The sequence below is a fragment of the Pseudomonas sp. NBRC 111138 genome (assembly GCF_001320835.1).
Lineage (GTDB): Bacteria > Pseudomonadota > Gammaproteobacteria > Pseudomonadales > Pseudomonadaceae > Aquipseudomonas > Aquipseudomonas paracarnis.
Genome location: NZ_BCBO01000032.1, coordinates 1 through 55,570, shown reverse-complemented (window position 1 = coordinate 55,570; position 55,570 = coordinate 1). Strand labels below are relative to the sequence as shown.

56 protein-coding genes and 2 pseudogenes (1 of these 58 cut by a window edge) are annotated in these 55,570 nt (G+C 59.6%); 34 read left to right on the top strand and 24 right to left on the bottom strand.

Going from position 1 to position 55,570, the window contains the following annotated elements:
- Window positions 1-143 carry the end of an AMP nucleosidase gene (gene amn, locus APH41_RS06550; RefSeq protein WP_153475217.1) on the top strand. It extends 1,330 nt beyond the left edge of the window, so only the last 143 of its 1,473 coding nucleotides appear in the window; its start codon lies beyond the left edge, outside the window; it ends in the stop codon at window positions 141-143.
- Between the two features lie 71 nt (window positions 144-214).
- Window positions 215-850 carry a pseudouridine synthase gene (locus APH41_RS06545; protein ID WP_034126920.1) on the top strand — a complete coding sequence of 212 codons (636 nt, stop codon included), beginning with the start codon at window positions 215-217 and terminating at the stop codon, window positions 848-850.
- Here the strand turns inward: APH41_RS06545 and APH41_RS06540 are convergent.
- Complete coding sequence (locus APH41_RS06540) at window positions 845-1,054, bottom strand: DUF2788 domain-containing protein (RefSeq protein ID WP_025999909.1); 210 nt, start codon at window positions 1,052-1,054, stop codon at window positions 845-847. The genes APH41_RS06545 and APH41_RS06540 overlap by 6 nt on opposite strands.
- Before the next feature lie 227 nt (window positions 1,055-1,281).
- Entirely contained in the window at window positions 1,282-1,761 is a 480-nt protein-coding gene (locus tag APH41_RS06535; protein WP_003194418.1) for an Lrp/AsnC family transcriptional regulator, read from the bottom strand.
- 427 nt (window positions 1,762-2,188) lie between these two features.
- On the opposite strand from APH41_RS06535, the gene APH41_RS06530 reads away from it, so the two are divergent.
- Window positions 2,189-3,151: a DUF6515 family protein gene (locus APH41_RS06530; RefSeq protein ID WP_054896181.1), complete on the top strand. Its 963-nt coding sequence runs from the start codon at window positions 2,189-2,191 to the stop codon at window positions 3,149-3,151.
- Here APH41_RS06530 and APH41_RS06525 read toward each other — a convergent pair.
- Window positions 3,148-4,041 (bottom strand): cation diffusion facilitator family transporter, encoded by an 894-nt coding sequence (locus tag APH41_RS06525; RefSeq protein ID WP_054896180.1) that lies wholly within the window; start codon window positions 4,039-4,041, stop codon window positions 3,148-3,150. The two genes, APH41_RS06530 and APH41_RS06525, sit on opposite strands and share 4 nt — an antisense overlap.
- 9 nt (window positions 4,042-4,050) lie before the next feature.
- On the bottom strand, window positions 4,051-4,470 hold the full coding sequence (locus tag APH41_RS06520) for a hypothetical protein (RefSeq protein ID WP_003194410.1): 420 nt from the start codon (window positions 4,468-4,470) through the stop codon (window positions 4,051-4,053).
- Window positions 4,471-4,723: 253 nt separating this feature from the next.
- Between APH41_RS06520 and hrpB the strand changes: the two genes are divergently transcribed.
- Window positions 4,724-7,234 (top strand): ATP-dependent helicase HrpB, encoded by a 2,511-nt coding sequence (gene hrpB, locus APH41_RS06515; protein WP_054918100.1) that lies wholly within the window; start codon window positions 4,724-4,726, stop codon window positions 7,232-7,234.
- Window positions 7,235-7,436: 202 nt separating this feature from the next.
- Here the strand turns inward: hrpB and APH41_RS06510 are convergent, their stop codons facing one another.
- Window positions 7,437-8,504: a hypothetical protein gene (locus APH41_RS06510; protein ID WP_054918098.1), complete on the bottom strand. Its 1,068-nt coding sequence runs from the start codon at window positions 8,502-8,504 to the stop codon at window positions 7,437-7,439.
- Complete coding sequence (locus APH41_RS06505; protein ID WP_054918096.1) at window positions 8,501-10,141, bottom strand: AAA family ATPase; 1,641 nt, start codon at window positions 10,139-10,141, stop codon at window positions 8,501-8,503. The genes APH41_RS06510 and APH41_RS06505 overlap by 4 nt, the downstream gene beginning before the upstream one ends.
- A gap of 464 nt (window positions 10,142-10,605) precedes the next feature.
- Between APH41_RS06505 and APH41_RS06500 the strand changes: the two genes are divergently transcribed.
- From APH41_RS06500 to APH41_RS06480, 5 genes and pseudogenes are all read left to right on the top strand, one after another.
- Entirely contained in the window at window positions 10,606-11,808 is a 1,203-nt protein-coding gene (locus APH41_RS06500) for a hypothetical protein (RefSeq protein WP_256220155.1), read from the top strand.
- The gene (locus APH41_RS06495; RefSeq protein WP_054918091.1) at window positions 11,808-12,269 is read left to right on the top strand and encodes a three component ABC system middle component; all 462 of its coding nucleotides are present in this window, start codon (window positions 11,808-11,810) and stop codon (window positions 12,267-12,269) included. Before APH41_RS06500 ends, APH41_RS06495 begins: the two co-directional genes overlap by 1 nt.
- Entirely contained in the window at window positions 12,266-14,269 is a 2,004-nt protein-coding gene (locus tag APH41_RS06490; protein ID WP_054918089.1) for a DUF3732 domain-containing protein, read from the top strand. The genes APH41_RS06495 and APH41_RS06490 overlap by 4 nt, the downstream gene beginning before the upstream one ends.
- A 121-nt stretch (window positions 14,270-14,390) precedes the next feature.
- Window positions 14,391-14,882 (top strand): annotated as a pseudogene (locus APH41_RS06485) (ATP-dependent helicase C-terminal domain-containing protein); the annotation flags it as partial.
- 128 nt (window positions 14,883-15,010) lie between these two features.
- Window positions 15,011-15,766 (top strand): hydroxypyruvate isomerase family protein, encoded by a 756-nt coding sequence (locus APH41_RS06480; protein ID WP_054918084.1) that lies wholly within the window; start codon window positions 15,011-15,013, stop codon window positions 15,764-15,766.
- 3 nt (window positions 15,767-15,769) lie between these two features.
- Here the strand turns inward: APH41_RS06480 and APH41_RS06475 are convergent, their stop codons facing one another.
- Both APH41_RS06475 and APH41_RS06470 read right to left on the bottom strand, forming a co-directional pair.
- The gene (locus tag APH41_RS06475) at window positions 15,770-16,858 is read right to left on the bottom strand and encodes an endonuclease/exonuclease/phosphatase family protein (RefSeq protein ID WP_054896177.1); all 1,089 of its coding nucleotides are present in this window, start codon (window positions 16,856-16,858) and stop codon (window positions 15,770-15,772) included.
- Window positions 16,859-16,899: 41 nt separating this feature from the next.
- The gene (locus APH41_RS06470; protein WP_032873246.1) at window positions 16,900-17,559 is read right to left on the bottom strand and encodes a YciC family protein; all 660 of its coding nucleotides are present in this window, start codon (window positions 17,557-17,559) and stop codon (window positions 16,900-16,902) included.
- Between the two features lie 182 nt (window positions 17,560-17,741).
- On the opposite strand from APH41_RS06470, the gene APH41_RS06465 reads away from it, so the two are divergent.
- The 5 genes from APH41_RS06465 to APH41_RS06445 all read left to right on the top strand — a co-directional run bounded on the left by APH41_RS06465 (window position 17,742) and on the right by APH41_RS06445 (window position 21,662).
- Window positions 17,742-18,467, top strand: a complete 726-nt coding sequence (locus tag APH41_RS06465; protein WP_054896176.1) for a DUF2076 domain-containing protein — start codon at window positions 17,742-17,744, stop codon at window positions 18,465-18,467.
- A 119-nt stretch (window positions 18,468-18,586) separates the two neighbouring features.
- Window positions 18,587-19,063, top strand: a complete 477-nt coding sequence (locus APH41_RS06460) for an NYN domain-containing protein (protein WP_003194396.1) — start codon at window positions 18,587-18,589, stop codon at window positions 19,061-19,063.
- Between the two features lie 25 nt (window positions 19,064-19,088).
- Window positions 19,089-19,700 carry a PolC-type DNA polymerase III gene (locus APH41_RS06455; protein ID WP_032895195.1) on the top strand — a complete coding sequence of 204 codons (612 nt, stop codon included), beginning with the start codon at window positions 19,089-19,091 and terminating at the stop codon, window positions 19,698-19,700.
- A 1,142-nt stretch (window positions 19,701-20,842) separates the two neighbouring features.
- Window positions 20,843-21,409, top strand: coding sequence for a hypothetical protein (locus APH41_RS06450; protein ID WP_054918081.1), 567 nt, complete (start codon window positions 20,843-20,845; stop codon window positions 21,407-21,409).
- The gene (locus tag APH41_RS06445) at window positions 21,399-21,662 is read left to right on the top strand and encodes a hypothetical protein (protein ID WP_054918078.1); all 264 of its coding nucleotides are present in this window, start codon (window positions 21,399-21,401) and stop codon (window positions 21,660-21,662) included. The genes APH41_RS06450 and APH41_RS06445 overlap by 11 nt, the downstream gene beginning before the upstream one ends.
- 85 nt (window positions 21,663-21,747) lie before the next feature.
- Here the strand turns inward: APH41_RS06445 and APH41_RS06440 are convergent, their stop codons facing one another.
- On the bottom strand, window positions 21,748-22,209 hold the full coding sequence (locus tag APH41_RS06440) for an Lrp/AsnC family transcriptional regulator (RefSeq protein ID WP_054918076.1): 462 nt from the start codon (window positions 22,207-22,209) through the stop codon (window positions 21,748-21,750).
- Window positions 22,210-22,369: 160 nt separating this feature from the next.
- On the opposite strand from APH41_RS06440, the gene yedA reads away from it, so the two are divergent.
- Both yedA and APH41_RS06430 read left to right on the top strand, forming a co-directional pair.
- Window positions 22,370-23,266, top strand: coding sequence for a drug/metabolite exporter YedA (gene yedA, locus APH41_RS06435; protein ID WP_034126930.1), 897 nt, complete (start codon window positions 22,370-22,372; stop codon window positions 23,264-23,266).
- A gap of 48 nt (window positions 23,267-23,314) precedes the next feature.
- On the top strand, window positions 23,315-24,649 hold the full coding sequence (locus APH41_RS06430) for a DEAD/DEAH box helicase (protein WP_054918074.1): 1,335 nt from the start codon (window positions 23,315-23,317) through the stop codon (window positions 24,647-24,649).
- A 110-nt stretch (window positions 24,650-24,759) separates the two neighbouring features.
- On the opposite strand, the pseudogene APH41_RS27945 reads toward APH41_RS06430, so the two are convergent.
- The 3 genes and pseudogenes from APH41_RS27945 to APH41_RS06420 form a co-directional block, all read right to left on the bottom strand.
- Window positions 24,760-24,888: pseudogene (locus APH41_RS27945) on the bottom strand (aminoacetone oxidase family FAD-binding enzyme); the annotation flags it as partial.
- Window positions 24,889-25,012: 124 nt separating this feature from the next.
- Window positions 25,013-26,239, bottom strand: a complete 1,227-nt coding sequence (locus APH41_RS06425) for a TIGR03862 family flavoprotein (RefSeq protein WP_054918072.1) — start codon at window positions 26,237-26,239, stop codon at window positions 25,013-25,015.
- Between the two features lie 171 nt (window positions 26,240-26,410).
- Complete coding sequence (locus tag APH41_RS06420) at window positions 26,411-27,331, bottom strand: histone deacetylase (RefSeq protein WP_054918070.1); 921 nt, start codon at window positions 27,329-27,331, stop codon at window positions 26,411-26,413.
- Window positions 27,332-27,408: 77 nt separating this feature from the next.
- Here APH41_RS06420 and APH41_RS06415 point away from each other — a divergent pair, with 77 nt between their 5' ends.
- From APH41_RS06415 to APH41_RS06405, 3 genes are all read left to right on the top strand, one after another.
- On the top strand, window positions 27,409-27,978 hold the full coding sequence (locus APH41_RS06415; RefSeq protein WP_054896171.1) for a GNAT family N-acetyltransferase: 570 nt from the start codon (window positions 27,409-27,411) through the stop codon (window positions 27,976-27,978).
- Between the two features lie 159 nt (window positions 27,979-28,137).
- Entirely contained in the window at window positions 28,138-29,007 is an 870-nt protein-coding gene (gene tesB / locus APH41_RS06410; protein ID WP_014720043.1) for an acyl-CoA thioesterase II, read from the top strand.
- Window positions 29,004-29,591, top strand: a complete 588-nt coding sequence (locus APH41_RS06405; RefSeq protein ID WP_054918068.1) for an HAD family hydrolase — start codon at window positions 29,004-29,006, stop codon at window positions 29,589-29,591. Before tesB ends, APH41_RS06405 begins: the two co-directional genes overlap by 4 nt.
- Window positions 29,592-29,723: 132 nt before the next feature.
- Here APH41_RS06405 and APH41_RS06400 read toward each other — a convergent pair whose 3' ends face one another.
- Genes APH41_RS06400 through APH41_RS06390 form a run of 3 tightly spaced genes read right to left on the bottom strand, consistent with a single transcriptional unit; the run spans window position 29,724 to window position 32,045 of the window.
- On the bottom strand, window positions 29,724-30,698 hold the full coding sequence (locus tag APH41_RS06400) for a hypothetical protein (protein ID WP_054918066.1): 975 nt from the start codon (window positions 30,696-30,698) through the stop codon (window positions 29,724-29,726).
- Entirely contained in the window at window positions 30,699-31,586 is an 888-nt protein-coding gene (locus APH41_RS06395) for a neutral zinc metallopeptidase (RefSeq protein ID WP_014720040.1), read from the bottom strand.
- A 45-nt stretch (window positions 31,587-31,631) separates the two neighbouring features.
- The gene (locus APH41_RS06390) at window positions 31,632-32,045 is read right to left on the bottom strand and encodes a lipoprotein (RefSeq protein WP_054918064.1); all 414 of its coding nucleotides are present in this window, start codon (window positions 32,043-32,045) and stop codon (window positions 31,632-31,634) included.
- A gap of 199 nt (window positions 32,046-32,244) precedes the next feature.
- On the opposite strand from APH41_RS06390, the gene APH41_RS06385 reads away from it, so the two are divergent.
- On the top strand, window positions 32,245-33,123 hold the full coding sequence (locus APH41_RS06385; RefSeq protein WP_003194370.1) for a DMT family transporter: 879 nt from the start codon (window positions 32,245-32,247) through the stop codon (window positions 33,121-33,123).
- Here APH41_RS06385 and APH41_RS06380 read toward each other — a convergent pair whose 3' ends face one another.
- Window positions 33,124-34,458 (bottom strand): MFS transporter, encoded by a 1,335-nt coding sequence (locus APH41_RS06380; protein ID WP_054918062.1) that lies wholly within the window; start codon window positions 34,456-34,458, stop codon window positions 33,124-33,126.
- A gap of 226 nt (window positions 34,459-34,684) precedes the next feature.
- Here APH41_RS06380 and quiC point away from each other — a divergent pair, with 226 nt between their 5' ends.
- Both quiC and APH41_RS06370 read left to right on the top strand, forming a co-directional pair.
- Window positions 34,685-36,586: a 3-dehydroshikimate dehydratase QuiC gene (gene quiC / locus APH41_RS06375; RefSeq protein ID WP_054918060.1), complete on the top strand. Its 1,902-nt coding sequence runs from the start codon at window positions 34,685-34,687 to the stop codon at window positions 36,584-36,586.
- 77 nt (window positions 36,587-36,663) lie between these two features.
- Complete coding sequence (locus APH41_RS06370; protein ID WP_014720036.1) at window positions 36,664-37,329, top strand: TetR/AcrR family transcriptional regulator; 666 nt, start codon at window positions 36,664-36,666, stop codon at window positions 37,327-37,329.
- A gap of 135 nt (window positions 37,330-37,464) precedes the next feature.
- Here the strand turns inward: APH41_RS06370 and APH41_RS06365 are convergent, their stop codons facing one another.
- Together APH41_RS06365 and aroQ are read right to left on the bottom strand one after the other, a co-directional pair.
- Window positions 37,465-38,313 carry a shikimate dehydrogenase gene (locus APH41_RS06365; protein ID WP_054918058.1) on the bottom strand — a complete coding sequence of 283 codons (849 nt, stop codon included), beginning with the start codon at window positions 38,311-38,313 and terminating at the stop codon, window positions 37,465-37,467.
- Window positions 38,313-38,759, bottom strand: coding sequence for a type II 3-dehydroquinate dehydratase (gene aroQ, locus APH41_RS06360; protein WP_019818037.1), 447 nt, complete (start codon window positions 38,757-38,759; stop codon window positions 38,313-38,315). Before aroQ ends, APH41_RS06365 begins: the two co-directional genes overlap by 1 nt.
- A gap of 39 nt (window positions 38,760-38,798) precedes the next feature.
- On the opposite strand from aroQ, the gene APH41_RS28740 reads away from it, so the two are divergent.
- The 3 genes from APH41_RS28740 to APH41_RS06350 all read left to right on the top strand — a co-directional run bounded on the left by APH41_RS28740 (window position 38,799) and on the right by APH41_RS06350 (window position 40,003).
- Window positions 38,799-39,026: a hypothetical protein gene (locus tag APH41_RS28740; protein WP_127881444.1), complete on the top strand. Its 228-nt coding sequence runs from the start codon at window positions 38,799-38,801 to the stop codon at window positions 39,024-39,026.
- Window positions 39,027-39,110: 84 nt separating this feature from the next.
- Window positions 39,111-39,542, top strand: coding sequence for a DUF4160 domain-containing protein (locus APH41_RS06355; RefSeq protein ID WP_054918056.1), 432 nt, complete (start codon window positions 39,111-39,113; stop codon window positions 39,540-39,542).
- On the top strand, window positions 39,539-40,003 hold the full coding sequence (locus tag APH41_RS06350; RefSeq protein WP_034126939.1) for a DUF2442 domain-containing protein: 465 nt from the start codon (window positions 39,539-39,541) through the stop codon (window positions 40,001-40,003). The genes APH41_RS06355 and APH41_RS06350 overlap by 4 nt, the downstream gene beginning before the upstream one ends.
- 116 nt (window positions 40,004-40,119) lie before the next feature.
- On the opposite strand, the gene trmA is transcribed toward APH41_RS06350, so the two are convergent.
- The gene (trmA, locus tag APH41_RS06345) at window positions 40,120-41,199 is read right to left on the bottom strand and encodes a tRNA (uridine(54)-C5)-methyltransferase TrmA (RefSeq protein ID WP_034126940.1); all 1,080 of its coding nucleotides are present in this window, start codon (window positions 41,197-41,199) and stop codon (window positions 40,120-40,122) included.
- On the bottom strand, window positions 41,196-42,491 hold the full coding sequence (locus APH41_RS06340; protein WP_054918053.1) for an NCS2 family permease: 1,296 nt from the start codon (window positions 42,489-42,491) through the stop codon (window positions 41,196-41,198). The genes trmA and APH41_RS06340 overlap by 4 nt, the downstream gene beginning before the upstream one ends.
- A 188-nt stretch (window positions 42,492-42,679) precedes the next feature.
- Between APH41_RS06340 and APH41_RS06335 the strand changes: the two genes are divergently transcribed.
- From APH41_RS06335 to APH41_RS06320, 4 genes are all read left to right on the top strand, one after another.
- Window positions 42,680-43,126, top strand: a complete 447-nt coding sequence (locus APH41_RS06335) for a DUF4879 domain-containing protein (RefSeq protein WP_034127050.1) — start codon at window positions 42,680-42,682, stop codon at window positions 43,124-43,126.
- A gap of 96 nt (window positions 43,127-43,222) precedes the next feature.
- A complete protein-coding gene (locus tag APH41_RS06330; RefSeq protein WP_054896161.1) occupies window positions 43,223-43,747 on the top strand; it encodes a (2Fe-2S)-binding protein in 525 nt (174 codons plus the stop codon).
- Window positions 43,744-44,733, top strand: coding sequence for a xanthine dehydrogenase family protein subunit M (locus tag APH41_RS06325; RefSeq protein ID WP_020301733.1), 990 nt, complete (start codon window positions 43,744-43,746; stop codon window positions 44,731-44,733). The genes APH41_RS06330 and APH41_RS06325 overlap by 4 nt, the downstream gene beginning before the upstream one ends.
- Window positions 44,730-46,913 carry a xanthine dehydrogenase family protein molybdopterin-binding subunit gene (locus tag APH41_RS06320; RefSeq protein ID WP_054918051.1) on the top strand — a complete coding sequence of 728 codons (2,184 nt, stop codon included), beginning with the start codon at window positions 44,730-44,732 and terminating at the stop codon, window positions 46,911-46,913. Before APH41_RS06325 ends, APH41_RS06320 begins: the two co-directional genes overlap by 4 nt.
- A 136-nt stretch (window positions 46,914-47,049) precedes the next feature.
- On the opposite strand, the gene APH41_RS06315 is transcribed toward APH41_RS06320, so the two are convergent.
- Window positions 47,050-48,288: an MFS transporter gene (locus APH41_RS06315; RefSeq protein WP_032895226.1), complete on the bottom strand. Its 1,239-nt coding sequence runs from the start codon at window positions 48,286-48,288 to the stop codon at window positions 47,050-47,052.
- A gap of 317 nt (window positions 48,289-48,605) precedes the next feature.
- Between APH41_RS06315 and APH41_RS06310 the strand changes: the two genes are divergently transcribed.
- From APH41_RS06310 to APH41_RS27940, 3 genes are read left to right on the top strand one after another with little or no spacing between them, the layout of a single operon-like run.
- Complete coding sequence (locus APH41_RS06310) at window positions 48,606-50,045, top strand: cytochrome ubiquinol oxidase subunit I (protein ID WP_019818027.1); 1,440 nt, start codon at window positions 48,606-48,608, stop codon at window positions 50,043-50,045.
- A gap of 1 nt (window position 50,046) precedes the next feature.
- On the top strand, window positions 50,047-51,054 hold the full coding sequence (cydB, locus tag APH41_RS06305) for a cytochrome d ubiquinol oxidase subunit II (RefSeq protein WP_034126946.1): 1,008 nt from the start codon (window positions 50,047-50,049) through the stop codon (window positions 51,052-51,054).
- 12 nt (window positions 51,055-51,066) lie between these two features.
- A complete protein-coding gene (locus tag APH41_RS27940; protein ID WP_003194328.1) occupies window positions 51,067-51,231 on the top strand; it encodes a DUF2474 domain-containing protein in 165 nt (54 codons plus the stop codon).
- A gap of 142 nt (window positions 51,232-51,373) precedes the next feature.
- Here the strand turns inward: APH41_RS27940 and APH41_RS06300 are convergent, their stop codons facing one another.
- Window positions 51,374-52,498: a class I SAM-dependent methyltransferase gene (locus APH41_RS06300; RefSeq protein WP_054918048.1), complete on the bottom strand. Its 1,125-nt coding sequence runs from the start codon at window positions 52,496-52,498 to the stop codon at window positions 51,374-51,376.
- 140 nt (window positions 52,499-52,638) lie between these two features.
- Entirely contained in the window at window positions 52,639-53,349 is a 711-nt protein-coding gene (locus APH41_RS06295; RefSeq protein WP_034126948.1) for a LuxR family transcriptional regulator, read from the bottom strand.
- A gap of 447 nt (window positions 53,350-53,796) precedes the next feature.
- Between APH41_RS06295 and APH41_RS06290 the strand changes: the two genes are divergently transcribed.
- Window positions 53,797-54,573, top strand: a complete 777-nt coding sequence (locus APH41_RS06290) for a ferredoxin--NADP reductase (protein ID WP_054918046.1) — start codon at window positions 53,797-53,799, stop codon at window positions 54,571-54,573.
- A 41-nt stretch (window positions 54,574-54,614) separates the two neighbouring features.
- Here the strand turns inward: APH41_RS06290 and mscL are convergent, their stop codons facing one another.
- On the bottom strand, window positions 54,615-55,031 hold the full coding sequence (gene mscL, locus APH41_RS06285) for a large-conductance mechanosensitive channel protein MscL (protein ID WP_014720019.1): 417 nt from the start codon (window positions 55,029-55,031) through the stop codon (window positions 54,615-54,617).
- 287 nt (window positions 55,032-55,318) lie between these two features.
- Between mscL and APH41_RS06280 the strand changes: the two genes are divergently transcribed.
- Window positions 55,319-55,570: catalase (locus tag APH41_RS06280; RefSeq protein WP_156359033.1), on the top strand; the 252-nt coding region annotated here is incomplete at its 3' end.

Here is a 55,570-nt window from a genome sequence, read left to right as displayed (position 1 = left end):
CGGGTTCGGCCAACGCGTTCTATGAGCGTGCGGTCAGCCAGCACTTGAAGATCGGCATCGAGGCGGTCGACCTGTTGCGCACCGAACTCAACTCGTTGCACTCGCGCAAACTGCGCAGCTTCGACGAACCGCCGTTCCGCTAAGCGGTTGGGATGGTCATTTGGCGGTCAGGCCACTAGCATTGTCGGTCCTGACCGTTAGATGTTCCTTTGCCATGTCCCGTCCCAGCCGTCCTGATTCGCGCCGTCCTGGCGTGAAACCACCGCACTCTGCCGCTCGCCGCGTTGCCAAGGCGCCACCGGCCGAGCCCAAGTTGATCCTGTTCAATAAACCCTTCGATGTGCTGACCCAGTTCAGCGACGAAGGTGGGCGCGCGACCCTCAAGGATTTTATTGATATCCCCGGCATTTACCCGGCAGGGCGCCTGGACCGTGACAGCGAGGGCCTGCTGCTGTTGACCAACGATGGTCAGCTACAAGCGCGGATTGCCGACCCCAAGCACAAACTGGCGAAAACCTACTGGGTGCAGGTAGAAGGTGAACCCACCGAAGAACAGCTGCAACGCCTGCGCGAAGGCGTGGAACTCAACGACGGCATGACCTTGCCGGCCGAGGCACGGCAACTGGATGAGCCGGCATTATGGCCGCGCAACCCGCCGGTACGCTTTCGCAAAAGCGTGCCGACGTATTGGCTGGAGTTGGTGATACGTGAAGGGCGCAACCGTCAGGTACGGCGCATGACCGCAGCAGTGGGCTTGCCGACGCTGCGCCTGGTGCGCGTGCGTATTGGTGAGTGGTCGATCGACGGCTTGGATCAAGGCCAGTGGAAGGCAGTGCCGGCGCGCTTATAAGGCGCCGGATTCAATCAGGCCGATCACCACGCTCTTGATGATGAACGCCGCCACGCCCAGGCCCAGCACGAAAAACAGGATGAACGAACCAAAACGCCCGGCCTTGGACTTCTTCGCCAGGTCCCAGACGATGAAGCCCATGAAAATGATGAGGATAGTGACCAGGCCGGTCATCATCCATTCTTCAAACAGGGCGGGGTCGATGTTGTTCATGGGGCTCTTCCGACAAGACAAGCGAGCAGTATACGGCAGCGTCACAGACGCAACATTGACCTGAGTCCTGCACGGTCAAACTGTGGGGGGCCTGATGTCATTGTAGGAGCGAGCTTGCTCGCGAAAAACTCACAGACGCCGCGTTCATTCAGGAGGCACGGGTTATCGTTAACGTTTTTTGCGAGCAAGCTCGCTCCTACAGTTGAGCATCGTTGTTCTCAGGTGCGCAGGTGGGTCAGGGGCAGTTCGGTGCTGTTCAATACCTGGTTGAGCACAAAGCTGGACCGCACGCTGGTCACCCCTTCGATTCGGGTCAGATGCCCCAGAAGCAATTTCTGATAGTGATCCATGTCCGGCACTACCACCTTCAACTGGTAGTCCGCATCCATCCCGGTCACCAAACTGCACTCCAGCACTTGCGGCAGGGTGCGGATGGCGGCTTCGAAATTCTCGAAGCGTTCCGGCGTGTGACGGTCCATGCCGATCAGTACGTAGGCCGTAAGGCTCAGGCCGAGCATCTTGCGGTCGAGCAGGGCGACCTGGCGGGCGATGTAGCCGTCGTCTTCCAATTGCTTGACCCGGCGTGAGCAGGGCGAAGGCGACAGGCCGATGCGTTCGGCCAGCTCCTGGTTGGAGATCCTCGCGTCGCGCTGCAATTCCGCCAGAATACTCAGGTCGTATCGGTCAAGCTTGCTCATTGGGTTGGCCTTTGTCGTAACTATTGCGGTTAATTATCCATGAAGGGTTAAAAATTGCGCAAGCACTGTTTATTGACGCAATCTTCGCAATCCTCTGCCCGCCTGGCACGCCTATGATTACCAACAGAATCACCGCCTGGACAACAGTCCACAGCAGCGCGCCCAATCAGGCCCGTTGCGGCCGCCGCCCCAGCAGGGTTGAGCCGGCCTCCAGGCTGCACACTGTCCACAAGACGGCGTGAGGTGAGCCAACGTCAAAAGCGTTGAGCACGGACGAAATTCTCAAGGGGTGGCCGACGGGTCACCCCTTTTTCTTTGTGCGCGTTTTGCCTTCAGAAAATAGTTCTCGTGACTGATAACCTGTCTCAGAACCGGGCGAGGCTTTTCCAGTCTCATGATCAAGCCCCAATCCGCAGTGAGGAAAAGCATGAAGCGCATCTGGCGTATGGCAGGTGTTGGTTTGCTGGTGGTCAGCGTCGGCTCCCAGGCGATGGCCGACGAACGCGATAACTCACCGGGCCAGGGGCAACGGCCTGAGCACAATCAGCCACGCCCACAAAACCCGCAGGGTGATCGTGGCGGCGAGCACGAGGGTGGCCAATGGCAAGGTCGGCCTCAAGGTCATGAGCCGGGGCGACCAGCACCGCAACCGCAACCCTCCAATAACCTGCCGATCCAGGGCCGGCCCGATACCGTGCGCCAGACCCAGGAGCCGCGCCAGGGTTATTACCGTGATATTCCCAGACGCCCCGATGACAACCGGCATTGGGAGGCCGGCGGCCCCGGTTCGCGTCCGAGTAACGATCGCCCCGGTGATAACCGCTGGCCAGGCCGCCCCGACGGGCATGGCAATGGCTGGGGCCCAGGCCCGCAGCATCGCCCTGGATATGTCATCGACCGTTTCCCCGATCGCAATTACCGCGTGCCTTACCGTGGCCAGGACTACTTTTTCTCCGGCGGCTACTGGTATCGCCCCCAAGGCCCACGCTACGTAGTGGTGACGCCGCCCTATGGCATTCGCGTGCATTACCTGCCGGACTACGCACGTGAAGTGTGGGTAGGCGGCTCGCTGTTGTTCCTCGCCGCAGGCGCCTATTACGCCTACGAGCAAAGCACCCAGCAATACGTGGTGGTACAACCACCGACGCAGGTGCCATCACCTCCGCCGACGCCTCAAGGCAACGGCTATGACGTGGTGGCTTACCCGGCCAACGGCCAATCGCCAGCCCAGGTACAGCAGGACGGCTACGACTGTTATCGCTGGGCGGTGCAGCAAAGTGGCTTCGACCCGCGCACCGTAACTTACGCCCCCGACCCGGCAGTGGTGCAAACCTATCGCCAGGCCCAGGGCAACTGCCTGGGCAGTCGCGGTTATCAGGTGCAGTACTAGGTTTTGTTGCCGGTGACCACTTCCCGCGGGTCGGCGTGCACCAGCACTTCGGCCTTCGGATATTCGCGGTGGATGGCATCGGCGGCCTGGTCGCTGATGCCGTGGGCCACCGACAGGGTCAATTCCCCCGGCAATTCCAGATGCAACTGCACAAACCAGTGGTTGCCGGAAACCCGTGTGCGCAAGTCGTGGGCGCCCAGCACGCCGGGTACGCCGCGGGCCAGTTCGAGCATGTGCTGGCTGACATCCGGCGGAAGCTCTTCGTCCATCAACACCGCAAAGCTTTCCCGGGCGATCTGGATTGCGCTCCACAGGATATAGGCGGCGATTCCCAGGCCAAACCAGGCGTCGACCTGATGAAAGCCAAAACCTGCCAACACCAGCGCAATCAGGATGCTGCCATTGAGCAGCAAGTCCGAGCGGTAATGCAGCGAGTCGGCGCGCACCGCATTGGAGCCGGTCTCGCGCACCACGCGGTGTTGCAGCACCAGCAGGGCCACGGTCAGCGCCAGGGACAAGATAATCACGCCGATACTCAACCACGGTGCGCCAACCGGCTCTGGGTGCTTGAGCCGTTCATAGGCCTGGAGCGCAATCAGCACCGCACTGCCGGCGATAAACAAGGCCTGCGCCATCCCCGCCAGCGACTCCGCCTTGCCATGCCCATAACGGTGATCGTCATCGGCCGGGCGCAGGGCGTAATGCACTGCCAGCAAATTCAACAGCGAAGTGACGCCGTCGAGCAGTGAGTCGGTCAGCCCGGCGAGCATGCTCACCGAGCCGCTGAGCCACCAGGCGATGGCCTTGGTCACAATCAACACACAGGCCACGCCCACCGAGGCGCGGGTGGCCAGGCGCAAGAGCCTTGCGTGTTCGGGGCTGCTGGTCATGAGCTGTCCTTACGCGGCAGGCTGCAGGCCCAGGGCCGCCAGTTGCTGCACGCTGCCCTTGAACTGGATCAGGCGCGGGTCATCCAGCGGCAAGGTGCGGCCGGTTTCCTTCTGGATGATGCTTTGCAGCTTGGCGTTATCGACCGTGCCGTCGGCGCCGATGGCTTCGTGCAGTTTCTCGGGGGCGACCTGGGCGGTCTTGCCCGGTTCGAAGTAAATGGCGCCCGTGGCGAAGTCGACACCGAAGGCGATCAGGCCGGGGATCACATAAAACAGCAGGCCGAGGGCATCGAGTACCGCGATGGTTGGGTCGATCTTGCCGTCGATCTGGCCACGGCGGTCGGGGTAGAAAATCGACCCACAGGCGGTGAGTTGGCTCAGCAGGGTGACGGCGAGGACACCGCCGATGACACGGGAAGCGATACGCATGAAAAAGTCTCCTGAACAGATTTAAGGGTGACTATAAGCCAGATCGGCCAGGCGCCGATGAATCCATGTGGGAGCTGGCTTGCCTGCGATAGCGTCGGCTCGGGGAATACAGTGGCAACTGTCATACCGCTATCGCAGGCAAGCCAGCTCCCACCTTTGACTGCATTCCCAGTCCCAAGAGTGGCTGTTTTTGAGACCCGCATCGGCATCCGGCAGTTCGCCGTTATACTCGCCGCTCTGCTTTGGAGCCAGTATGAATTCGTTGCCGATCGATGATGTTTTACCCGCCTTGCGTGACGCCTTGGCTCATCGCCATGAAGCCGTGCTGGAAGCGCCCCCCGGAGCCGGTAAAACCACCCGCGTGCCCTTGGCTTTGTTGCATGAGCCCTGGCTTGCCGGGCAAACCATCCTGATGCTCGAACCCCGGCGCCTGGCTGCCCGTGCTGCTGCCGAGCGGCTGGCCAGTGAACTGGGTGAAAAGGTCGGTGAGACCGTGGGCTACCGCATTCGCCTGGACAGCAAAGTCGGCCCCAACACGCGCATCGAGGTTGTCACCGAAGGCATCCTCACCCGCCGCCTGCAGGACGATCCGGCGCTGGACGGCGTGGGCTTGTTGATCTTCGACGAATTTCACGAGCGCAGCCTCGACGCCGACCTGGCGCTGGCCCTGAGCCTTAACGGCCGCGAGCTGTTTCGCGACGAGCAGCCGCTGAAGATCCTGCTGATGTCCGCCACCCTCGAAGGCGAGCGCCTGGCCGGTCTGCTGGATGACGCGCCGATCCTGCGCAGTGAGGGGCGCATGTTCCCGGTGCAGATGCGCTGGGGGCGCCCTTACCAGGCCGGGGAGTTTGTCGAGCCGCGCGTGGTGCAAACCATCCTCGAAGCCCTGCATGACGAGCCCGGCAGTGTGCTGGTATTTCTGCCGGGGCAGGCGGAGATTCGCCGGGTCAACCAGCAACTGGCCGAGGCCCTGGGTGATCGCCCTGACGTGCTGTTATGCCCTCTACATGGCGAGCTGGACCTCAATGCACAGCGCGCCGCCATCGACCCGGCGCCGGCCGGCAAGCGCAAAGTGGTGTTGGCTACCAACATCGCCGAGACCAGCCTGACCATCAACGGCGTACGCGTGGTGATCGACGCCGGGTTGGCTCGGGTGCCGCGTTTCGACCCCGGCAGCGGCATGACCCGCCTCGACACCCAGCGCATCTCCCGCGCCAGCGCCACCCAGCGCGCCGGTCGGGCAGGTCGGTTGGAGCCGGGGGTGTGTTATCGGTTGTGGTCCGAAGACCAGCACGACGGTCTGGCCGCTTATGGCAGCGCGGAAATTCTCGCCGCCGACCTGGCGGGGCTGGCCTTGCAACTGGCCCGTTGGGGCGTGACGCCCAGCCAGTTGGTGTGGCTGGATGCGCCACCCACAGCCGCGTATGCCCAGGCCCAGGATCTGTTGCAACGCCTCGGTGCATTGAACGACGAAAACCTCACCGCCCATGGCCAGAAGATGGCCGAGTTGCCCGCCCACCCGCGTATTGCCCACCTGTTATTGCGTGGCCAAGACCTGGGGCTCGCCGCCACCGCCTGTGACGTGGCGGCGCTGTTGGGCGAGCGCGATATCCTGCGCGGCGGCGGTGCCGATTTGCACAGCCGCCTGGCGCTGATGTCCGGCGAGGAGCGTGCGCGAGGTACCCAGGGTGGCGTGCAGCGCGCCAAGCAACTGGCCCGGCAATACCGTGGCTACCTGCGCGGCAAGGCGACCCAGCCGGTGGACAACCCCGACCACCCGCGCTGGCTCGGCGCCTTGCTGGCACTGGCCTACCCGGACCGCGTCGCCCAGCAACGTCGCCCCGGTGGCGCTGAATACCGCCTGGCCAATGGCCGCGCAGCGCTGTTTGCCGAAGCCGACAGCCTGATGAAACAACCCTGGCTGGTGATCGCCGACCTGGGCAGCCGCCAGGGCCAGCGCGAAGAACGCATCTACCTGGCGGCGGATTTTGATCCGGCACTGTTCGACACGGTGCTGACCGAGCAAGTGCGCAACGTCGACCAACTCGACTGGGACGAGCGCGAAGGCGTCTTGCGTGCCGAGCGCCAACGCAAAGTCGGTGAACTGGTGCTCAGCCGCGAACCCCTGACCGGCCTCGACGAATCCGCCCGCAGCCAGGCGCTGGTCCACCTGGTGCGCCGCAAAGGCCTGGAACTGCTGCCCTGGACCCCGGAACTGCGTCAGTGGCAAGCCCGTGTGATGCTGCTGCGCCAACTGGATGCCGGCAACACCAGCGAGTGGCCCGACCTCAGCGACAAGGCCCTGCTCGCCAGCCTCGAACACTGGCTGATGCCTTACCTGGGCAAGGTCTCGCGCCTCAGCCATTTCGCCAACCTGGATATCTCCAGCTACCTGCACAACCTGCTGCCCTGGCCCTTGCCCCAACGCCTGGAAGAGCTGGCGCCGCAGCATGTGAAAGTGCCGTCGGGGTCATCGGTACGCCTGGACTACAGCGAGCAGCCGCCGATCCTGGCGGTGCGCTTGCAGGAATTGTTCGGGCTGGCAGACACCCCGCGCATTGCCGGCGGGCGCCTGGCCGTGAAGTTGCACTTGCTGTCCCCGGCGCGGCGGCCGGTGCAGGTCACGCAGGATCTGGCGAACTTCTGGGCGTCCACCTATTGCGAGGTGAAGAAAGATTTGAAGGGCAGGTACCCGAAGCATTTCTGGCCCGACGATCCTCTGGTTGCGCAAGCTACTGCGCGAGCCAAGCCAAGGGGCACCTGATCGATCTGGTGAGTATTTCAGCGGGTGAGGGCTCTCTGGTCGCGGGTAGCCATTGATAACGCCGCTAGTCACGTAGGTATTGGTGAGCGTTAATTAGCAATGCGTAGTAGCAACGACCTGCCAATGTCATGGTGTCTGGCCTAAACGGGGCAGGGCGTTGAGGGGCTTTAGAGAAAAAGCCCTTTTTAAAAGAGCTTCTGTTCTAGATTAAGCCTATTGTGTTGTCGGGGTCGAACATAGAAATGGTGTCCCTTAGCAATTTGCTATAGCCGCGTTTTAATATTCGGTTTTGATAATAGATGATGCCAAAGTCTTCAAGCCGCTCTTTGAGTCTGGCGCGGTCATCTTCGTTCTCAGCGCCATCTCTGAGAATGTGTGAGTACTTTGATAGAATTGATACCAAGTCGCTGATTCGTGCTGGTTCAAGGTTGCCCCTATATCGGTCCTCAATTTTCAGGTCGGTGAGTAGCTTATCATCAAATTCAAGCTTTTTTCGAATCCCTACTAAGTAGGGTGGTTCGTTGATTAGAACTCCATGGTTAAGTTGAAAGTTGTAAAGCGAATCGAAGCAGCGATGATAGGGGTGTATGTGAGTGCTGAAAGTGAACTCTGTATCACCTTTGAACGCCTGATTGCATGATTTACATGAGGGAATGTGGTTGTAAAAAGACAGCGCTAGATAGGGGTATCGCTTTTTCGAATAAAAATGGTCAATATCGAATAACATTTTCTGGTCGATTTTGTTCTCATCTGGGTAGGGGACGATCCTCATCGTTGTCTCATTGCAGTATGGGCAAGTGGCCCCGTCAAAGCCAAGCTTTCTGTATCGTTTAATACAGTTATCGCTGCTTCGGTAGTTTGCGTATCTAAACGCGTGGCTGAGAAGCCGATTTCCGAATGATAATGGATGAATTTTATCATTGGTTATAGTATAAAAGTCGGCAGGTTTGATGATGGAATTTGCCTTGGTGATGACGTCGTCAAGCTCTTGTGGTACGGCAGTAATGATGTTTTTTAAGACTGCTTCATTAGAGATGTAGTCAAGGTACGCAAGTTGACGATTTGCAACTGCTGCTCCAACCAAGGCTACATGTCTAGCGTTTTGGAGCTCAGGTCGTAGGTCTTGGACTCTGGATATTAAAGCGTGAGTAGAGTACCTACCGTTTATTTTTTTGGGGTTTAGGTCGCTCCATAGCTCTTCCGCTGTCTCGGTGAGTAGTTGGTACACGTCATCAGTCAAGAGTTCTAGGTGTTTTAAAATACTGATCATTTGCTTTTTATTCTTTTGATGATGTGAGATTTAATCAGCTGGTCATCAATAATTGAGGAAGCTTCTAGAAGTGTCGCCATTTCTTCGGGGGGGATTTGGTCGGCATCGAGTATTCTTAGTATTTTTGATATGTATTTAGATGATATGTTTCCGGTTCGCTGGCCTTTTAAACCAAAGGTGGATTCGTAAATGTCAAATAAATTTGCCCCGAAAGTCTTAATGTCATTGACAAGAGGGTTGGAGGCGTCAGTGGGTATTTGTGCGGGCAACGTCGTCAGGCACTGACTTGGTAAATCACTTACCAAAATAGGAGAGTGCGTGGTTAGCACTATCTGGGTTTTCTGTTCTGAGAGCTTAGGCAGGCAAGTAATCAACCGCTCCATGAACTCGACTTGCCATTTTGGATGCAAGTAAAGATCTGCTTCATCAATGCAAAGTAATGTGCCGATGCTTTTGCTTTTAGTTGTGCGTGCCCCACCTAGCGTACTCCAGATAGAGCTGAACATATTTAAGTAGGCTCTTTGGCCGGAGCTGATGCCTGTCCAGTTTATCGAACCTGAGCGGATCATCCAAATGATCATGGAGATTTCAAGGTATGGGAGATTAAGATGGTCGTAAAAATCTAAGGTGAATGTGTAACGGCTACTTTTTAGAGAGTCATCCAGGCGGATGTTCATAAGGTTAAAGTGGTGGTCGAGATCTAATATGATGTCGATGAGTTGCGGTATGTTAAATTCTTGACCCCATATATTTTGAATATTGTTCTCGGTGAAGTTGTTTTTAACTTCCATTAGAGCGGGCCTGAAGTTAATTTCGTCGCTCTCGGAGCTGCATAATGTTTTTTCAACGCTTTTGACTAGTGCATCATTACTTTTGTGGATTGAAAGGATTTGGTGTAGAAATTGGCCTTGGATAGCTACTGTTGCGAGTTGTCCATCATCAGCGTGCGCTTGCTGTCGTAGAGTTTGTTGTTGTTCAAGGATTCTGCGGAATAGGTCGCTATGCTTGCTGATTTTATCAGTGTTTGATGGGCGCGTGTATCGTTCAATTTTTATCTCAATGTGTTTTGGTGGGGCGATTTTAATTGCTCTGAATTTTTCCGATTGTATGAATTTCAATTGGTTGATGATGTCAAAGTCTGGATCGTTTCCAAATTTTGGATTTCGATTGCTGTGTCTGAAGTTGGTTGATATGTCCAGAATGTATTTCCCCAGATTCAATTGACTTTGATCAAAAACATTGGAAAAATAAATTACATTAAGGTCTTTAAGGTCTTTAAGGTCAGTTCTTTTCTGGATTGGAAATCCTGCTTGTATTTTCTGGTGCGTGTTGTTTGCATAGAAAAAAACATCATGAAATTCATAGACTATTAGTGTTGGTTGTTGAAGCTTCTCGTTTCCCTTTAGTGCAAGACAGATAAGTTCTAATACGTTGGTCTTGCCAGCGCCGTTGATGCCGAGTATAGCGGTCGCGTCTAGTATTTGATCGCCTAGAATTTCCGGGGGTAGGCCAGCTTGTTTTTCTCTGCTGAGTAACTGGGTTTCGGGATCGTAAGAAAATCGGAGATCATTGCGTATATTGATTCCGAAGTGTCTAAGGTTTTTGAAACTCTCAGTCCATATGTAACAGATTCTCATCTAAAAGCCCAAGTTCCCTGTTGAGTTTTGGCCGATTGCATGATTCGATCAGCCTTGTTTCTGCCAAAATAGCGGAAGGCCATCTCAATGTCGAAGCCCTCCATCATCCGTTGAAGCTTCCCGAGCTGTGGCCGCAGAGAAGGCTGAGCTGAGTCACCCATTGAATTGGTTGGTGGTGCTGACTTCTGATGCCGCTGCATCGGATAAAGCAGGTCTTTCGGTAGTCAGGAAAGAATGATGGCTTTTCGCGACTGCAGTGAGTGAGTGCTGGTAGCATATGTCTGAAGATCGACTAATAACTGTTTTTGTATACAGTATTGGAATGACGGCTATCTACCCTACCCTACGCTCACGCTGCGAAACTGCCAGACCTTGATTTACTGACGCGTATCCTTGGCGATGCATGTACTCGGTTTGCTAAGCGAGTCGCTGGTCAGGGAAATATGCCCAACATTGGAATGTGTATGGATACGACGCAATCCGGCGACGCTCGCTTGCCGTTCGACGCGACACTCTTGTTCAAGGCGCTTCAGTTTCAAATGCTCGTCGCTGTGGAGTATTGTCATGATCTGGATCCCAATGAGTGCTTATGGCTTGAAGTCATGGGTGACGTCACGGTTCCTGGAAAAGTCCAGACTGAGGTCAAGCTTTACTCCGACAGCCTCACAGATAGCCACGCCAACTTCTGGAACACCGTGAAGAACTGGCTTCATGAGAAATTTGATCGCACCTCCTTCAAGAGCCTTGTGCTGCTGACGACCCAAGAGTTCGGATCGCAAACCCTCCTTAACGGGTGGAACACGGCCAATGCTGCGCAGCGGCTCTCGATCATGGAGAAGATTACTGGGCCAGCCCTAACGGTTGCCGACGAGCAGGCAGAGGTCGAGCCTGATGTCGGAGATGCCGTCCCCAAATTTTCGAAATCTCAATCGCTTCAACAGCACGTGATGGCCCCCGAGCGTCGTGACGCATTGATGGAAGTGCTGGAGAGGATGCGCATCACGACAGGCACTGAGTCGTTAGAGCAACGCCTTAGAACGTACGAGACTCGCCATCTCAAGCCCATCCGGCCTTCAAAGTGTCAGCAGTTCATCTACGAACTGCTGGGCTTTATATACAGTCCTGAGCTTGTTATTGAGGGGTGGAAGATCACCCATCAAGCATTTACTGACAAATTGTCAGAGCTCACGCATCGGTACATGAAACACCCAATGACTTTCCCGCCAGTCGATATGGCAACGCTCAAGAAAAGCGTCGACGTCGAAGAAATTCGGCCCATGCCGTTTGCCCAGAAGATCGTGGAGATAGGGGGGGGGCAGCACCTGAAACGAGCAGCCCTTCACAGGCTGGTTGCTCAGACTACGATTTCCGATCTCTACAAGGACGGGGTGCTTTTTAAGCATATGTTGAACACCTATCTAAGCAACCATCTGGCCCAGCATCAGTTCGGGCGCGAGCGCGCGATGCTTGGCTGCTCGGGAATTACGTGCCAGACCCAACTGGACACTCAGTCCATGATGTTTTTCCTGGATCGAAATGGTCTGCCCGCTGAGCCTTTCTGTGGCTTGGAGCACACGATGATCGAGTTCCGCAATGGCATCTACCACATGCTGGCTGGAGAGCAGCCTGAGGATGAAGATGACGTGTTTCACTGGAGGTTATGGTGATGAATACACAAGCCTCTGATCATCTGTATACCTTGCACAGAACGCCCTTCGCCCTTGCGCCTGTCATCCAGAACTTCTATCAGCACTGGGAGCCAATCGAGAAAGATGTCCTTCTTAGCTACCTCATTCTTCCGTTGGTAACGTACAAGCCGATGCACGCTTTCCTGCACAGAGCTCGAAAGGATAGTTCAGTCCGGACGATGGCTGCTGACATGGAGAGACTCATCGGGCTGGCATTGCGCGTAGAGGAATTCAAGCCGATCACCAATGCCGCGTTGCTGATTCTTGCTGCTGAAAAAAGTCTGGAAGTCACGTCCGAGCTGTTTGTAAGGACGCTCCAAAAACCCCGGTCGGCGAACGCTGACAAAGCGTTGCTGAAGTACGGCCAGAAGCTCGCAATGGTGCTTTCTGGTGAAACCGTTGTTTCTATTTACAGGATGTTGGGGCTCAAATCGCTATGAAGTGTTTTGTAGAATACATCGGTGTTGTGGATAAAGAGGACGGCGTCCACCATGTTCCCTTCAAGCCCGGTCTCAACATCGTGACCGGGAGATCCTCCAAGGGTAAGAGCGCGATCCTCGACATCTTTGATTATTGCTTGGGAAGCTCGGAAGACACGATTCCCGAGGGCATCATCACCGATCGTGCCAAGCTTTTCTTCACCGTGTTGCGGTTTCCTACCATCACGGTCGTCATGGGGCGCGAGGCATCCGGTCGCCGCTGTTTCCTGCGCGAGATCAGCGGGCCAGCAGTGGACAACGTGCTTGAACTCATTGAGGACGTGACCACGTTCTTCTGCCCGAATTTCTTCCAGTACAAGAGCGAGTTCATCAAGAGCCTAGGGCGCTACTTCGGGGTCACGCTGGAGAACATCGATACGGACCCGCTGCATAAAGAGATGACCGGAAAGTGGAGCGCAACGCCGTCGGTACGCAGCTTTGCTTCCTTCATGTTGCAGCATCAAAACCTCGTGGCCAACCGGCATGCGATCTTCTACAGATTTGAAGAAAAGCGTAAGCGCGACCAGGCGATTGACCAGTTCAAGATTTTCATGAACATCGTGGGTGAAGACTACTTCGACCTCGCCAAGCTTCGCACCGACGCGCTTTACGAACTCAAGCGCGCTAAGGCTCAAATACCCAAGCAGGACAAGGTCAAAGACGAGTACCTGACTGAATTCTCCAATTTGCTTCAGGAGTACGAAGCGCTCGCCGGCCAGCCACTGACCGAGCTCACTCCAGAGGAAATTTGGCAACAGCCCAAGCCTGCGTTGGAGCGTTTCACGGGTATCTCGGTCAGAGTCGATGGTCAATCGAGCACATTCGAAACCAGAAGGACGGAACTGCGTGAGCAGAAGGCCGAACTGATGGCCAGCATCCAGAAAGCGCTCAATACTCGCTATCTGCTGAAGGTGTCAGCAGAGCAAGCTTCGGGTTTCGCAGAGTCAGTAACTGCTTTGCCGATCCCTAAGACCGTCAATCTTGAGCATGCAGTCTGCCCCGTTTGTGCATCGCAGTCTGATGTAGCCGAGGATGAGGCCAGCAAGTTGTCGGCAGCTATCCATTGGTTGAATGGCGAGCTAAAAGTGTCCACATACGCGCGAGAGGGTTTTGGTGAGGAGCGTCGCACAATCGACGGTGAACTAAAAAAGCTCCGTGCTGAACTCGCAGTTGTTGAGAGAGCACTCAAGCCCTTGGACGATGAAGCTGATAGGCTGGAGAAGTCCAAGTCGGTCGATGGCGGTGCCCAGAAGGCCAAGCTCAAGCTTGAGCTGGCGGTCGAGAAGCGCATCGCGAACCCGCCATCTGAAATTAGCGGAGTGGTCGATTACTGGCAGAAGGAGGTCGATAAGCTGGATGAGCAGATGGCTCAATTTGACGTTGAGTCAAAGCTGTGGGCACTGCAGAACGACATCAACAAGACAATGAAAGCCCTCGCGAAAGACTTCGATTTTGAAGACACCTACAAGAGCGGTTCGTTGAAGTTCGATCTTGACACCTTTGATCTCTGGCACGAAAGACCTATCGAAGGAGGGCGTGTTAAAAATGTGTTCCTGCGAAGCATGGGCAGCGGTGCCAACTGGTTGTACTCCCATTTGACCCTATTCATGGCGCTGCACTATCAGTTCGCTGCGCATGAAAAGTGCAAGGTGCCACCGATCTTGTTTCTGGATCAGCCGACCCAAGTTTACTTCCCATCAATAGATGATGCTGCATCCTTCGAGGCGGCTGACTTACGTGGGGATAGGAAGACGACCAAGACCGTAGATGAGGACATCAGTGCCGTGTCCAAGATGTTCACCAATCTTGCAAAGTTCTGCGATGTCACCTTCAACAAAACTGGTGTAATGCCACAGATCATCGTGTGCGACCATGCCGACAATCTCTCGCTGCAGGCTGACTATGTTTTTGAGAACTTCGTTCGTGCTCGGTGGAGAACGCGGGGACTGATCGCAGAGTAACCTTGAGTGCCAGGGGAGTACGACGTCCCTTGGCGCCTATTTCATTGATGGCCGCGACCGTTTTGAAGACTGATGCTGAATGCGACCTCGCGCCAAGCCTGTTCAAGGTACGGGCAACACCAGCGAGTGGCCCGACCTCAGCGACAAGGCCCTGCTCGCCAGCCTCGAACACTGGCTGATGCCTTACCTGGGCAAGGTCTCGCGCCTCAGCCATTTCGCCAATCTGGATATCTCTAGCTACCTGCACAACCTGCTGCCCTGGCCTTTGCCCCAACGCCTGGAAGAGCTGGCGCCGCAGCATGTGAAAGTGCCGTCGGGGTCATCGGTACGCCTGGACTACAGCGAGCAGCCGCCGATCCTGGCGGTGCGCTTGCAGGAATTGTTCGGGCTGGCAGACACCCCGCGCATTGCCGGCGGGCGCCTGGCCGTGAAGTTGCACTTGCTGTCCCCGGCGCGCCGGCCGGTGCAGGTCACGCAGGACCTGGCGAACTTCTGGCGCAGTACCTATGCCGAGGTGAAGAAGGATCTCAAGGGGCGATACCCCAAGCATTATTGGCCGGATGACCCGTTGGTGGCCGAAGCGACGGCCAGGATCAAGCCCAGAAAGCCCTGAGTGTTCAAGTCATTCCCAGTCTTTACGCAGGCTGGGCTCATTACCTGAAGGCTTGGAATCAGGGATTCGGCCGCCAACGACACCCAAGGCTGATGATTTCGTTTTTTCCCAGGATGGATATGTACCCAATGCTCAAGTTCAATGCTCACCTCGGTTTCCAATTCAACGAGTTGCCTTTTCTGCAACGCATCGAAGCCGCCGCCGCTGCCGGTTTCAGGGCAGTGGAGTTCCCGTCACCCTATGAATTCGACGCCAGCCTGCTCGCTGACCATCTGGCCCAATACAACCTGCCGTTGATTCAGTTCGCAGCGCCAGCGGGCGTGACCAAAGGCATCGCTGCCTTGCAGGGCAAGGAACAGGAATTTCGCGAGGGGCTGCGCGAGGCGGCCCGCTATGCGAAGGCGCTGAACTGCTCGGATGTGCACATCATGTCGGGCGTGACCACGCCTCAGGATGAGAGCGCGCTTGCCTACACCAATAACCTGGAATACGCGATCAAGTACCTTGAAGATCAGGGTTTGCGAACGTTGATAGAAGTCATCAGCCCGCAGGCGATGCCTGGCTATTACCTGTCTGACTTCAGCAAGGCCCAGCAGGTGCTGGAAACCTTTACGAGTGTCGGGCTGATTCTGGACCTTTACCATGCCCAGTTGTTGACCTGCGACCCAGCCGGGGTGCTGGCGCAGTTTTACGAGAGGACCGTCCATGTACAAATCGCCGACAACCCGGGGCGTCATGAGCCGGGCACCGGGACCATGGACTTCGCTGGCTTGTTCGCGGCGCTGCAGCAGCGTGGCTACCGAGGATGGATCGGCTGTGAATACCGCCCATCCGGCACCACGGTTGCCAGCCTTGAGTGGCTTAAGCCGCTCCTGAAACCCTAGGGGTTATTGCGCGGCAGGCAACAGGAATCGGGCGATCACCGGCAGGTGATTGGAAATACGCAACGTATCTTCCTGGCGCACCTTGGCTTCCACGCGTTTGACGCGCGAGCTGTAGAACAGGTAATCCAGCGTGCGATCCGGGCCATCAAGGCCTGGGTCGTTGGGGAAGTGCGTCAGCCATTTCTCGCGGTCGATGCCACTGGATTGGCTGTTGCTGGGGATCATCGGGTACTTGTCCCACAGCAGATGCAACTCACTGTCCGGCGAATACTGGCCACGCTTTTCTGCGTCCAGGCGCAGGAACTGGCCCAGTGGCAGCAGGTTGAAATCCCCGCCAATCAACCAGGGTGTGCCGCGACCTTCGAGTTTATCCAGCAGTCTTACCGTACTCGTCACTTGCTCCCGCAGGGCACTGCGCCCTGGCGCACCGGCGTCCAGGCGGGTGTTGAGCACCGCCAGTTGGCCTCCGTCGCTCAAGGGCAGATACGTCAGCAGCAGGGCCGGCTTGGGTTGGAACTGACGGCTGACGAAGTTGGCGTCGGCGGTTGGCAATTGCAGGCGTTCGGCGTGTTCGATCTGGTAGCGGCTGAGCGTAGCGAGCTTGCGCCCGACGCTGCCGAAGATATGCAGGCTGGGCACAAAGTCGGCTTTCCAGTCGAAGGCCTGGGCGCTGCACGGGTAGAGGTCGACCAGACGCTCCTGCAACAGCGCAAGCTGGTCCTGATAGTGGGACGGTTTGGCGCCTTCGTCGACTTCCTGCAACAGCAGGATGTCGGGTTGTTCGTCGCGAATCACCCGCGCCACTTCGTCGAGGCTAAAGGCCATGTCTTCGACGGTGGGGCGATCGTCCGGGCCGCTGCCGTCCGGGGTGTCGTACCAGAACACGTAGTTCTTGCCGGCCAGGTATTGCACATTCCAGGTCATGACCTTGAGCGCCTGCCCCGGCAACAGCGTCGGGGCGCGGGGTGCCACGCAGCTGACGGGCAGGGTCTCTTTGTCGGCGGGGCGCCAGGTCAGGCTGTAGATCAGCGCGGCCAGCAGGCCGGCGATGATCAACAGGCTCAACAGGGTTATGCGCAATAAACGGGTCATCGGCTCGGCTTATATGCGTGTCAGAAGAGCCACGGAGCATATCACCGCACGTCGGCGTCGCCACCGATCAGCATGAATAAACGGAACAGCACCACGCTGGTGAACAGTTGCAGGAAGCTGTGGGCGCTGTCCATCAGCAACCCCAGCAACGGCGCGGGCTCAGGGTACGCCGCCACGCTGGCGCCCTTGAGCAGCCACAACGGCGTCATCACACACAGCAGGCACACCAGGATGCGCCAGAAATGCCCGCGGGTCAGGCGAAAGCTTTCCTTCATCGCCTCCAGGGCCGGCATTCCGCGCAGCACCAGCAGGTATTCGGCAAACGCCAGCACCACCATCAGCCACAAGCCCGGCAGGAAATACAGCGACAGCCCCAACAGAATCAGCAAGGTGCTCATGGCTGTCAGCAGGGCAAAACGCGGCCACAGGCTCAAGGCCATGGCCCACACGTCCTTGGTGCGCGGCGACTCGCCCCGGGTGCGGGCGTCGAGAAACAGGATCAGGGCGCCGGTGTACAGCGGGTACACCAACAAACCTACGACCACGCTGTAGCCGGGAAACGCATCCGGGCCCAGCGTGTGGTCCAGCACCTGTTGCAGCAAGGCTTCGAGGATCACCAATGGCAGGCACAGCTGGACGATGGCGCCCAGGTTGCGCTGGGTAAAGCGGAAGGAGTCGCGCAAAACGTCTAACGGATTCATCAGGGTCATCACAGGCCTGGAAGCAGAGGGCCACACTTTAACCGATCAGGGTCCAAGGGGCGCAAACGTAAACCTTGAGTAAAGACCATTGAAACAACTCGTAACATCCCCATAACTGGAAAGCCCCCAGCCTGATCACAGGCGGGACCGGAATTTTTTATCGGCAATCTAACGAGGTCGCCATGAACAGCGAAGAGCAAACCCTGATCGATGGACTGTTTTCACGGTTGCAGCAAGCCGAAACGGACTCAGCCCCCCGCGACGCCCAGGCCGAAGCGCGGATCAAGGAGCATATGGCTCGCCAACCTGCCGTCGGCTACTACATGACCCAGTCGATTCTGGTACAGGAACATGCGCTGCAGAGTCTTGACGCGCAGAACAAGCAACAGGCCCAGCAGATTCAGCAATTGCAGGACGAGCTGCAACGGGCCAAAGCCACGCAACCTGCGCCGGCCAGCGGTGGTGGGTTCCTGTCGAGCATCTTTGGCGGCGGTTCCCGTGAGCCACAACCTGCGCCGAGCAACTCAGGTGGCGGCTGGCGTGAACCGGCGCGGCCATCGTTCAACCAGCCAGCGCCCCAGCAGAACTATCAGCCGGCGCAAGCACCGGCAGCCGCGCCAGCCGGCAGTGGCTTCCTCGGTGGTGCCATGAAGACCGCCGCCGGCGTGGCCGGTGGGGTGTTGCTGGCCGAAGGGATCAGCAGCCTGTTCCATCACAACCAGCAACCGCAGGTGGTGGAGGAGATCATCGAACAACCGGCACCGGCCAGTGATTCAGGTAACTGGGGCAACGATGACCAGACGTTTGCCGGCAATGACAGCTGGGGCAGCAATAACGCCGATAGCTTCGCCGACAGCGATTATTCCGACGATTCCTCTTCCTTTGGCGACGACGATTCCTTCGTCTGACACATCAGGCCCGGGGCGCTGCGGCGCTCCGGTCTGATTTTTTCCCGGAAACGCTCCCTTGGCTGGCATACTGGCGCCCTTTCCGGGCGCTGGCGCCTGGCTGTCCATGAGGAAGTGCGGTGAAAAAAATTGCAGTGTTCGCCGATGTGCAAAACCTCTACTACACCGTGCGCCAGGCCTATGGTTGCCACTTCAACTACGCCGCCCTGTGGGCTGACATCAGCGCGCGCGGGCAGATTGTCGAGGCGTACGCCTATGCCATCGACCGCGGCGACAGCAAGCAGCAGCAGTTCCAGCAGATCCTGCGCAACCTGGGCTTCACGGTAAAACTCAAGCCGTATATCCAGCGCAGCGACGGCTCCGCCAAGGGCGACTGGGACGTGGGCATCACGCTGGACATCATGGACGCCGCCGACCATGTCGACGAAGTCGTATTGGCCTCTGGTGACGGTGATTTCGACATGTTGCTCGAACGCATCATCCACAAGCATGGCGTGCGGGCCGTGGCCTACGGCGTGCCGGGGCTGACGGCCAACTCATTGATACGCGCCGCCAGCCACTACGTGCCGATCGAAGGCGCGTTGTTGCTCAAATAGATCGTAGAACGGAGTTGGAACAGGTTTGGAACGTATAGCGGTCATCGACTTTGAAACCACTGGCATCACCCCCAGCAGCCACTGCCGGGCCACGGAGATTGGCGTGGTCATCCTCGAGCGTGGGCAGATCGTGGACCGCTACCAGAGCCTGATGAACGCCGGTGTGCGCGTACCGGCGTTTATCGAACAGCTCACCGGCATCAGCAACGCCATGCTGCGCAGCGCGCCACCGGCTGAACGGGTGATGAACGAAGTCAATGAGTTCGTCGGCACCACGCCCTTGATGGCGCACAACGCCGCGTTCGACCAGAAGTTCTGGGACTTTGAACTGGGCCTGATCCGCCGCACCCGCCTGCAGAAATTCGCCTGCTCCCTGCTGCTGGCCCGCCGCCTGATGCCGGCGGCGCCCAACCACAAGCTCGGCACCCTCAACACCTACGCCAAACTGCCCCACACCGGCCAGGCTCACCGGGCGCTGGCGGATGCGGAAATGGCCGCCAACCTCACAGCGCACCTGGCCCAGGAACTGCGCCAGACTCATGGCTTGCGGGAGCTGTCCCATGACTTGCTGTGCACCTTGCAGAAAGTGCCGGCCGCGAAGATCAATGAGCACCTGAAGAAACATCGCGGGTTTTAAGGCCTGGCGCTGATCGTCCCCACGCTCCGCGTGGGCATGCATCTGGTGACGCTCCGCGTCACGACTTTAAGAGTGGACGCAGAGCGCCCAGGGCGGCATTCCCACGCAGAGCGTGGGAACGATCAGCAAACAGCGCGGGTTCTGATCCGGCTACTGCCTCAAGAACACTGGAGTTCCCATGTGGGCGCTGGCTTGCCTGCGATAGCGGCGTATCAGCCAGCCATTTATTGCTTGACCCTCCGCTATCGCGGGCAAGCCCGGCTCCCACAGGGGTTATGCGTCGTTTGATCGTCCCCACGCTCCGCGTGGGCATGCATCTGGTGACGCTCCGCGTCACGACTTTAAGAGCGGACGCAGAGCGCCCAGGGCGGCATTCCCACGCAGAGCGTGGGAACGATCAGCAAACAGCGCGGGTTCTGATCCGGCTACTGCCTCAAGAACACTGGAGTTCCCATGTGGGCGCTGGCTTGCCTGCGATCGCGGTGTATCAGCCAGCCATTTATTGCCTGACCCTCCGCTATCGCGGGCAAGCCCGGCTCCCACAGGGGTTATGCGTCGTTTGATCGTCCCCACGCTCCGCGTGGGCATGCATCTGGAGACGCTCCGCGTCACGACTTTAAGAGCGGACGCAGAGCGCCCAGGGCGGCATTCCCACGCAGAGCGTGGGAACGATCAGCAAACAGCGCGGGTTCTGATCCGGCTACTGCCTCAAGAACACTGGAGTTCCCATGTGGGCGCTGGCTTGCCTGCGATAGCGGCGTATCAGCCAGCCATTTGTTGCCTGACCCTCCGCTATCGCGGGCAAGCCCGGCTCACACTTGGGTTATGCGTCGTTTATCGAGGCTGTGGGCACTCCAACGCCTGGCCCACCATCCCCTTCGCCATCTCCACCCAACGCATCTCATCACTCCGTCCGATGCGTGGGCCTGGGCGTCGGACTTGCACGTCCGGTCACCAAGCATTCGATGACAGGGCGAGACTGGCTACCGAATCCGACGCAAACAAGGCACCTGAGCGCTGAATGGTCGGTAGGTCAAATCCGGCTATGAGTTAGGACCTTTCTGGTTTTCTTCTTTACTCATCCATCACGTTTTACTGCGACCTACCATTCTGTGTGTCATTCACGCACAGGGACAAAGAACATGCAGGAAAGCGACCTTCATACAGCGATCATGCGAAGCAAGTTGGAACTTGAATCAAATGGCATTGATCTGGGTTCCAGTTCAAGCATGGCGTTTCATGTGGGCAACACGATGACAAGCTGCCCGGCAGTCATGGTGTTGCCGAGTTTGCCAGGTTGGAGTCATGGCCCTCATTACCAGTTACTCAAGCCGATTCACGCTGACCCCGTTGCGCCCGATACGACGTTTGATGAACTCTGGAAATGTACACAGCAACACTACGGCCTCACGGCAGCCACAGTGATCACTGACGCGGCGGGCATACCCATAAGCAAAATTGCGGTGGGTGCTTGGGTTCACGTCGGCTCCAGCAAAACCACGAACCTGGCTAGCCTGATCGGAATGCGCTTTTTCCCTCGTACGTTGATCAGGCAACCCACCATGGACAGAATGGCAAAGGCAACGTTTGGCACGGTGCGGGTATTTGGCATCATCGGGCGAGGCATGCCCTTCGTCGCTGCCGGGCTTGCAGTCTTTGACCTGGTCAGTATTGGTAAGTGTGCCTATGAGGCGAGAAATGGAAGGTAGCCTGGCCAGAGCCGACATCAGCGAAAAAGTGATCCAGCTGTTCGTGGATATCATCGGTTTTATCGACCGAAGCGAAGTGACGGAGCACACCGATTTCATCCATGACTTCGACATCATTGATGACGACGTGACCTGCTTTGTCATGCAGATCAAGTGGCAGTTCAAGCTGCAAGCGACGCAGGAGGATTGGGATCACATCACGACCATCGAGCAGATAGTCGATTTGATCGTCCAGCGTTCGACTCTTCGGTGAGGCCACTGACGCCATCGCAGGCAAGCCAGCTCCCACAGTTGACCGCGTCGCTCGGGCAGTACGCGATCCCTGTGGGAACGATCGCTCAGCCAGCATTTTTCCCATTGGCTTCCAATTGCCCCAACGGCACCCGCCGCTCTATCGCGCTGGACAAAATAATCGAGGTCTTGCTGAAGCCAAACTTCGCTACGCGGTTAATCAGGCTCTCCAACTCGGGCATCGAGCCCACCGCCGCTTGCATGATCACGCAGGGGTCGCCGGTGACGCGGTGGCATTCGGTCAGTTCGGGTATCTCCGCCAGGGCGTCGTACACCTTTTGGCTGCCATGGTTGGTCAGCCGCAACTCAATCACGCATTGAATCGGCAAGCCCACTTTGGATAAATCCACCTTGGCCTGGTAGCCGGTGATCACGCCGCTGGCCTCAAGCTTGGCCACGCGTTCGGCCACGGCGGGTGCGGAAAGGTTCACGGTGCGCGCCAGTTGCGCGTAGGAAGCACGGCCATCTTCAAGCAGGGCGCTAAGGAGCATGCGGTCGTATTTGTCCATGATAAGGCTCCGGTTGCGCGTGGCTTTCGAAAGCACGGTTTATAGCCTTGATAACCATGCTTTGAGAAGTGTATTGGCGTTTTAAACAGGTTTTGTAACTTAAGTTTATCCACCTTCGTTTCTAGAATATGTCTCCCATTTCCTGCCATAGAGCCGCCCAATGCCTGGCCCACGTCGCTTTCCCTTACCGTTGATCGCCGCCTTTTTTGCGTTGTATGTGATCTGGGGTTCCACCTATCTGGTGATTCGTATCGGCGTGGAGTACTGGCCGCCGCTGTTGCTGGCGGGGATTCGGTTTTGCACGGCGGGGGTATTGATGTATGGCTTCCTCAGGTGGCGCGGGGTGCCGGCGCCGACCTGGCCGCAGTGGAAGGCGGCCGGGATGATCGGCATTTTGTTGCTCACCGTGGGCAATGGTGGCGTCAGCGTGGCGGAACATATGGGCGTGTCGTCCGGCGTGGCGGCGCTGGCGGTGGCGACGGTGCCGCTGTTTACCTTGCTGTGTGGGTTTTTCTGGGGCGCGCGTAATACGCGGTTGGAATGGGCAGGCGTGCTGCTGGGGATCATCGGCATCGCCATGCTCAACATGGGCAGTACCTTGCAGTCGAGCCCACTGGGCGCGGTGTTGCTGTTGATGGCGGCGGCGTCCTGGGCCTTCGGCTCGGTGTGGAGCCGCCACTTGCCGCTGCCCCAAGGCGCCATGGCCAGCGCCGCGGAAATGCTCGTGGCCGGTGTGGCGCTGCTGATCGTCAGCGCGCTGTCCGGCGAGCACCTGCAGGCCATGCCGCCGCTGGAAGGCTGGCTGGCCCTGGCGTACCTCACGGTGTTCGGCTCGATCATCGCCTTCAACGCTTATATGTACCTGCTCAAGCACGTACGCCCGGCGGCGGCGACCAGCTACGCCTATGTGAACCCGGCCGTCGCCGTGTTGCTGGGGATTGTGTTCGTGGGTGAGAGCATCGGCCTGGAAGAAGCCCTGGCAATGCTGGTGATCATAAGCGCGGTGTTGCTGATCAGCCTGCCCCAATGGCGCAAGCCCAAACCCGAAATAAGGTAAACTGCCGCGCATTACGCCCTTGCGCTGAATTTTTCCTACGGTAACTACATGACTTTCGCCACCCTTGGCCTGATCGAACCCTTGCTGCGCGCCCTTGAGACGCTTGGCTACCAGACCCCGACGCCGGTGCAGGCGCAAGCCATTCCGGCAGTGCTGGCCGGTCGCGACCTGATGGCCGCGGCCCAGACCGGCACCGGCAAGACCGCAGGTTTCGCCTTGCCGCTGCTGCAACTGCTGACCATGGAAGGGCCGAAAGTCGCCGCCAACTCGGCGCGTGCGCTGATCCTGTGCCCCACCCGTGAACTGGCCGAGCAGGTTCATGCCAGCGTTGCCGAGTACGCCCAACACCTGCCGCTGACCACTTACGCGGTGTACGGCGGCGTGAGCATCAACCCGCAGATGATGAAGCTGCGCAAAGGCGTCGACATTCTGGTCGCCACCCCTGGCCGCCTGATCGACCTGTTCCGCCAGAACGCGCTGAAGCTCAACCAGCTGCAAACCCTGGTGCTGGATGAAGCCGACCGCATGCTCGACCTGGGCTTCTCCGAAGAGCTTGCCAACATTTATCGCATGCTGCCGAAAAAGCGCCAGACCCTGTTGTTCTCCGCGACCTTCTCCGATGACATTCGCCTGCTGGCCGGGCAGATGCTCAACGACCCGCTGAGCATCGAAGTCAGCCCGCGCAACGTTGCCGCCAACACCGTCAAGCAGTGGGTGGTGCCGGTGGACAAGAAGCGCAAGCCGGAGCTGTTTGTGCACCTGATGCGCAAGGGCCGTTGGAAGCAAGTGCTGGTGTTCGCCAAGACCCGCAACGGCGTGGATGCGCTGGTGGACAAGTTGCAGGGCCTGGGGATCAACGCCGACGGTATTCATGGCGACAAACCCCAAGCCACCCGCCAACGCGCACTGGACCGCTTCAAGGCCAGCGAAGTGCAAATCCTGGTGGCCACCGATGTGGCGGCCCGTGGCCTGGATATCGAAGACCTGCCGCTGGTGGTCAACTTCGACCTGCCGATCGTGGCCGAGGACTACATCCACCGTATCGGCCGTACCGGGCGTGCGGGCAACACCGGTGAGGCGATTTCCCTGGTGTGTGCCGATGAGGTGAACATGCTCTCGGCCATCGAGATGCTGACCCGCCAGACCCTCACCCGCAAAATGGAACCGGAGTTCGAGCCGGAGCACCGCGTGCCGGACACCGATGCCAGCGGGCAGGTGGTGAAGAAACCGAAAAAGCCGAAGAAGCCGAAGGCGTCCGGCGGTGGCGGCAAGCGCAACCTGGGCAAGTGGGTGGACAGTGGGGAAGTAGCCCCGGCTGAGCCTTCGATCAAGCCGGTGCGCAAGGTGCCGGTTTTTAACACTGGGCCGCGTAAGAAGAAGTGATTGATCGTTCCCACGCGCGTGGGAACGCATCCTGTGACGCTCTGCGTCACGAACCTAAAGCGGGACGCAGAGCGTCCCTGGCGGCATCCCCACGCAGAGCGTGGGAACGATCAGCGTTGGAGCCATTCCAACATCCCCAGCCCAGCCGCCCGGCCACTGGCAAAACACCCGGTCAGCAAATACCCACCGGTCGGCGCTTCCCAATCGAGCCTTTCCCCCGCACAAAACACCCCAGGCAATGGCTTGAGCATTTGATCGTTCCCACGCTCCGCGTGGGAGCGCATCCTGTGACGCTCTGCGTCACGAACCTAAAGCTGGACGCAGAGCGTCCCTGGCGGCATCCCCACGCAGGCGTGGGAACGATCAGCGTTGGAGCCATTCCAACATCCCCAGCCCAGCCGCCCGGCCACTGGCAAAACACCCGGTCAGCAAATACCCACCGGTCGGCGCTTCCCAATCGAGCATTTCCCCCGCACAAAACACCCCAGGCAACGGCTTGAGCATCAACCGCTCATCCAGCGCTTCAAACGGCACACCACCCGCCGTGCTGATCGCCTCATCCATCGGCCGCGTTTTCACCAACGTCAGCGGCAACGCCTTGATATCCACCGCCAATTGCGCCGGGTCGGTGAAGTGTTCAGCAGGCGTCAGCTCGCGCAACAACGCCGCTTTCACGCCATCCAACCCCAGCTGACTGTGCAAATGCTTGCTCATCGACCGCGAGCCACGGGGCTTGGCCAATGCGGCCTGCACCTTGTCCAGCGGCTTGCTGGGCAGCAAATCGATATGCACCGTGGCCGCACCGTCGCGGTTGATCGCTTCGCGAATCGGCGCCGATAAGGCGTAAATCAAGCTGCCTTCGATACCGGTGGCAGTGATCACGCATTCGCCCAGCCGAGGTTTGTCATCCCCCAGGCCAATGGCGACGTTTTTCAACGGCGCGCCAGCGAATTTGCTGACCATCAACTCGCTCCATGCCGACACTTCAAACCCGCAGTTGCTCGGTTGCAGCCTCACATAGGGCAGGCCTCTGCCTTCAAACAGGTTGAGCCATGCGCCGTCGGAGCCCAATCGCGACCAGCTGCCGCCGCCCAGGGCCAGCAGCACGGCGTCGCTGTGGACAACTTTTTCGCCGTCCGGGCTGTGGATAAGTAAATCGCCCTTGTCATTCCAACCCGTCCAACGATGACGGGTGTGGATAACCACACCTTGCTCCCGCAGACGCTTGAGCCAGGCGCGCAGCAGTGGCGCGGCTTTCATATCGGTAGGAAATACGCGGCCGGAGGTGCCGACAAAGGTCTGGATACCCAGGCCATGGATCCATTCGCACAACGCCTCGGCGCCAAAGCTGCGCAGCAGCGGCGCCATGTGCGGCGCGCGTTCGCCGTAGCGCGACAGGAACGCCGGGTAAGCCTCGGAGTGGGTGATGTTCATGCCGCCCACGCCTGCCAGCAGGAACTTGCGCCCCACCGACGGCATGCCGTCGTACAGGTCCACGCGCACGCCAGCCTGGCTCAAGACTTCGGCGGCCATCAGCCCGGCGGGGCCGCCGCCAATAATGGAGACGTGGTGGGCAGAAGTCTGAGGCATGGGCAGGGCTACGGTGATGTGAATAGGTCGAGCATTCTACCCGACCACGACGCCGCTGCCTGATCAAAAAACGTACACTTTCCTACAGGCCATGCGGTCAAACGCTTGTAGCCGCTTACGCTCAAGTTATCCACAGGCCGTTCCACAGGCATTGTGGGTAACGCCCACAACTCAATGACAGCCTGATGACGTCCATACCCGCTGCGCGCTGTGGTGCAGGATGCCGTGGCGGCGGGCGAGGGCGGGGCGGTCCTTGCTATAGCCGCCACCGATCACGCCCATCACCGGTATGTCGCGGCCCAGGCAGTGGCGCATCACGCTTTCATCACGGGCGGCGACGCCTTTGTCTGTCAGCTTGAGGTAACCAAGGGCGTCGTCCTTGTGCACATCCACGCCGGCGTCGTACAGCACCAGGTCCGGCTGGTAGAGCGGCAGCAGGTAGTTGAGCGCGTCATCCACCACCTTGAGGTAGTCGGCATCGCCCATACCCATGGGCAGCGGGATGTCCCAGTCGCTCTGGGCCTTGCGTGCCGGGAAGTTCTTTTCGCAGTGCAGCGACACGGTGATGGCGTCCGGCGTGTCGTGCAGGATGCGTGCGGTGCCGTCACCCTGGTGTACGTCGCAATCGAAGATCAGCACGCGATTGACCCGGCCGTTGGCCAACAGGTAATGGCTGATCACCGCCAGGTCATTAAAAATGCAGAAACCCGCCGGATAATCGTAATGGGCATGGTGGGTGCCGCCCGCCAAATGGCAGGCCAGGCCATGTTCTAGGGCCTGTTCGGCGGCCAGGATCGAGCCGCCCACCGCACGCACCGTGCGCCGGGCCAGGGCTTCGCTCCACGGCAGGCCGAGGCGGCGTTGGTCTTCGCGGGACAGTTCGCCGCTCATGTAGCGTTCGATATACCCAGGTTCATGGGCCAGGGCCAAAATGTCTGCCGGGCACAGCGGCGGGCGCAGCAATTGGCTGTCTTCGGTGAGGCCGCTGTCCACCAGGTGGTCACGCAACAGGCGAAACTTGTCCATGGGGAACCGGTGGTCCGCCGGGAACTCAGGGCTGTAGTCTTCGTGGTAGATCAATGGCAAGGGCATGGGATTTTCTGACGGGAACCTGCGACGGATCTTAACAGCGCTGTACACTCACGCACATGGCAAGGCAGGGGGGACCCATGGAGCCGATACTGGAATTGGAAAGTGCACGCTTGGTGCTGCGCCAATGGCGCGACAGCGACCTGCCGGACTTTGCGCGCATGTGCGCCGACCCGCAGGTAATGCGTTACTTCCCGGCTCAATTGAGCCACTTGGAGAGCGCAGCGTTGATCGGCCGGATTCGCGGGCATTTTGCTGAATATGGCTTTGGGTTCTGGGCTTTGCAGCGCAAGGACACCGGTGAATTTATCGGCCTGACGGGCCTTGCGAATGTCAGCTTCGAAGCCGGCTTTACCCCAGCGGTGGAGATCGGCTGGCGCCTGGCCCGCGAACATTGGGGCCTGGGTTATGCCAGTGAGGCGGCCTGGACGGCGTTGCGCTGTGGTTTTGACCGCTTGCAACTGGACGAAATCCTGGCCTTCACCACTGAAGCCAATCTGCCCTCACAAAAAGTCATGCAGGCCATCGGTATGCATTACGATCCGCAGGCAGATTTTGAACACCCGAAAGTCGCAGCCGGTGACCCGCTGCGCCCGCATGTTTTGTACCGCATCACCCGCGCCCAATGGTTGGACACGCTGCACGGATAAGCAGGCGGTCATGCTCAACAGAAACCCGTAGGAGCGAGCTTGCTTGCGAAGAACGCAAGAGCGCTGCGGTAAACCAGAAGCGCTGCGTCATCGTTAACGACCTTCGCGAGCAAGCTCGCTCCTACAGGTGGATACCGTTTTGCTTTGAGGAGAGTTTCAATGAGCCAAGTATTGGAAGATCTGGTGGACTTGCTGACCCTGGAGCCGATCGAGGAAAACCTCTTTCGCGGCCGCAGCCAGGACCTGGGCTTTCGCCAACTGTTCGGCGGCCAAGTGCTCGGCCAGTCGCTGTCGGCGGCCAGCCAGACCGTAGAAGAAGCGCGGCATGTGCATTCCCTGCACGGTTATTTCCTGCGCCCTGGCGATGCCGCGTTGCCGGTGGTGTATTCGGTGGACCGCGTGCGCGACGGTGGCAGTTTCAGCACGCGTCGTGTCACCGCGATTCAAAAGGGCAATCCGATCTTCACCTGCACGACCTCGTTCCAGTACGACGAACAAGGCTTCGAGCACCAGACCACCATGCCGGTGGTAGTGGGCCCGGAAAACCTGCCGTCGGAGCTGGAGCTGACCCAGCAACGTGCGCACCTGATCCCCGAGCACATGCGCGACAAGCTGCTGTGCCCCAAGCCCATCGAAGTGCGCCCGGTCACCGAAAAAGACCCGTTCAACCCGCAGCCGTCCGACCCAGTCAAGTACGTGTGGTTTCGTGCCGACGGTGCCTTGGCGGACACGCCGGCGTTGCATAAATACCTGTTGGCCTACGCCTCGGACTTCGGCCTGTTGACCACCTCGTTGCTGCCCCATGGCAAGACCGTGTGGCAGAAAGACATGCAGGTCGCCAGCCTCGATCACGCGCTGTGGTTCCACGCCGACCTGCGTGCCGATGACTGGTTGCTGTACGCCATGGACAGCCCGTGGGCTGGCAACTCCCGGGGTTTCTCCCGGGGCAGCGTGTACAACCGCGCCGGGCAACTGGTGGCGTCGGTGACCCAGGAAGGTTTGATCCGCCATCGCAAGGATTGGGCATGAGCCTCGGCGACGTTAGGCACTGGGTGTTCGACATGGACGGCACCCTCACGGTGGCGGTGCATGATTTTGCCGCGATCCGTGTGGCGCTGGACATTCCACCCGAAGACGACATCCTCACGCACCTGGCGGCTTTGCCGGCGCCGGTTGCAGCGGCCAAGCACGCCTGGTTGCTGGAGCACGAGCGCGAGCTGGCCCTGGGTTCGGTGGCGGCGCAAGGCGCGGTGGAACTGGTACGCGAATTGGCCGGGCGCGGTTATCGCTTGGGGATCCTGACCCGCAATGCGCGGGAGCTGGCCCATATCACCCTGGAGGCGATAGGCCTGGCGGACTGCTTTGCCATTGAGGATGTGCTGGGGCGCGATGATGCGCCGCACAAGCCGGATCCCGGTGGGTTGCTGAAACTGGCGGCGGCTTGGGACGTAGCACCCCGCGAAATGGTGATGGTGGGGGATTATCGCTTTGACCTGGATTGTGGCCGGGCAGCGGGCACCAAGACGGTGTTGGTGAACTTGCCGGAGAACCCTTGGCCGGAATTGGCGGATTGGCACGCCGAGGATTGTGCGGCGTTGCGCCGAATGATCTAAGCCGGGCGACAGAGAGCAAATGTGGGAGCTGGCTTGCCTGCGATAGCGGTGGGTCAGCTGACACTTTATCAACTGACAGTCCGTCATCGCAGGCAAGCCAGCTCCCACATTTTGATGGGGTTCCTTCAGGTGCTACTGAGCGAACAGTACCTTTTCTCCCTCTGGCGAGGTAAACATCTTATCCCCGTCATGCCCCACCCCCGGCACTTCTACCAGCCGGTGGCCCAACTGCGGATGCCGCTGCTTGAGGTAGTCAAAGTAGTTGTGGCCACGAAGCAGTCGATACGCACCCTGGGTTTCGGCTTCGCAGCTTTTATCCAATGCCGGGTGGTTGGGGTCGGTGTCCTGCTGGCCCAACAGGTAAGTGATGTCGCGTGAGACGTAGTCTTGTTCCAGTTGTTGGGCACCTCGGTCACCCACGTAATTCGGCAGGTTTTGCATGCCGTACTTCCAGTCGTTGAAGCCTGGGCAATTGGCAATGTCGAACGTCACCGGGCGTTGCGGGCTGAAGTAAGCATAGGACGACGGGTTGGCCACCACATACCGCAGGCGGATGCCCTCGGAATTGAGCAATGGGTGGTCGTGGCCGGTGAGGGCGAAGCGCTGCACCACTTGGCCGCCACCGGAATGCCCGGCGACCACGATTTCTTTCAGTGCCGGGAACAGTTTGCGGTTGCCCAAGTGCTTGATGATCTGGTCCAGAGCGCCATAAGAGCTGATCTGCCCTGGGCCGGTGGACGCTTCGCCGGCCATCCAGTCGTTACCCTTCCAACGCACTACCTCGTGGCCCAGGTGATTGCGCTTCACGTCGGCTTGATTGAGAAACTGCGGCGCGATCACCAGCGTACTGCCGACCACCCCGGCATGCTCGGCGGCGTCGATGCCGCTTTGCAGGTAGGTTTGTGCATTGCGCAGACGGCCATGCACGATGATCAATGCGCGCGTGACCTTGGGCAGCGGCTGGCCCCAGTTTTGGCTCAGGCCCAGGCTGAGGTCGCCGGCCTCCAGATGAAAGCGATCGGGGCTGACCACCTTGACGCCTTGTTCAGCCGCGAAGGTGCAACAGGACACGAGCACACCCAGCAGCAACCCCAATCGTTTGATCATTTAGAGACTCTTGGCCGCGAAGGTATCGCATTGAGTGATCTGGCCCTGGGCGAAGCCGGTCTTGAACCAGCGCACGCGCTGGGCCGAGGTGCCGTGGGTGAACGAGTCTGGTACCACGCGCCCCTGGCCCTGTTGCTGCAAGCGGTCATCGCCGATGGCATTGGCTGCGTTCAGGGCCTCTTCGATATCACCGGGTTCCAGCCAGTTCAGGCGTTTTTGCGCATGGTTGGCCCACACGCCGGCAAAGCAATCGGCTTGCAGTTCCTGGCGAACCAGCAGGCCACCGTCGCCTTCCATCTGCCGACCCTGTTGGCGCGCTGCCTGGATCTTGGACGAGATGCCCAGCAACGTTTGTACGTGGTGCCCGATTTCGTGGGCGATCACGTAGGCCTGGGCGAAATCACCGGCGGCCTGGAAGCGTTGCGACATTTCCCGGAAAAAATCCAGGTCCAGGTACACCTGCTGGTCAGCCGGGCAGTAGAACGGGCCGCTGGCTGAGGTGGCGCCACCACAGGCAGAGTTGACCCGGCCACGGAACAGGATCAGTTTCGGGTTCTTATAGGCCAACCCATTTTCCTGGAACACCTGGCCCCAGGTGTCTTCGGTATCGCCCAGCACGGCGCGCACAAAGTCGGCTTGCTCATCGTTGGCTGGCGGCGCTTGACGCGGCTGGGTGCTGACCGACGGCGCCTGTTCCATCTGGCCGGTCAATTGGCCAAGAATCTGCATCGGGTCCTGGCCGGTCAGCCAGCCAATGCCGACGATCAGCACGATGGCCGTGAGGCTCAGGCCCTTGCCGCCGCCGAAGCGCATACCGCCACCGCCGCCGCCACTGTCGTTACGGGCATCCACCACGTTGTCGCTGCGTCGGCCTTTTTTCCATAGCATGGGAGCAATCCTCTGTGTGCTAACCGTGATTGATTATGGCCGGTATTAACGGCAATAGCCTTCGCCAGTGGCAACGATCAGGCAGTCTTTTTTATCCGCCAGCCACTTCAAACCGGTGGCGGCGCCATCGCCAGCGCGCAACAGCTGCGGGCCGTCGGGGCGGGTGAAGGCGATGCCGTCTTCAGCGGCCTCACCTTTGAAGGTGCCGGCGTCATCGGCGTCCAGGCCATATTGCATGGTGAGAAGGTAGTGGCCGCGGCCAATGCTGTCGTCCTTGGCGATGGTCAGGTGCAAGCTTTCGACGCCGACCCACTTGCCGACCCATTTATCGGTGGGCGGGGTTTCGGGCACCAGAGTCGCTTGCACGGAGGCGGGCGCGGGCTTGGGGGCTTCTTTCGGGGTTTTATCGCAGGCGGCGAGCAGGGCGAGGGCAGACAGGGCAAAGAGGATTTTTTTCATAGCGGCAAGGCCTTGGTTAAAAAGTGTGCAACGCCGGGGCGAGCGTGCAGCGTTGGACTCGGATCCATCGATTTAGTGCGCTGTTCGCCCAGTGTTTGGTTATGCTCTTGGGGCAGACTCCGGCCCGGCTGCTAGATTACCGGGTTGAGCGCGACTTGGTTCAGCGCTCAGCGTCCCGCTCGCCACACAAGAGAATTCAATGACTGTCAGTACCCCGCTCTCCGGCGTCAACCATCCGTTCAAAGGCATCCTGCTGATTGTGCTGGCGACGTTCCTGTTCTCCAGCCACGACGCCTTGTCCAAATACCTGGCCGGGTTTTACCCGATCGTGATGGTGGTGTGGGCGCGGTACATGGTGCACACCTTGCTGATGGCCGGGATCTTCCTGCCGCAATCGGGCTTGCGCGTGTTGCGCAGCAAGCGGCCGGGCATGCAGGTGGTGCGGGCGTTATGCCTGTTGGGCACCAGCCTGTTCTTCACCACAGCGCTGCATTACATCCCGTTGGCCGAAGCTACAGCGGTGAACTTCCTTGCGCCGATCCTGGTGACGGCGCTGTCGGTGCCGTTGCTCGGTGAGCACGTGACCCGTGGCCAGTGGCTGGCGGTGATCTGCGGGTTTATCGGCGTGGTGATCATTATCCACCCCGGCGGCGAGCTGTTTACCCCGGCGGTACTGCTGCCGCTGTGCTCGGCGCTGTTCTTCTGCTTCTACCAGTTGCTCACGCGCATCCTCAGCCAATACGACAGCCCGACTACCAGCAACTTCTTCGCCGGCCTGTGCAACACCTTGGTGATGAGTGCGATGGTGCCGTTCTTCTGGCAAGTGCCGACGTTGTGGCACGCGGTGATGATGCTGGCGCTGGGCACCTGCGGGATGACCGCGCACCTGATGCTCACCCAGGCGTTCCGCTTCGCGGCGCCGGCCTTGCTGGCGCCGTTTGGCTATTGCCAGATCGTGTTTGCGGGGTTGTTGGGCTGGCTGGTGTTCAGCCATACCCCCGATATGACCACGGTGGTGGGTATCGGGGTGATCTGCATGAGCGGGTTGGCCGCTGCCTGGCAGCAGCGGCGGCGTTAGTTAAACGTCTACCGTGGGGATCTTGCGCGGCGCCATGAAGTACATCCACACCAGTGCGATGAAGTACATCGCCGGGATCAGGGTGAACAACACCGTGTAGTTGTTGTTGGTCACCGTGAGGATATGGCCGACGATCTGGGTCATGAACATGCCGCCGATGGCCGCGCACATGCCGCCGAAGCCGAACACCGTGCTCATCATGTGCTTGGGCGTGTAGTCCATCACCAGGCTCCAGATGTTGGCGGTCCAGGCCTGATGCGCGCCGATGGCCAGGGAGATGGCGAACACCGCGACCCACAGCTGGCTGGAGCCGGCCGCCATGATCACGCCGACGATGCAGCAGGCGAACAGCAACATCGACAACAGCCGCGCCTTGATCGAGTTCATCCCACGGCCGATCAGGAATGACGACAGGATCCCACCGCCCACGCTGCCAAAGTCGGCGGTGAGGTAAATGATGATCAGCGGAATGCCCATCTGGGTCACGTTGATGCCCAGGTTGTATTGCTGGTTCAAGAACGGCGGCAGCCAATACAGGTAGAACCAGAACACCGGCGCAGTGAGCGAGTAGGCAAGGGCGAAGGCCCAGGTGCCGCGCATGCGCAGGATGCGGCTGAACGGCACGCGGGGTTGTTCCGGCTCGACTTCCTGTTGCACGTAGTCCAGTTCGGATTGTTTAACGGTGGGGTGGTCTTCCGGGTTGTAGTACTTCAAGCTCCAGAGCACCAGCCAGATACCGCCGAGTGCCGACATGCACAGGAACGCTGCCTGCCAGCCCCACACGTGCAGGATCAACGGCAGCAGCATGGGCGTCATCATCGCGCCGACGTTGGTGCCGGCGTTGAAGATGCCGGTGGCCACTGCCCGTTCACCCGCCGGGAACCACAAGCGTGTGGTCTTGACGCAGGCCGGGTAGTTGGCGGCTTCGGTCAGCCCGAGGACAAACCGGCAGACCATAAAGCCGACCGCCGAGGTGGCCAGGCCATGGGCGCCGGTGGCCAGGCTCCACAGCAGCACGGCGCAGAAGAACACGCGCTTGACGCCGACCCGGTCGATCAAGCGGCCTTGCAGCACAAAGCCGATGGCGTAGCCGACCTGGAACCAGAAGTTGATGTTGGCGTAGTCCATCGCCGTCCAGCTCATTTCCTTGGCGAGGATCGGTTGCATCACGCCCAAGGCGGCGCGGTCGATGTAGTTCAAGGTGGTGGCGAAGAACACCAGGGCCAGCATGCCCCAGCGCGTTTTACCCACGGCCAGGGCACCGCGGATCTTGTCGCCGATGCCGGCGTGCGGGTTGCCCGGGCGCGCGGCCAGGGCTGAATTTTGCAGAGGCATGAGGTTTGTACCCGTTTTTTGAAATTCTTATGGTGTGTTCTGGGTCTTTGTTACGTGAACGAATTGCCCGGTCGATGGTGCGCAGTGGTTAAAAAGTCGTCAATTCGCCAAAGAGGCTTAGTGTTCGATAATCGCACCAAAAACTAACCGGTTCGTACATTTTAATTGCTGCCTGTAGGCTGGGGGCGAATAATTTGCCACAAACAACAATTGCCGGGAGTCTTCCATGCAACGTTCTATTGCCACTGTGTCCTTGAGCGGCACCCTGCCGGAAAAACTCGAAGCCATCGCCGCCGCCGGGTTTGAGGGGGTGGAGATCTTTGAGAACGACTTGTTGTATTACGACGGCAGCCCTCGGGAAGTCCGGCAGATGTGCGCCGACCTCGGCATCGCCATCACCCTGTTCCAGCCGTTTCGCGACTTCGAAGGCTGCCGCCGTGATCGCCTGGCACGCAACCTGGAGCGTGCCGAACGCAAATTCGATTTGATGCAGGAACTGGGCACCGATCTGGTATTGGTGTGCAGCAATGCCTCGGCCGACAGCGTGGGTGACGAACGCATTCTGCTCGATGACCTGAGCCTGCTGGCCGAACACGCGGGCAAGCGCGGCCTGCGCATCGGCTATGAAGCGTTGGCCTGGGGCAAGCATGTGAACACCTGGCAGCAGGTGTGGAACCTGGTGCGCCAGGTCGATCACCCAAGCCTCGGTGTGTTGCTCGACAGCTTCCACACCTTGTCGCTCAAGGGCGACCCGAGTGGCATCGCGCAGATCCCCGGCGACAAGATTTTCTTTGTGCAAATGGCCGACGCGCCGATCCTGGCCATGGATGTGCTGGAGTGGAGCCGGCATTTCCGCTGCTTTCCGGGGCAGGGCGAGTTTGACCTGGCGGGCTTTCTCGCGCCGATCATCCAGAGTGGCTACACCGGGCCGTTGTCCCTGGAAATTTTCAATGACGGTTTCCGTGCTGCGCCGACCCGCGCGAATGCGGCGGATGGCTTGCGGTCACTGTTGTACCTGGAAGAAAAAACCCGCCAGCGCCTGGCGCAAGAAGCCCCCGCTGCGCACGTGGATATCCTGTTTGAAACTCCGGCGGCCAGCGAATACGACGGTATCGAGTTTCTTGAATTTGCCGTGGATGAGAGCCTCGGCGCCAAACTGACCCACTGGTTGGAGCGCCTGGGTTTCGCCAGGGCCGGCCAGCATCGCTCCAAGAATGTGAGCCTGTTGCGCCAGGGTGACATCAACCTGATCCTCAACTGCGAACCCTATTCCTTCGCCCACAACTTTTTCGAGGCCCACGGCCCGTCGCTGTGCGCCACGGCAATTCGGGTCAAGGACAGTGCCAAGGCCCTGGAGCGGGCGGTGGCCTACAAGGGCCAGCCTTATCGCGGCCTGGTCGGCCCCAACGAGCTGGAATTGGCCGCCGTGCGTGCACCGGATGGCAGCCTGATTTACCTGGTCGACCCCAGCGAAGGCGGGCTGTACGACACCGATTTCAACCTGCAAACGGCTGCACCCGCCAGTGGCGGCTTGCTGCGCATCGACCATATGGCCATGGCGCTGCCGGCCGACAGCCTCGACAGTTGGGTGTTGTTCTACAAAAGCCTGCTGGATTTCGAAGCCGATGACGAAGTGGTCCTGCCCGACCCCTACGGCCTGGTGAAAAGCCGTGCGTTGCGCAGCCGTTGCAGTTCGATTCGCCTGCCGTTGAATATCTCCGAAAACCGCAACACGGCGATTTCCCACGCGCTCTCCAGCTATCGCGGTTCGGGCGTGCACCACATTGCCTTCGATTGCGCGGATATTTTCGCCGAGGTACGCCGGGCCAAAGAGGCCGGTGTGCCGTTGCTGGATATCCCGCTCAACTATTACGACGACCTGGCGGCACGCTTCGATTTCGACGATGAGTTCCTCAGTGAGTTGGCGTATTACAACGTGCTGTACGACCGCGACGCCCAGGGCGGTGAGTTGTTTCATGTGTACACCGAGGCGTTCGAGGGGCGGTTTTTCTTCGAGATCATCCAGCGCAAGAATGGCTATGCCGGCTACGGCGCTGCCAACGTGGCGGTGCGTCTGGCGGCGATGGCCAAGTCGCGCAGTGGGGCGGTACGCCAGGCTCGGCTATAACCGCAAGGCAGGTGCTTCCTTCGGGGAGCGCCGCGGCCCATAATCAGCGCCTGCACAACAATGGCCGTGAGCGCACCATGACCTCGAGTCCCGATCTCCCCGCGGTAGCTGACGCACCGCGCAAGAGTCGCAAGAACAATCCGGAAAAGACCCGGGAGAATATTCTCCAGGAAGCCATTGTCGAGTTTGTTCAACAGGGCCTGGCCGGCGCTCGCGTAGACGCCATCGCCGAGCGCATCCACACTTCCAAGCGCATGATCTATTACTACTTCGGCAGCAAGGAGCAGTTATACGTCGAGGTATTGGAGAAGCTCTACGGCGATATCCGCAACACCGAAACCCGCATGAACCTCACCGCCCTGGAGCCGCGTGAGGCGATTCGCCGGTTGGTGGAGTTCACCTTCGATCACCACGACCAGAACGTGGATTTCGTGCGCATCGTCAGCATCGAAAATATCCACAACGCCGAGTACGTCAAGCGCACCGAGACCATCAAGGCGATGAACAGCAAAATCCTGGAAGGGTTGGGGGAGACCTTGCGCCGCGGGGCTGAGCTGGGGCTGTTTCGCGAAGGGCTGGAGCCGCTGGATGTGCACTTGCTGATCAACTCGTTCAGTTTCTACCGGGTGTCCAACCGGCACACCTTCAGCGAGATTTTCCAGATCGAGCTGTCGGATGAGGCGATCAAGCAGCGCCATCGGGAAATGATTTGCGAGTCGGTGTTGCGCTACCTGCAAGCCTGAGAACTGATCGTTCCCACGCTCTGCCTGGGAATGCCGACATGGACGCTCTGCGTCTGCTGTCAAAGTCGTGACGCGGAGCGTCACGTGAGGCGTTTCCACGCAGAGCGTGGGAACGATCATGATGGGGTTGCATCCCTAGATATTCATGCTCTGGAAGTGCGCCAGCATCCTGTCTGCATCCGCCACTTCGCCGCTGAACAACTCAAACGCCTTCACCGCCTGAAACACCGCCATATTGCCGCCATCCAGGGTACGGCAACCCAAGGCGCGCGCGTCGCGCAGCAGTTGGGTTTCCAGCGGGAAGTACACAATTTCCGCCACCCACAATTCAGCCCGCAACAACGCCGCAGGCACAGGCGTGCCGGGCAGCTTGGCCATGCCCATCGGCGTGGTGTTCACCAGGCCATCGGCCTCGGCCATGGCATTTTCCAAGTGGCTGCCGACCTGAGCGCGACCGATGCCGAACTGCTGGGCAAGGTTATCCACAAGGTCCTGGGCGCGAGTGCGGTCGACATCGAAGATGCTCAAGTACTCCACGCCTTCTGCCAACAGTGCATGGGCCACTGCCGCGCCCGCACCACCGGCGCCCATCTGCACCACGCGTTGGCGCGGTACGTTGTGCAAGTTGCGCCGAAAGCCTTCGGCGAACCCCAGGCAGTCGGTGTTATGGCCAATGCGCTTGCCGTCCTTGAACACCACGGTGTTGACCGCGCCAATGCCCCGGGCCTCATCGGAAAGTTCATCGAGCAACGGCAGGATCGCCTGCTTGCACGGGTAAGTAATGTTCAGCCCGGTGAAGTGCATCAGCTCGGCGGCCCGTAGTAATTCCGGCAGGGCGTTGAGGTCCAGGTGCAGCGGCTCCAGGTCGATCAGGCGATACAGGTAGCGCAAGCCCTGGGCGTCGCCTTCCTGCTCATGCAGTGCCGGTGTGCGTGAGGCCTGGATGCCGGCGCCGATCAGGCCCGCGAGTATGCGTGGTTTCATCAGGTGCGTCCCTTCAGCGTCAGGCTGAAATGTTCCAGTGCCAGGTGGTAGCCATGGCTGCCAAACCCGGCCAGCACGGCCTGAGCGATCGGTGACACAAACGAGTGATGACGAAAGGCTTCACGGGCATGCACGTTGGATAAATGCACTTCGATCACCGGCACTTCACTGGCCACCAGGGCATCGCGGATCGCGACCGAAGTGTGAGTCCAGGCCGCCGGGTTGATCACAATACCCGCGCAGCGGTTGCGGGCGCCGTGGATCCAGTCGAGCAATTCGCCCTCGTGGTTGGTCTGGCGAAACTCGATCTTCAGCCCGAGCTTGTCGGCGCTGCGACCACACAGGGCGGCAATGTCGGCCAGGGTTTCATGGCCATAAGTGGCAGGCTCGCGGGTGCCGAGCAGGTTGAGATTGGGGCCGTTGAGCACCAGCACGATGGGCGGCATAGAGGCTTCTCCACAGTTCTTATTGGTTGTGGAGTCAAAATGTACTGGTTGGTTAATTTGGTCAATGGATGGCTGCGGATCTGTTCGGTGATCGAACGTTTAATCAATGCAATTGCTGGATCACCGGCTGACGTGCATTCGGTTGAAGTATTGCGCGAGGTTGCTGAACGAGGAGGACTTTCGAGCATTGGCCGGGTCGTTCCAGTCGTTGGCATCACTGGTTACAACCCGGCATTCGCCGGGTTTTTTGTGGTTACTAATCTGTGAAACAGCTTCGGGAATAGGAGCCGGTTGTCGGGTGGCAGAGGGAAATTGTTACCTGACGGAAAATAACCTAACGGATGGGTTACGATGAGAGTAGGTGCTTACAAAGGCTATGTCATTTCGGTGTTTATCAGGGATGAGCATTGCCCGCCCCATGTGCATGTCAGGGGCAAGGGATGGGATGCGCGGTTTCGTTTCAGTTTCCTGGATGGGGAAGTTGAGTTGTGGGATGTAGAGCCTGAACGGAGGCGGCCACCCGCAGCACTTCTGAAGGAGATACGCGGGGCGATCATGCAGCGGCACTACTTGGCGCGGGCACGCAGGATCTGGTGGGAAAAACTGCAGACGGTTTGCCTGGAGAATCATTCCTGGAATTGGGACGCTGGTGAGTTGGTTCCAGGATTGGTCATTCGACACGGCGTCTATGTCATCGCCAGCGCCAGGCACGATGTCATAGCGCAACGGACTATTTTTTTGAATCTGGTAAGAGCGCCAGATTGCGTGGGGATTAATTTATGAAAATCATAAAAGCCAAAGTCACACCTTATGTACCTCTCACTGAAGCCGACGTTGACAAGGCAATCGCCCGAGGGCGCAGGTTGAAACGCCTGTACGCCAACGCCAGTAACGTACGTTATGAAAACGATTGCCTCTCCATTGGCTTCAGCGATGGCAGCCGCGTTGTGTTGCCGGTGGCTGGCCTGCCGGAGTTCGAAGGGTTTTCAGAGAAGGATTTCCAGCAACTGGAAGTGACGTTCGGTGGCAAGGCGATTAGCTGTGAAGCGCAGGACCTGGATGTTTCGATCACAGGGTTGATCGCTACAAGCCAGCCGCTGATGGACCTGGCAACCAGCCTGGTGGCATCGCGCAATGGTCGCAAAAGCAGCGCGGCCAAGACCGCAGCGGCCCGGGCCAATGGCAAGAAGGGTGGCCGGCCACGCAAGGAAGTACCGCAGCCCCCAGAGACAACAGACACTTGAATAAACAGTAGGAGCGAGCTTGCTCGCGAAAACCCCACAGGCACCGCGTTCATCCAGGAAGCACGCGTTATCGTTGACGTTTTTCGCGAGCAAGCTCGCTCCTACAACCCACAGGTTTATCGACGGGTCAGCAACACGCCCGACTCCATATGGTGCGTCCACGGGAACTGGTCAAACATTGCACACTGGGTGATCCGGTGCGTGTCGTGCAGTTGCGCGATATTCGCCGCCAGCGTCTCCGGGTTGCAGGAGATGTACAGGATGTTGTCGAAGCGCCGGGTCAGCTCGCAGGTGTCCGGGTCCATGCCAGCGCGGGGCGGGTCGACGAAGACGCTACCGAACTCGTAGCTTTTCAGGTCGATGCCGTGCAGGCGGCGGAACGGGCGCACTTCGTTCAGGGCTTGGGTGAGTTCTTCGGCAGAGAGGCGCACCAGGTTGACGTTATCCACGCCATTTTCATCCAGGTTGCTCAGGGCCGCATTCACTGAGGTCTTGCTGATCTCGGTGGCCAGCACCTTGCGCACGCGGGTCGCCAGCGGCAGGGTGAAGTTGCCGTTGCCGCAGTACAGCTCCAACAAATCGTCCGGGCGATCGCCCAGCGCTTCGTAGGCCCAGTTGAGCATCTTCTGGTTCACCGTGCCGTTGGGCTGGGTGAACGCGCCTTCGGGTTGGCGATAGCTGAAGGTGCGCCCACCGATGTCGAGTTTCTCCACCACGTAGTCGTGGCCGATCACATCGCGCTTGCCCTTGGAGCGGCCGATGATGCTCACATTCAGCTCAGCGGCCAATTTGTTCGCGGCGGTGTGCCAATGTTCGTCCAGCGGGCGGTGATAGCACAGGGTGATCATCGCGTCGCCGGCCAGGGTGGTGAGGAACTCCACCTGGAACAGCTTGTGGCTCAGGGCAGCGCTGGCTTGCCAGGCGGCCTTGAGTTGCGGCATCAACTGGTTGATGCGCTGGCTGGCGATGGGGAAGTCTTCGATGAGGATCGGCGTGCGCTTGTCCTCCTGGGAGAACATCGCGTAGTGGCGCTCGCCGCCTTCGCGCCACAGGCGGAACTCCGCACGCAGGCGGAAGTGCTGCAGCGGCGAGTCGAAGACCTGCGGCTCAGGCGCGTCGAACGGTGCCAGCAGGTCACGCAGGCGCGTGACCTTGTCTTGCAGTTGAGCGGTGTAGCTTGCGGCGTCAAAAGTCATGCGTTGAACCAGCCCAGCTTGATCACGAACAGGATCGATAGGATCACCAGTGCCGGGTTCAGCTCACGGTAGCGGCCCGAAAGCAGCTTGATGGCGGTCCAGGCGATGAAACCGAAGGCGATGCCGTTGGCGATGGAGTAAGTGAAGGGCATCGCCAGGGCGGTGATCACCACCGGCGCTGCCACCGTAATGTCGTCCCAGTCGATTTCGGCCAGGCCTTGGCTCATCAGCACCGCCACAAACAGCAAGGCTGGCGCGGTGGCATAGGCCGGCACGCTGGCGGCCAATGGCGAGAAGAACAGCGCCAGCAAAAACAGAATCGCGACCACGATGGCGGTCAAGCCGGTCCGGCCACCGGCGCTCACGCCTGCAGCCGATTCGATGTAGCTGGTGGTGGTCGAGGTGCCCAGCAGGGAGCCGGCCATGGCGGCGGTGCTGTCGGCAATCAGCGCGCGGCCCATTTTCGGCATATGGCCGTCCTTGCCCATCAGGCCGGCGCGCTTGGCGACGCCGATCAGGGTGCCGGAGTTGTCGAACAGGTCAACGAACAGGAAGGCGAAGATCACGCTGACCAGGCCGATGTCCAGCGCGCCCTTGATATCCAGCTGCAGGAAGGTCGGCGCCAGGGACGGCGGTACCGAGGTCACACCGATGAAAGGCGTGAAACCCAGGACGATGGAGGCAACTGTCACCGCCAGGATGCCGATCAGCACCGCGCCGCGTACGGCCAGGGCTTCCAGCGCGACGATCAGCACGAAACCCAAGGTGGCCAGGATCGGCGCCGGTTGTTTCAGGTCGCCCAGGCCCACCATGGTGGCCGGGTTGCTCACCACGATACCGGCGTTATGCAGGGCGATCAGCGCCAGGAACAGGCCGATGCCGGCGGCAATCGCCGAGCGCAGCGGCAGCGGGATGGCGTTGATGATCCAATCACGAATGCGGAAGATCGACAGCAGGAAAAACAGCACCGCCGAAATGAATACCGCGCCCAGCGCCACCTGCCAGGTGTGGCCCATGTGCAGGACCACGGTGTAGGTGAAGAAGGCGTTGAGGCCCATGCCCGGTGCCAGGGCAATCGGGTAGTTGGCGATCAGGCCCATCACGGTCGAACCGATGGCGGCCGCCAGGCAGGTGGCGACAAACACCGCGCCCTTGTCCATGCCGGTCTCGCCGAGGATGCTCGGGTTCACGAACAGGATGTAGGCCATGGCCAGGAAGGTGGTGATCCCCGCGAGAATCTCGGTGCGCACATTGGTGTTGTGGGCTTTGAGTTGAAACAGCTTTTCCAGCATGCCGGCTCCCTGTGACGCTATTGTGCGTCGTGATTTGTTGACCTCTAAGTCAAAGCACAAACTGCGCCAAACGCTTGTGGTTTCAGAGAGGATCGGAAAAAGCGGCGCATCATACCAGCAGCCGAGGCTGTGTGGCGCATGGGCTTGAGGCATACTGCGCCGACGTTCAATACCGGGTCATTGCCAGCATGAAAAAAGCCAACCCGTGGAGTCTAGCTCTGATCGCCAGTATCAGCCTGTGGCTGGGCGCGGCACCGGCATGGGGCGCGGCTGCACCGGCCTTGAGCGAGGTGCGGGTGTTCAAGGTGGAATCGGCCAACTGCAGCGAAGCGATCCCGGAGCGGGTCAACACCACCCAGATGTGCGAGCACCGCGGGCCCACCCAGGTCTCGGTGATGGAAGTGGGCCTGGGCAACAGCCCCATGGGCCGCTTCAACGGCGCAGAGTTGAATGGGCAACGCACAGCGGTGTGCCAGGTCGGCAACATCAGTGAGGCGTGCAACGGCGTGGGCACCTTGATGGGCTACATCTATGTGTTCGACCTGAACGTCCAGGCCCAGGGCTGGTTCGAATTCACCAATACCTCGATCAACCCGCCGCAAAACACCCTGAAAGCCCAGCTCAATATCCGCTGATCAATCATCTTGAACGCTCAAAACCCCGGGAAGTCGTACCCCTAAGACGGCGATTTTTCTGAACGCCGCGGACGTACACCAACCCGTGAGGTGTTTATGAGCGCGACCCCCAATGGCGCGGCGGCCCAGCCGTTCGTCGCCCACCCGATACGCCTGACACTCAACGGCCAGGATCGCCAACTGAACGTGTTGCCCTGGACCACCTTGCTGGACTTGCTGCGTGAACAGTTGGACCTGGTGGGCAGCAAAAAAGGCTGCGACCACGGCCAGTGCGGCGCCTGCACCGTGTTGCGTGACGGCAAACGCGTGAATGCCTGCCTGACCCTGGCCGTGATGTGCGACGGCGCCGAATTGACCACCGTCGAAGGCCTGGCCGACGGCGACCAACTGCATCCCATGCAACAGGCCTTTATCCAGCACGACGCTTTCCAGTGCGGCTATTGCACCCCCGGGCAGATCTGTTCTGCCGTGGGCCTGGCCAATGAAGGCCGCGCCCACGACCGTGCGCAGATCCAGGAATTGATGAGCGGCAACCTGTGCCGCTGCGGCGCCTACAACAACATCCGCGATGCCATCGAAGACGCGCTGCCGGCCTGCCGTCGCCAGGGAGGTGAGTCATGAATCCCTTCCACTACAGCAGGCCGACCGATGTGCAGCAGGCCGTTCAGATGAGCAGCGCCGCCTCGCGCTTTATCGCCGGTGGCACCAACCTGCTGGACCTGATGAAGGAAAACATCAGCCATCCCGAGCACCTGATCGACATCACCGGCTTGCCGCTGCACGACATTCAAGAGACCGCCGAGGGTGGCCTGCGTATCGGTGCGCTGGTGAGCAACGCCGACCTGGCCTGGCACCCACTCATTGAGCAGCGTTACCCGTTGCTGTCCCAGGCCATCCTCGCCGGGGCGTCCCCGCAGTTACGCAACATGGCCAGTACCGGGGGCAACCTGTTGCAGCGCACCCGTTGCTATTACTTCTACGACGCCGCGGTGCCGTGCAACAAGCGCCAGCCCGGCAGCGGCTGCCCGGCGCGCAACGGTTTGAACCGTATCCATGCGATCCTCGGCGCCAGTGAACAGTGCGTGGCCACCCATCCATCGGACATGTGCGTGGCCCTGGCGGCGCTTGCGGCGCGGGTGCATGTAGAGGGACGTGGCGGTGCGCGGGTGATCGAGTTCGCCGACTTCCATCGCTTGCCAGGCGATGCGCCGCAACGTGACAACCAATTGGCCGACGATGAGCTGATCACGGCCATTGAGCTGCCCGCCGATCACCTGGCCCGCCACAGCCATTACCTGAAGATCCGTGACCGTGCCTCCTATGCCTTTGCCTTGGTTTCGGTGGCCGCCGCCTTGGAACTGGACGGCGATGAAATCATCGACGCCCGCCTGGCCTTGGGCGGTGTGGCGCATAAACCTTGGCGTGACCGCGCAGTGGAAGCCTTGCTGATTGGCCGCACGGTCAGCCGCGAAACCTTCAGCGCCGCCGCCGACGCCCTGCTGCAAGACGCCGAACCGTTGGAACACAACGGCTTCAAGGTCAAGCTGGCGCGGCGAGCAATCATTCGTGCCCTGAGCGACGCCGCCGTCGCAGGAGAACAGCCATGAGCGCCATCGGCAAACCCCTGGACCGCGTCGACGGTCTGCTCAAGGTCACCGGCCAAGCGCGCTATGCCGGTGAGTTTCCCGAGGACGGCCTGCTGCATGGCAGCGTGGTGTCGAGCACTATCGCCAAAGGCCGGGTGCTGAGCATCGATGCGTCCAAGGCGTTGGCCTTGCCCGGTGTAGTGGACGTGATCCATCACCTCAACCGGCCGAAAATCGCCAGCTATGACGAGGCGTTCGCCGATGCCGATGCGGCCGATGGCTCGCCTTTTCGTCCGCTGTATAACGACCGCGTGCTCTACAGCGGCCAGCCCCTGGCCCTGGTGATTGCCGATAACCTCGAACTGGCGCGGCACGCCGGCTCGCTGGTGCAGATCGACTACGCGCCCGAAACCTTCGAAACCGACCTGCTCACCCAGCAAGCGGCGGCGCACCCGTCGCCCCAGACCCCACCCGAACCGCGAGGCAACTTCGAGGCTGAATGGGCCGGTGCCGCAATCAGTCTGGACCTGCACTACAGCACGCCCATCGAGCATCACAACCCGATGGAACCCCACGCCAGCACCGTGCTGTATCAGTCCGATGGCACTCTGCATATCCACGACAAGACCCAGGGCCCGCAGAACTGCCAGGCCTATGTGCAAAAAGTCTTCGGCTTGGACAAGCGCCAGGTGCGCATCTTCGCCGCTTTCGTCGGTGGCGCCTTCGGTTCGGGCCTGCGCCCGCAATACCAATTGCCGCTCGCGGTGATGGCGGCCATGGCGCTCAAACGCTCGGTGCGCGTCACCCTGACGCGCCAGCAGATGTTTACCTTCGGCTATCGCCCGCGCACCTTGCAGCGTTTGCAGATGGGCGCCGCCGCCAATGGTCGCTTGCTGGCGTTGGGGCATACCGCGATTGGCCAGACGTCGCGCTTTGAGGATTTCAGCGAGCACGTGGTGGAGTGGAGCGGCATGCTCTATCACTGCGACAACGTGCAACTGACGTACAAGTTGGCGCCGTTGGATGTGTTTACCCCGCTGGACATGCGTGCCCCCGGCGCCGCACTAGGCGTGCTCGGCCTGGAGTGCGCCATGGACGAACTGGCGTGTGCCCTGGCCATCGACCCGGTGCAATTGCGCCTGATCAACTACGCCGAACGTAACCAGAACGAAGACAAACCCTGGTCGAGCAAGGCCCTGCGCGAGTGCTACAGCGAAGGCGCCGAACGCTTCGGCTGGCACCAACGCAACCCGGAACCGCGTAGCATGCGTGACGGCCGCCAACTGATCGGCTGGGGCATGGCCGGCGGCGTGTGGGAGGCCATGCAGATGAAAGCCAGCGCCAAGGCGCGCCTCGACGCGCAGGGCAAGCTCACCGTCAGCAGCGCCACCACCGACATTGGCACTGGCACCTACACGGTGATGACCCAGATCGCCTCCCAGGCCAGCGGCGTGGCCATGGCCGACGTGCGTTTTGTGCTGGGCGATTCGTCGTTGCCCACGGCGCCGTTGCAGGGCGGCTCGTTTACCGTGTCCTCGGTGGGTACGGCGGTGCAGCAAGCCTGTGAAGCGCTGAATGCCAAGTTGCTCCAGGTCGCCCGGCAGACATACCCGGTGTTCAAGGACGCCGAAGCCGTGCGGTTTGAAGAGGGCCAACTGCATGCCGGTGATGTGAGTGTTTCGTTGGCGCAACTGGTCAAGGACAGCGGTGAGGAGGTGCTGCAAGCACAGGTTGACAGCGAGCCGGACAAGAAGCGCCAGGGCTATGCCTGCGCGACCCATTCGGCGGTGTTTGTCGAGGTGCGGGTTGATGAAGACCTGGGCACCATCAAGGTCAGCCGTGTGGTCAGCGCCATTGCCGCGGGGCGCGTGGTCAACCCCAAGATGGCCCGCAGCCAGATCCTTGGCGGCGTGGTGTGGGGCATTGGCATGGCCCTGCATGAAGAGACCCAGGTCGACCATGAGCTGGGGCGTTACATGAACCACAGCCTGGCCGAGTACCACATCCCGGTGAACGCCGATATTGGCGAGATTGACGTGCTGTTTGTCGAAGAGCACGACGAGATCGTCAATGCGCTCGGGTCCAAGGGCGTGGGGGAAATCGGCATTGTCGGGGTAGCGGCGGCGGTGGCGAATGCGGTTTACCATGCCACCGGCAAGCGGGTTCGGGAGTTTCCGATTACCTTGGATAAGGTGCTATAGCCCAAACCGTCAGACCAATGAAGTTCCAGTGTGGGAGCTGGCTTGCCTGCGATAGCGGTGTATCAGCCACCAGAAAGTTGCCTGATACACCGCTATCGCGGGCAAGCCCGGCTCCCACAGGGTATGGCGGTGAAGCCTATGGCTTGGTTTCTTCCACCGGCACATGCATGCGATCCCGGTTGGCCAGGGTCGGGAACAGCTTGATCCACACCCCGGTCACCACCAGGGTGCCAACCCCGCCCATCACCACCGCAGGCACGGTGCCAAACCAGTGGGCGGTAATCCCGGATTCGAATTCGCCCAATTGATTGGACGCACCGATAAACAGGCCATTGACCGCACTCACTCGCCCGCGCATTTCATCTGGCGTTTCCAACTGCACGAACGATGCACGGATCACCATGCTGATCATGTCTGCCGCGCCCAGTACCACCAGCACCGCCAGTGAAAACCAGAACGAAGTCGACAGGCCGAAGGCGATGGTTGCCACCCCGAACACGCCGACGGCGGTGAACATCACGCGGCCCACCTGGCGGTCCACCGAAAAGCGCGCCAGCCACAGTGACATCAGCAATGCGCCCACAGCCGGGGCCGACCGCAGCAGGCCCAGGCCCCAGGCACCTGTCAGCAGGATGTCCTTGGCGAACACCGGTAACAGCGCTGTAGCGCCGCCCAGCAGCACGGCAAACAGGTCCAGGGAGATGGCGCCGAGAATGTCCGGGCGGCTGCGGATAAAGCGTATGCCGGCCAGCAGCGAGTCCAGGGTGGCCTTGGCTTTGTTGAGCGGCGTCTGGCGGGCGGGCAGGTTCAGGGTCAGCACGCAGGCAATCAGGTACAGCGCCACGGTTGGGCCGTACACCCACACGCTGCCAAACGCATAGAGCAAACCGCCCACGGCCGGTGCGACGATGGTCGCCAGTTGCTGGGCCGATTGCGAGGCGGCCACAGCGCGGGGGAACAGCGCGCTGGGCACGATGCTCGGCAACAGTGCCTGGGTGGTGGGCATTTCAAATGAGCGCGCAGCGCCGAGCAGGAAGGCGAGGATGAAGATCATCTCGCGGGTCACGTTGCCGGTCAGGCCGCCGATGGCCAGGGACAAGGCGATCAGCGCCTGCAAGGTCTGGCAGATGGCAGCGACCCGGCGGCGTTCATAGCGATCAGCCACGTGCCCGGTGTGCAGCATGAACAGCACGCGCGGCACGAATTCCACCAGGCCAACCAGGCCCAGGTCCAGCACGTTGCCGGTCAGTTGGTAGAGGTTCCAGCCGATTGCCACGGTGAGCATCTGGAAGCCGCTGGCGGTAAAGATCCGCGCCAGCCAGAACGCGATGAAAGGACGGTGGTGACGTAGCAGCAACGCAGGTTCACTGGGCATCGGAAATTCAGGTCAGGAGCGGGGGAATGGCGAGATTAGCATCAAGCTGTAACAAATAGTTGCAAGAACAGGGCTGAGGCAAGCTGTCACGCGGCAAAAGACCACACAGTCCTACAGCAAAAATGGGACTACTCTTTCAACGATGCTTGATCCAGATCAAAACCTGCCCCGGGATTGTTCTGGCGGCCGCAAGGCCAGATTCCCCACGCGATGGGTAATAAAAGAAACGAATTGAAATTCGCCACACTCCATATCCGTGGGGGCAGTGGGTGCAGGCTCCCAGCCAGCAGCCGGTATTACCTGACAGAGGAAGACTTATGTTCGGTTTGGAGGCGCTAGATCTCGCCCGAATTCAATTCGCGTTCACCATCTCATTCCACATCCTGTTCCCGGCGATCACCATCGGCCTGGCCAGTTACCTTGCGGTGCTGGAGGGCTTGTGGCTCAAGACCCACAACGACACCTACCGTGACCTCTACCACTTCTGGTCGAAGATCTTTGCCGTCAACTTCGGCATGGGGGTGGTATCGGGCCTGGTCATGGCCTACCAGTTCGGTACCAACTGGAGCCGCTTCTCGGACTTCGCCGGCGCCGTCACCGGGCCGTTGCTGACGTACGAAGTGCTCACGGCCTTCTTCCTCGAGGCCGGTTTCCTGGGCGTGATGTTGTTCGGCTGGAACAAGGTGGGGCGCAAGCTGCACTTCTTCGCCACGGTGATGGTGGCCGTGGGTACGTTGATCTCCACGTTCTGGATTCTTGCCTCTAACAGCTGGATGCAGACGCCCCAGGGCTTTGAAATCATCGATGGCCGCGTAATACCGACCGACTGGCTGGCGGTGATCTTCAACCCGTCGTTCCCCTACCGCCTGATGCACATGGCCACGGCTGCTTTCGTTGCCACGGCGTTCTTCGTCGGCTCGTCGGCCGCCTGGCATTTACTGCGCGGCAAGGACAACCCGGCCATACGCAAAATGCTCTCGATGGCGATGTGGATGGCCCTGATCGTTGCACCCATCCAGGCAGTGATCGGCGACTTCCACGGCCTCAATACCCTCAAGCATCAGCCGGCCAAGATCGCCGCGATTGAAGGCCACTGGGAAAATATCGGCAACGAGCCCACGCCGCTGATTTTGTTTGGCTGGCCGGACATGCAAGCCGAGAAAACCAAATACGCGGTCGAGATTCCGTACCTGGGCAGCCTGATCCTGACTCACTCCCTGGACAAGCAGGTGCCGGCGCTCAAAGAGTTCCCACCTGAAGACCGCCCCAACTCGACCGTTGTGTTCTGGTCGTTCCGGGTCATGGTCGGCCTGGGGTTCCTGATGATCTTCACCGGTTTGTTCAGCCTGTGGCTGCGCCGGGGCGACAAGATGTACACGTCCAAACCGTTCCTGTACCTGGCGCTGTGGATGGGCCCGTCTGGGCTGATTGCGATTCTTGCCGGTTGGTTCACCACCGAAATCGGCCGCCAGCCCTGGGTGGTCTACGGGTTGATGCGCACGGCGGATGCCTCCTCCGGGCATAGCCTGACGCAGATGACCATTACCCTGGTGTTGTTCGTGGTGGTGTACTTCGCGCTGTTCGGCGCGGGCCTGGGCTACATGATGCGCCTGGTGCGCAAAGGCCCCGTGACCCACGACAGTACCGAGCCCGCCCACGGTGGCCCCGGCCAGAAACGCACCCCCGCGCGTCCGTTGTCTGCTGCCGACGATGGCAGTGATAACGACCACGACCACATCCAGCACAAGGGGAATTGAGATGGGTATTGATCTTCCGCTGATCTGGGCCGTGATCATCATCTTCGGCATCATGATGTACGTGGTCATGGACGGCTTCGACCTGGGGATCGGCATTCTTTTCCCGTTTGTTCCGGGCAAAGTCGACCGTGATGTGATGATGAACACCGTGGCGCCCGTATGGGACGGCAACGAAACCTGGCTGGTACTCGGGGGCGCGGCATTGTTCGGCGCGTTCCCGCTGGCCTATTCGGTGGTGTTGTCGGCGCTGTACCTGCCGCTGATCCTGATGCTGATCGGCCTGATCTTCCGCGGCGTGGCCTTTGAGTTCCGCTTCAAGGCCAAGGACCACAAGCGTCACCTGTGGGACAAGGCGTTTATTGGCGGCTCGCTGGCGGCGACCTTCTTCCAGGGGGTGGCGTTGGGCGCCTTTATCGACGGTATTCCGGTGGTGGATCGCCAGTTCGCCGGCGGCTCACTGGACTGGCTCACACCCTTCACGATGTTCTGCGGCGTGGCGCTGATCGTGGCGTATGCCTTGCTCGGCTGCACCTGGCTGATCATGAAGACCGAAGGCAAGTTGCAGGAGCAGATGCACAATCTGGCGCGGCCTTTGGCGTTTGTGGTGTTGGCGGTGATCGGCATCGTCAGCATCTGGACGCCGCTGACCCACCCGGAAATCGCGTCGCGCTGGTTCACCTTGCCGAACCTGTTCTGGTTCCTGCCGGTGCCGATCCTGGTGCTGGTCACCATGTACGGGCTGATCCGCGCCGTGGCACGTAATGCGCACTACACGCCGTTCCTGTTGACGCTGGTGCTGATTTTCCTCGGCTACAGTGGCTTGGGGATCAGCCTGTGGCCGAACATCATCCCGCCGTCCGTGTCGATCTGGGATGCCGCCGCGCCGCCGCAAAGCCAGGGCTTCATGCTGGTGGGCACGCTGTTCATCATCCCGTTTATCCTGGGCTATACCTTCTGGAGCTACTACGTGTTCCGCGGCAAGGTCACCCACGAAGACGGCTATCACTAGGAGGGTTGAAACATGTCAAAACCTTCGTTGCATGAGATTGAACAGGCCGAGAAGCAGCCGTTGTGGCGGCGCCTGGGGTGGCTGGCGATGATCTGGACCGGCAGCGTGCTGGCCCTGTTCGTGGTGGCCAGCCTGATGCGCATGTTCATGAATGCGGCAGGCCTGAGCACGCATTGACACTGTAGGAGCGAGCTTGCTCGCGAAAAACGTCAACGATAACGCGTGCTTCCTGAATAAACGCGGCGTCTGTGAGTTTTTCGCGAGCAAGCTCGCTCCTACGAAAAAGCCCTGCTTTTCTTGATCGAAAAGCAGGGCTTTTTTATTTACGCGCCTTGAGGATGACGAACTTGGGCGTGGCCGCTACTTGCTCGACACCACGGAACAACCGCGCCAGCTTGCTGTGATAGCCCAGGTGACGATTCCCGACGATGTACAAGGCGCCACCGACCACCAGCGCTTCGCGTGCCTGCTGGAACATGCGCCAGGCGAGGAAGTCGCCCACCACTTGTTGTTGGTGGAACGGTGGGTTGCACAACACCACTTCCAGCGATTGCGCCTCCTGGCCGGCCAGGCCATCGTCGGCACGTACGCTGACGTCCCGCTCTCCCAAGGCGGCTTGCCAGTTTTCGGCGGCCGATTGCACTGCCATATACGACTCATCCACCAAGGTGTAGTGCGCGTCGGGGTTCTGCAGGGCGTTGGCAATCGCCAGTACGCCGTTGCCGCAGCCCAGGTCTGCCACGCGGGCACTGCCCAGGTTTTTTGGCAGGTGCGGCAGGAAGGCACGGGTGCCGATGTCCAGGCCTTCGCGGCAAAAGACGTTGGCGTGGTTACACAACTCGATGACCGGCGCATCCAGGGTATAGCGGGTCGGGTAGGGCGAGACCGCGGCAGGGCGCGGCTCGACGCTGGCAATCAGCAACCGCGCCTTTTTGACCGCCAATGAGGCGTGCATGGGCCCGATGTAACGCTCCAGCAATTCGCCCGCAGCCCGTGGCAAATGCTTGATCATTGCACCTGCGATCACCTCGGCGCCGGGCGCCAGTTGCCCTTGCAGGCGGATCAGTTGTTCTTCCAGCAACGCCAGGGTTTTCGGCACGCGGATCAACACGCGATCGAACGGCCCGGTCGCGAGCTGGCTGGCCGGTATGAAGGGCACGGCATCAAAGGGCTTGCCGTTGCGCACCAGGTTTTTCTCCAGGCCCTGAGCGGCGAGGAACGAGTCACCGCTGGAGGTCACTTGCACCTGGCCTTGAAGGCTGGCTGCCAGGGCGCCGAAGCTGTCATTGAGCACCAGCACGCGGGTGGCGGCAGTGGGCTGTTGCGCGGCGAGGTGGCTGAGCAGGTATTCGTCGGCGGCATCGAAGGCTTGCAGCGGATCATTGTGTTGCTCTGGCTGACGAATCAGGTCGAGCTGGGCGAAAGGGCTGTCAAGCAGGGGCATGGCGGGGCGAGGCTCTGGGTAATCGACGGACCGTCTGAGTGAACGGCGGGGCCACCGTGGAAAGCGCACCCTCAACACTCAGAATTGGCCGTAAATGTTACGTTTTTTTCAACGCGATGACATGCGGTGTTTTACGTGGGCTAAAACAGCCCGGCTTTAGCGGCGCGCAGCACCGCCTGGATCTTGTTATGCACGCCCAGTTTCTTGAAGGTACTGCTGATATGAAACCCCACGGTGCGCTCGGACAGGCAAAGAATCGCGGCAATCTCCGAGGCGGTCTTGCCCATCGCCGACCACTTGAGGATTTCTGTTTCCCGGGCAGTCAATTTGCTGGGCGCTTTGATGTCGGGGGCGTCGGCGTACTTCTGCGCGACGACCGCATGCATCGCATGGCAAAGCCACAACACCTGGCCGGCTTTTTCGTAAAGCTCTTCAGGGCTGACCTCGCCCTTGCTGCGAACCAGGGTCAGCATGCTGAATACACCCTGGAAGTCATGCACGGCTTGGGTCCAGCCTAAATGCACCCCGCATGACTGGGCCAATTCCCACAGCTTGGGGGTGTTGGCAAAGGTTTTTTGTTCCCAGAGAATAGGCAGTACCGAGGTTTTACAGTGGGTTACAACGGGGTCTACATCGAAGAAGTGCGCTTGTTTATAAATACTAAGCCATTCATTTGGATAGTTATTAAACAAAATGGGTTTTGTTTGAGTGCTTTGTGATTGGGAACTCATGGTAAAGGAGCAATATTCGAAACCTAGTTCATAAGTGTGGTTTATCACCATCTCAAACACACTGGTGATTTCACTCTCGCCGTCCAGCTTGGGCAGCCGGGCATTATGCCAATTGACCATCGGTGACTCTCCATGCGTGTATATGTGACCTGGGTACGTCCTGATCCCCCATTGCAGCTCGAAAACAAGTGTAGGGTAAGTCCTACAACTGAGCTTGAAAAATATTTTACTTCCAGGGTTTGTTTAGTTGGCGGGTTTTGTACAAGGCTTGAAGTTTTGTATAAGGGCGCTTGGCAAGTTACTTTTTTTCAATATTATTAATATCTTGAAAGTAGTATCAAAATGATGTCGCTGTACGTGCCGTTTCATCTCGGGAGGTATTCGGGGCGCGTTAATAGCCAAATAGTTAGTGCTAGTGGTGAACCCATGGTTTACCCCTGGACTTGGTTGAAAAACGCGCAGGCCAGCCGCGTGAACCTTGAGTGACGGCAAAGCCAGTACCAATCATCAGTGTTTGCGCGGTCTGTTTTGAGGGACACTAACGGCCTGTGCAAAACGGAGCCCCCCATGACGGCCAGTGCTGAGAAATTTACCCGCCAGACCCTGCTCGATGTGCAATCGCTGACCCCCAGCCTGTTCACCCTGCGCACCACCCGCGATGCCGGTTTTCGTTTTACCGCCGGCCAGTTCGTGCGCCTGGGCGTTACCAAGGCGGATGGCAGCACCGTCTGGCGTGCCTATTCCATCGTGTCTTCGCCGTTTGACGAGCATCTGGATTTCTTTTCCATCGTGGTCCCCGGTGGTGAGTTCACCAGTGAACTGAGCCGCCTGAAGGTGGGCGATACCTTGCTGGTCGAGCGCCAGGCCACCGGGTTTCTGACCCTCAACCGCTTTATCGACGGGCGTGACTTGTGGTTGCTGGGAACCGGAACGGGCGTCGCGCCGTTCCTGTCGATCCTGCAGGACTTCGAAGTGTGGGAAAAATTCGAGCGCATCATCCTGGTGTACAGCGCCCGGGAAGCCAAGGAACTGGCCTACCAGTCGCTGATCGACACTCTGGGTGAGCGCGAGTACTTGGCCGAGTATGCCCACAAACTCACCTACATTCCCATCGTCACCCGCGAGCATCATCCGGGCGCGTTGAATGGGCGTATTACGGCCTTGATCGAAAATGGCGAATTGGAGCGGGCTGCCGGCGTGGGGCTGACGGCACAGGATTCGCGTGTACTGATTTGCGGCAACCCGCAGATGGTCGATGACACGCGCCAGTTGCTCAAGCAGCGGGACATGCAACTGAGCCTGAGCCGACGACCTGGCCAGGTGGCGGTAGAAAATTATTGGTAGAAAAAAGGCGCCTTGCGAGGCGCCTTTTTTGCATCCGCAGGTTAAAGCGGCTTGTTGTTCTGTGCCTTGAGCAGATCGCGGATCTCGCCCAGCAGCACTTCTTCTTTGCTTGGCGTCGGCGGCAAGCTTGGGGCCACGGCTTCTTCGCGCTTCAGACGGTTGATCGCCTTCACACCCATGAAGATTGCAAACGCGACGATTATAAAGTCGATGATGCTCTGGATGAACTTGCCGTAGGCCAGGACAACAGCGGGTACATCACCCTGTGCTGCCTTGAGCGTGACGGCCAGATCGGCAAAGTCCACGCCACCGATCAGCAGGCCGATGGGAGGCATTATCACGTCGCCTACAAATGAGGAAACAATCTTGCCGAAGGCAGCACCGATGATGATACCGACGGCCATGTCGACCACATTACCTTTGACCGCGAAGGCCTTGAACTCACTGATCACGCCCATAGGTTATTCCTTGTTACAGTTGAGGAGGGTGGAGGTCAGTGTAATTCAGTCGAACGGCGCTTGCTCGAAACAACTGTTAACACTGTCGGTTTTTATCGACACATCAAATCGCAAATAGTTTGCAAAGTGCCACTAGTCGCGCGCGAATTAGCCGCTATTTCAGCGGGTTACCAGATTTTTTTCTTAATCGGGCCTGTGGTGTTTTTCTATTTATCTTCTGACTCGCAGGTCACTAGCCTCTGGCAAGCACAACTGAATGTGCATTAAAAAAACCAGAGGAAACCTCGATGAATACCCCAATCAGCCGCAGGCCCGTGTCGGCGCGCCACGCGCTGGCACTGGTGACCGCCAGCCTGCTTTCCCTCTCCGTACAAGCCGCCAACCTGACCCGCGATAACGGGGCCAACGTCGGTGATAACCAGAACTCCCAAACCGCCGGTGCCAATGGCCCGGTGCTGCTGCAAGATGTGCAACTGATCCAGAAACTGCAACGCTTCGACCGCGAACGCATCCCAGAGCGCGTGGTGCACGCACGCGGC

Bases quoted from the DNA above. Each gene is read 5' to 3' on its own strand.
- APH41_RS06545 (WP_034126920.1), top strand. From the start codon at position 215: ATGTCCCGTCCCAGCCGTCCTGATTCGCGCCGTCCTGGCGTGAAACCA.
- APH41_RS06535 (WP_003194418.1), bottom strand. From the start codon at position 1,761: ATGAGCAAGCTTGACCGATACGACCTGAGTATTCTGGCGGAATTGCAG.
- APH41_RS06530 (WP_054896181.1), top strand. From the start codon at position 2,189: ATGAAGCGCATCTGGCGTATGGCAGGTGTTGGTTTGCTGGTGGTCAGC.
- APH41_RS06525 (WP_054896180.1), bottom strand. From the start codon at position 4,041: ATGACCAGCAGCCCCGAACACGCAAGGCTCTTGCGCCTGGCCACCCGC.
- APH41_RS06520 (WP_003194410.1), bottom strand. From the start codon at position 4,470: ATGCGTATCGCTTCCCGTGTCATCGGCGGTGTCCTCGCCGTCACCCTG.
- hrpB (WP_054918100.1), top strand. From the start codon at position 4,724: ATGAATTCGTTGCCGATCGATGATGTTTTACCCGCCTTGCGTGACGCC.
- APH41_RS06510 (WP_054918098.1), bottom strand. From the start codon at position 8,504: ATGATCAGTATTTTAAAACACCTAGAACTCTTGACTGATGACGTGTAC.
- APH41_RS06505 (WP_054918096.1), bottom strand. From the start codon at position 10,141: ATGAGAATCTGTTACATATGGACTGAGAGTTTCAAAAACCTTAGACAC.
- APH41_RS06500 (WP_256220155.1), top strand. From the start codon at position 10,606: ATGGATACGACGCAATCCGGCGACGCTCGCTTGCCGTTCGACGCGACA.
- APH41_RS06495 (WP_054918091.1), top strand. From the start codon at position 11,808: ATGAATACACAAGCCTCTGATCATCTGTATACCTTGCACAGAACGCCC.
- APH41_RS06490 (WP_054918089.1), top strand. From the start codon at position 12,266: ATGAAGTGTTTTGTAGAATACATCGGTGTTGTGGATAAAGAGGACGGC.
- APH41_RS06480 (WP_054918084.1), top strand. From the start codon at position 15,011: ATGCTCAAGTTCAATGCTCACCTCGGTTTCCAATTCAACGAGTTGCCT.
- APH41_RS06475 (WP_054896177.1), bottom strand. From the start codon at position 16,858: ATGACCCGTTTATTGCGCATAACCCTGTTGAGCCTGTTGATCATCGCC.
- APH41_RS06470 (WP_032873246.1), bottom strand. From the start codon at position 17,559: ATGAATCCGTTAGACGTTTTGCGCGACTCCTTCCGCTTTACCCAGCGC.
- APH41_RS06465 (WP_054896176.1), top strand. From the start codon at position 17,742: ATGAACAGCGAAGAGCAAACCCTGATCGATGGACTGTTTTCACGGTTG.
- APH41_RS06450 (WP_054918081.1), top strand. From the start codon at position 20,843: ATGCAGGAAAGCGACCTTCATACAGCGATCATGCGAAGCAAGTTGGAA.
- APH41_RS06445 (WP_054918078.1), top strand. From the start codon at position 21,399: ATGGAAGGTAGCCTGGCCAGAGCCGACATCAGCGAAAAAGTGATCCAG.
- APH41_RS06440 (WP_054918076.1), bottom strand. From the start codon at position 22,209: ATGGACAAATACGACCGCATGCTCCTTAGCGCCCTGCTTGAAGATGGC.
- yedA (WP_034126930.1), top strand. From the start codon at position 22,370: ATGCCTGGCCCACGTCGCTTTCCCTTACCGTTGATCGCCGCCTTTTTT.
- APH41_RS06430 (WP_054918074.1), top strand. From the start codon at position 23,315: ATGACTTTCGCCACCCTTGGCCTGATCGAACCCTTGCTGCGCGCCCTT.
- APH41_RS06425 (WP_054918072.1), bottom strand. From the start codon at position 26,239: ATGCCTCAGACTTCTGCCCACCACGTCTCCATTATTGGCGGCGGCCCC.
- APH41_RS06420 (WP_054918070.1), bottom strand. From the start codon at position 27,331: ATGCCCTTGCCATTGATCTACCACGAAGACTACAGCCCTGAGTTCCCG.
- APH41_RS06415 (WP_054896171.1), top strand. From the start codon at position 27,409: ATGGAGCCGATACTGGAATTGGAAAGTGCACGCTTGGTGCTGCGCCAA.
- tesB (WP_014720043.1), top strand. From the start codon at position 28,138: ATGAGCCAAGTATTGGAAGATCTGGTGGACTTGCTGACCCTGGAGCCG.
- APH41_RS06405 (WP_054918068.1), top strand. From the start codon at position 29,004: ATGAGCCTCGGCGACGTTAGGCACTGGGTGTTCGACATGGACGGCACC.
- APH41_RS06400 (WP_054918066.1), bottom strand. From the start codon at position 30,698: ATGATCAAACGATTGGGGTTGCTGCTGGGTGTGCTCGTGTCCTGTTGC.
- APH41_RS06395 (WP_014720040.1), bottom strand. From the start codon at position 31,586: ATGCTATGGAAAAAAGGCCGACGCAGCGACAACGTGGTGGATGCCCGT.
- APH41_RS06390 (WP_054918064.1), bottom strand. From the start codon at position 32,045: ATGAAAAAAATCCTCTTTGCCCTGTCTGCCCTCGCCCTGCTCGCCGCC.
- APH41_RS06385 (WP_003194370.1), top strand. From the start codon at position 32,245: ATGACTGTCAGTACCCCGCTCTCCGGCGTCAACCATCCGTTCAAAGGC.
- APH41_RS06380 (WP_054918062.1), bottom strand. From the start codon at position 34,458: ATGCCTCTGCAAAATTCAGCCCTGGCCGCGCGCCCGGGCAACCCGCAC.
- quiC (WP_054918060.1), top strand. From the start codon at position 34,685: ATGCAACGTTCTATTGCCACTGTGTCCTTGAGCGGCACCCTGCCGGAA.
- APH41_RS06370 (WP_014720036.1), top strand. From the start codon at position 36,664: ATGACCTCGAGTCCCGATCTCCCCGCGGTAGCTGACGCACCGCGCAAG.
- APH41_RS06365 (WP_054918058.1), bottom strand. From the start codon at position 38,313: ATGAAACCACGCATACTCGCGGGCCTGATCGGCGCCGGCATCCAGGCC.
- aroQ (WP_019818037.1), bottom strand. From the start codon at position 38,759: ATGCCGCCCATCGTGCTGGTGCTCAACGGCCCCAATCTCAACCTGCTC.
- APH41_RS28740 (WP_127881444.1), top strand. From the start codon at position 38,799: ATGTACTGGTTGGTTAATTTGGTCAATGGATGGCTGCGGATCTGTTCG.
- APH41_RS06355 (WP_054918056.1), top strand. From the start codon at position 39,111: ATGAGAGTAGGTGCTTACAAAGGCTATGTCATTTCGGTGTTTATCAGG.
- APH41_RS06350 (WP_034126939.1), top strand. From the start codon at position 39,539: ATGAAAATCATAAAAGCCAAAGTCACACCTTATGTACCTCTCACTGAA.
- trmA (WP_034126940.1), bottom strand. From the start codon at position 41,199: ATGACTTTTGACGCCGCAAGCTACACCGCTCAACTGCAAGACAAGGTC.
- APH41_RS06340 (WP_054918053.1), bottom strand. From the start codon at position 42,491: ATGCTGGAAAAGCTGTTTCAACTCAAAGCCCACAACACCAATGTGCGC.
- APH41_RS06335 (WP_034127050.1), top strand. From the start codon at position 42,680: ATGAAAAAAGCCAACCCGTGGAGTCTAGCTCTGATCGCCAGTATCAGC.
- APH41_RS06330 (WP_054896161.1), top strand. From the start codon at position 43,223: ATGAGCGCGACCCCCAATGGCGCGGCGGCCCAGCCGTTCGTCGCCCAC.
- APH41_RS06325 (WP_020301733.1), top strand. From the start codon at position 43,744: ATGAATCCCTTCCACTACAGCAGGCCGACCGATGTGCAGCAGGCCGTT.
- APH41_RS06320 (WP_054918051.1), top strand. From the start codon at position 44,730: ATGAGCGCCATCGGCAAACCCCTGGACCGCGTCGACGGTCTGCTCAAG.
- APH41_RS06315 (WP_032895226.1), bottom strand. From the start codon at position 48,288: ATGCCCAGTGAACCTGCGTTGCTGCTACGTCACCACCGTCCTTTCATC.
- APH41_RS06310 (WP_019818027.1), top strand. From the start codon at position 48,606: ATGTTCGGTTTGGAGGCGCTAGATCTCGCCCGAATTCAATTCGCGTTC.
- cydB (WP_034126946.1), top strand. From the start codon at position 50,047: ATGGGTATTGATCTTCCGCTGATCTGGGCCGTGATCATCATCTTCGGC.
- APH41_RS27940 (WP_003194328.1), top strand. From the start codon at position 51,067: ATGTCAAAACCTTCGTTGCATGAGATTGAACAGGCCGAGAAGCAGCCG.
- APH41_RS06300 (WP_054918048.1), bottom strand. From the start codon at position 52,498: ATGCCCCTGCTTGACAGCCCTTTCGCCCAGCTCGACCTGATTCGTCAG.
- APH41_RS06295 (WP_034126948.1), bottom strand. From the start codon at position 53,349: ATGGTCAATTGGCATAATGCCCGGCTGCCCAAGCTGGACGGCGAGAGT.
- APH41_RS06290 (WP_054918046.1), top strand. From the start codon at position 53,797: ATGACGGCCAGTGCTGAGAAATTTACCCGCCAGACCCTGCTCGATGTG.
- mscL (WP_014720019.1), bottom strand. From the start codon at position 55,031: ATGGGCGTGATCAGTGAGTTCAAGGCCTTCGCGGTCAAAGGTAATGTG.